The organism is Oceaniglobus roseus (genome assembly GCF_002869745.1).
In the GTDB taxonomy this organism is placed as follows: Bacteria; Pseudomonadota; Alphaproteobacteria; order Rhodobacterales; family Rhodobacteraceae; genus Oceaniglobus; species Oceaniglobus roseus.
On record NZ_PNOS01000030.1, the window covers coordinates 1 to 53,234 of the forward strand.

General features: G+C 69.4%; 59 protein-coding genes and 1 pseudogene (1 of these 60 running past the window's edge). 36 read left to right on the plus strand and 24 right to left on the minus strand.

The window, feature by feature from the left end; translation table 11 throughout:
- From A7B20_RS14560 to A7B20_RS14570, 3 genes and pseudogenes are all read right to left on the minus strand, one after another.
- Positions 1-273, minus strand: a pseudogene (locus A7B20_RS14560) (hypothetical protein); the annotation flags it as partial.
- 58 nt (positions 274-331) lie between these two features.
- Positions 332-1,591, minus strand: a complete 1,260-nt coding sequence (locus A7B20_RS14565) for a cation:proton antiporter (protein WP_102109314.1) — start codon at positions 1,589-1,591, stop codon at positions 332-334.
- Positions 1,592-1,788: 197 nt separating this feature from the next.
- Positions 1,789-2,913, minus strand: coding sequence for a CaiB/BaiF CoA transferase family protein (locus A7B20_RS14570; protein ID WP_102109315.1), 1,125 nt, complete (start codon positions 2,911-2,913; stop codon positions 1,789-1,791).
- Between the two features lie 175 nt (positions 2,914-3,088).
- Between A7B20_RS14570 and A7B20_RS14575 the strand changes: the two genes are divergently transcribed.
- From A7B20_RS14575 to A7B20_RS14585, 3 genes are read left to right on the plus strand one after another with little or no spacing between them, the layout of a single operon-like run.
- Positions 3,089-3,859 carry a LamB/YcsF family protein gene (locus tag A7B20_RS14575; protein WP_102109316.1) on the plus strand — a complete coding sequence of 257 codons (771 nt, stop codon included), beginning with the start codon at positions 3,089-3,091 and terminating at the stop codon, positions 3,857-3,859.
- Positions 3,856-4,533, plus strand: coding sequence for a 5-oxoprolinase subunit B family protein (locus tag A7B20_RS14580; protein ID WP_102109317.1), 678 nt, complete (start codon positions 3,856-3,858; stop codon positions 4,531-4,533). Before A7B20_RS14575 ends, A7B20_RS14580 begins: the two co-directional genes overlap by 4 nt.
- The gene (locus A7B20_RS14585) at positions 4,530-5,543 is read left to right on the plus strand and encodes a 5-oxoprolinase subunit C family protein (protein ID WP_102109318.1); all 1,014 of its coding nucleotides are present in this window, start codon (positions 4,530-4,532) and stop codon (positions 5,541-5,543) included. The genes A7B20_RS14580 and A7B20_RS14585 overlap by 4 nt, the downstream gene beginning before the upstream one ends.
- Here the strand turns inward: A7B20_RS14585 and A7B20_RS14590 are convergent.
- The 15 genes from A7B20_RS14590 to A7B20_RS14660 form a co-directional block, all read right to left on the minus strand.
- Positions 5,540-5,947, minus strand: a complete 408-nt coding sequence (locus A7B20_RS14590) for an acyl-CoA thioesterase (RefSeq protein ID WP_102109319.1) — start codon at positions 5,945-5,947, stop codon at positions 5,540-5,542. The two genes, A7B20_RS14585 and A7B20_RS14590, sit on opposite strands and share 4 nt — an antisense overlap.
- Positions 5,947-6,777 (minus strand): 3-oxoadipate:acetyl-CoA acetyltransferase, encoded by an 831-nt coding sequence (locus A7B20_RS14595; RefSeq protein ID WP_102109320.1) that lies wholly within the window; start codon positions 6,775-6,777, stop codon positions 5,947-5,949. Before A7B20_RS14595 ends, A7B20_RS14590 begins: the two co-directional genes overlap by 1 nt.
- Positions 6,778-6,786: 9 nt before the next feature.
- Positions 6,787-7,404, minus strand: coding sequence for a protocatechuate 3,4-dioxygenase subunit alpha (pcaG, locus tag A7B20_RS14600; RefSeq protein WP_102109321.1), 618 nt, complete (start codon positions 7,402-7,404; stop codon positions 6,787-6,789).
- The gene (gene pcaH, locus A7B20_RS14605) at positions 7,404-8,138 is read right to left on the minus strand and encodes a protocatechuate 3,4-dioxygenase subunit beta (protein ID WP_102109322.1); all 735 of its coding nucleotides are present in this window, start codon (positions 8,136-8,138) and stop codon (positions 7,404-7,406) included. The genes pcaG and pcaH overlap by 1 nt, the downstream gene beginning before the upstream one ends.
- Positions 8,135-8,515: a 4-carboxymuconolactone decarboxylase gene (pcaC, locus tag A7B20_RS14610; RefSeq protein ID WP_102109323.1), complete on the minus strand. Its 381-nt coding sequence runs from the start codon at positions 8,513-8,515 to the stop codon at positions 8,135-8,137. The genes pcaH and pcaC overlap by 4 nt, the downstream gene beginning before the upstream one ends.
- Before the next feature lie 22 nt (positions 8,516-8,537).
- Positions 8,538-9,707, minus strand: coding sequence for a 4-hydroxybenzoate 3-monooxygenase (pobA, locus tag A7B20_RS14615; protein WP_102109324.1), 1,170 nt, complete (start codon positions 9,705-9,707; stop codon positions 8,538-8,540).
- Positions 9,708-9,893: 186 nt separating this feature from the next.
- The gene (locus A7B20_RS14620; protein WP_102109325.1) at positions 9,894-11,984 is read right to left on the minus strand and encodes a molybdopterin cofactor-binding domain-containing protein; all 2,091 of its coding nucleotides are present in this window, start codon (positions 11,982-11,984) and stop codon (positions 9,894-9,896) included.
- Positions 11,981-12,433 carry a (2Fe-2S)-binding protein gene (locus A7B20_RS14625; protein ID WP_102109326.1) on the minus strand — a complete coding sequence of 151 codons (453 nt, stop codon included), beginning with the start codon at positions 12,431-12,433 and terminating at the stop codon, positions 11,981-11,983. Before A7B20_RS14625 ends, A7B20_RS14620 begins: the two co-directional genes overlap by 4 nt.
- Positions 12,424-12,912, minus strand: coding sequence for an OsmC family protein (locus A7B20_RS14630; RefSeq protein WP_102109327.1), 489 nt, complete (start codon positions 12,910-12,912; stop codon positions 12,424-12,426). Before A7B20_RS14630 ends, A7B20_RS14625 begins: the two co-directional genes overlap by 10 nt.
- Positions 12,909-14,186 carry an LVIVD repeat-containing protein gene (locus A7B20_RS14635; protein WP_216641210.1) on the minus strand — a complete coding sequence of 426 codons (1,278 nt, stop codon included), beginning with the start codon at positions 14,184-14,186 and terminating at the stop codon, positions 12,909-12,911. The genes A7B20_RS14630 and A7B20_RS14635 overlap by 4 nt, the downstream gene beginning before the upstream one ends.
- Positions 14,183-15,694, minus strand: a complete 1,512-nt coding sequence (locus tag A7B20_RS14640) for a tripartite tricarboxylate transporter permease (protein WP_102109328.1) — start codon at positions 15,692-15,694, stop codon at positions 14,183-14,185. Before A7B20_RS14640 ends, A7B20_RS14635 begins: the two co-directional genes overlap by 4 nt.
- The gene (locus tag A7B20_RS14645; protein ID WP_102109329.1) at positions 15,687-16,199 is read right to left on the minus strand and encodes a tripartite tricarboxylate transporter TctB family protein; all 513 of its coding nucleotides are present in this window, start codon (positions 16,197-16,199) and stop codon (positions 15,687-15,689) included. The genes A7B20_RS14640 and A7B20_RS14645 overlap by 8 nt, the downstream gene beginning before the upstream one ends.
- A 79-nt stretch (positions 16,200-16,278) precedes the next feature.
- Complete coding sequence (locus A7B20_RS14650) at positions 16,279-17,271, minus strand: Bug family tripartite tricarboxylate transporter substrate binding protein (RefSeq protein ID WP_102109330.1); 993 nt, start codon at positions 17,269-17,271, stop codon at positions 16,279-16,281.
- A gap of 83 nt (positions 17,272-17,354) precedes the next feature.
- Positions 17,355-18,389, minus strand: a complete 1,035-nt coding sequence (locus A7B20_RS14655) for a substrate-binding domain-containing protein (protein ID WP_102109331.1) — start codon at positions 18,387-18,389, stop codon at positions 17,355-17,357.
- A 3-nt stretch (positions 18,390-18,392) separates the two neighbouring features.
- Positions 18,393-19,079 (minus strand): fumarylacetoacetate hydrolase family protein, encoded by a 687-nt coding sequence (locus A7B20_RS14660; protein WP_102109332.1) that lies wholly within the window; start codon positions 19,077-19,079, stop codon positions 18,393-18,395.
- A gap of 177 nt (positions 19,080-19,256) precedes the next feature.
- Here A7B20_RS14660 and A7B20_RS14665 point away from each other — a divergent pair, with 177 nt between their 5' ends.
- From A7B20_RS14665 to A7B20_RS14700, 8 genes are all read left to right on the plus strand, one after another.
- Positions 19,257-19,946: a FadR/GntR family transcriptional regulator gene (locus A7B20_RS14665; protein ID WP_102109333.1), complete on the plus strand. Its 690-nt coding sequence runs from the start codon at positions 19,257-19,259 to the stop codon at positions 19,944-19,946.
- Between the two features lie 110 nt (positions 19,947-20,056).
- Positions 20,057-21,019, plus strand: coding sequence for an ABC transporter substrate-binding protein (locus A7B20_RS14670; RefSeq protein ID WP_102109377.1), 963 nt, complete (start codon positions 20,057-20,059; stop codon positions 21,017-21,019).
- 151 nt (positions 21,020-21,170) lie between these two features.
- Positions 21,171-21,986, plus strand: coding sequence for an ABC transporter permease (locus A7B20_RS14675; protein ID WP_102109334.1), 816 nt, complete (start codon positions 21,171-21,173; stop codon positions 21,984-21,986).
- Positions 21,973-22,764, plus strand: a complete 792-nt coding sequence (locus A7B20_RS14680) for an ABC transporter ATP-binding protein (RefSeq protein WP_102109335.1) — start codon at positions 21,973-21,975, stop codon at positions 22,762-22,764. The genes A7B20_RS14675 and A7B20_RS14680 overlap by 14 nt, the downstream gene beginning before the upstream one ends.
- A 3-nt stretch (positions 22,765-22,767) precedes the next feature.
- Positions 22,768-23,523: an ABC transporter permease gene (locus A7B20_RS14685; protein ID WP_102109336.1), complete on the plus strand. Its 756-nt coding sequence runs from the start codon at positions 22,768-22,770 to the stop codon at positions 23,521-23,523.
- A gap of 67 nt (positions 23,524-23,590) precedes the next feature.
- On the plus strand, positions 23,591-24,433 hold the full coding sequence (locus A7B20_RS14690; RefSeq protein WP_102109337.1) for an SDR family NAD(P)-dependent oxidoreductase: 843 nt from the start codon (positions 23,591-23,593) through the stop codon (positions 24,431-24,433).
- Positions 24,434-24,717: 284 nt separating this feature from the next.
- Entirely contained in the window at positions 24,718-26,055 is a 1,338-nt protein-coding gene (tig, locus tag A7B20_RS14695) for a trigger factor (RefSeq protein WP_102109378.1), read from the plus strand.
- A 205-nt stretch (positions 26,056-26,260) separates the two neighbouring features.
- The gene (locus A7B20_RS14700; protein WP_102109338.1) at positions 26,261-27,136 is read left to right on the plus strand and encodes an adenylate/guanylate cyclase domain-containing protein; all 876 of its coding nucleotides are present in this window, start codon (positions 26,261-26,263) and stop codon (positions 27,134-27,136) included.
- A gap of 4 nt (positions 27,137-27,140) precedes the next feature.
- Here A7B20_RS14700 and A7B20_RS14705 read toward each other — a convergent pair whose 3' ends face one another.
- The 4 genes from A7B20_RS14705 to rpsF form a co-directional block, all read right to left on the minus strand.
- Positions 27,141-27,704 carry a DedA family protein gene (locus A7B20_RS14705; protein ID WP_102109339.1) on the minus strand — a complete coding sequence of 188 codons (564 nt, stop codon included), beginning with the start codon at positions 27,702-27,704 and terminating at the stop codon, positions 27,141-27,143.
- A gap of 117 nt (positions 27,705-27,821) precedes the next feature.
- On the minus strand, positions 27,822-28,451 hold the full coding sequence (rplI, locus tag A7B20_RS14710; protein WP_102109340.1) for a 50S ribosomal protein L9: 630 nt from the start codon (positions 28,449-28,451) through the stop codon (positions 27,822-27,824).
- A gap of 12 nt (positions 28,452-28,463) precedes the next feature.
- Positions 28,464-28,691 carry a 30S ribosomal protein S18 gene (gene rpsR, locus A7B20_RS14715; protein ID WP_102109341.1) on the minus strand — a complete coding sequence of 76 codons (228 nt, stop codon included), beginning with the start codon at positions 28,689-28,691 and terminating at the stop codon, positions 28,464-28,466.
- A 20-nt stretch (positions 28,692-28,711) separates the two neighbouring features.
- Positions 28,712-29,074 (minus strand): 30S ribosomal protein S6, encoded by a 363-nt coding sequence (gene rpsF / locus A7B20_RS14720; RefSeq protein WP_102109342.1) that lies wholly within the window; start codon positions 29,072-29,074, stop codon positions 28,712-28,714.
- Between the two features lie 270 nt (positions 29,075-29,344).
- Here rpsF and A7B20_RS14725 point away from each other — a divergent pair, with 270 nt between their 5' ends.
- The 3 genes from A7B20_RS14725 (at position 29,345) to A7B20_RS14735 (ending at position 31,409) form a co-directional block, all read left to right on the plus strand.
- Entirely contained in the window at positions 29,345-29,956 is a 612-nt protein-coding gene (locus tag A7B20_RS14725) for a hypothetical protein (RefSeq protein WP_102109343.1), read from the plus strand.
- 327 nt (positions 29,957-30,283) lie between these two features.
- Positions 30,284-30,880, plus strand: a complete 597-nt coding sequence (locus A7B20_RS14730; RefSeq protein ID WP_102109344.1) for a YceI family protein — start codon at positions 30,284-30,286, stop codon at positions 30,878-30,880.
- Between the two features lie 142 nt (positions 30,881-31,022).
- Positions 31,023-31,409: a RidA family protein gene (locus tag A7B20_RS14735; RefSeq protein WP_157937696.1), complete on the plus strand. Its 387-nt coding sequence runs from the start codon at positions 31,023-31,025 to the stop codon at positions 31,407-31,409.
- Positions 31,410-31,488: 79 nt separating this feature from the next.
- On the opposite strand, the gene A7B20_RS14740 is transcribed toward A7B20_RS14735, so the two are convergent.
- Positions 31,489-32,685, minus strand: a complete 1,197-nt coding sequence (locus tag A7B20_RS14740; RefSeq protein WP_102109346.1) for a cytochrome b/b6 domain-containing protein — start codon at positions 32,683-32,685, stop codon at positions 31,489-31,491.
- Positions 32,686-32,842: 157 nt separating this feature from the next.
- Here A7B20_RS14740 and fabD point away from each other — a divergent pair, with 157 nt between their 5' ends.
- From fabD to cysE, 22 genes are all read left to right on the plus strand, one after another.
- The gene (fabD, locus tag A7B20_RS14745; protein WP_102109347.1) at positions 32,843-33,772 is read left to right on the plus strand and encodes an ACP S-malonyltransferase; all 930 of its coding nucleotides are present in this window, start codon (positions 32,843-32,845) and stop codon (positions 33,770-33,772) included.
- 247 nt (positions 33,773-34,019) lie between these two features.
- Positions 34,020-34,757 carry a 3-oxoacyl-[acyl-carrier-protein] reductase gene (gene fabG / locus A7B20_RS14750; RefSeq protein WP_102109348.1) on the plus strand — a complete coding sequence of 246 codons (738 nt, stop codon included), beginning with the start codon at positions 34,020-34,022 and terminating at the stop codon, positions 34,755-34,757.
- A 180-nt stretch (positions 34,758-34,937) separates the two neighbouring features.
- Entirely contained in the window at positions 34,938-35,171 is a 234-nt protein-coding gene (locus A7B20_RS14755; protein ID WP_102109349.1) for an acyl carrier protein, read from the plus strand.
- Between the two features lie 319 nt (positions 35,172-35,490).
- Positions 35,491-36,753: a beta-ketoacyl-ACP synthase II gene (fabF, locus tag A7B20_RS14760; RefSeq protein ID WP_102109350.1), complete on the plus strand. Its 1,263-nt coding sequence runs from the start codon at positions 35,491-35,493 to the stop codon at positions 36,751-36,753.
- Positions 36,753-37,907 carry an endolytic transglycosylase MltG gene (gene mltG / locus A7B20_RS14765; RefSeq protein ID WP_102109351.1) on the plus strand — a complete coding sequence of 385 codons (1,155 nt, stop codon included), beginning with the start codon at positions 36,753-36,755 and terminating at the stop codon, positions 37,905-37,907. Before fabF ends, mltG begins: the two co-directional genes overlap by 1 nt.
- 203 nt (positions 37,908-38,110) lie before the next feature.
- Positions 38,111-38,458: a hypothetical protein gene (locus tag A7B20_RS21320; RefSeq protein WP_172961024.1), complete on the plus strand. Its 348-nt coding sequence runs from the start codon at positions 38,111-38,113 to the stop codon at positions 38,456-38,458.
- Positions 38,358-39,731 carry a DNA-packaging protein gene (locus A7B20_RS14770; protein ID WP_102109352.1) on the plus strand — a complete coding sequence of 458 codons (1,374 nt, stop codon included), beginning with the start codon at positions 38,358-38,360 and terminating at the stop codon, positions 39,729-39,731. The genes A7B20_RS21320 and A7B20_RS14770 overlap by 101 nt, the downstream gene beginning before the upstream one ends.
- A gap of 224 nt (positions 39,732-39,955) precedes the next feature.
- Complete coding sequence (locus A7B20_RS14775; protein ID WP_102109353.1) at positions 39,956-41,128, plus strand: phage portal protein; 1,173 nt, start codon at positions 39,956-39,958, stop codon at positions 41,126-41,128.
- Positions 41,129-41,133: 5 nt separating this feature from the next.
- Entirely contained in the window at positions 41,134-41,676 is a 543-nt protein-coding gene (locus A7B20_RS14780; protein WP_102109354.1) for an HK97 family phage prohead protease, read from the plus strand.
- 31 nt (positions 41,677-41,707) lie between these two features.
- Positions 41,708-42,886 carry a phage major capsid protein gene (locus A7B20_RS14785; RefSeq protein WP_102109355.1) on the plus strand — a complete coding sequence of 393 codons (1,179 nt, stop codon included), beginning with the start codon at positions 41,708-41,710 and terminating at the stop codon, positions 42,884-42,886.
- 171 nt (positions 42,887-43,057) lie between these two features.
- On the plus strand, positions 43,058-43,645 hold the full coding sequence (locus tag A7B20_RS14790) for a head-tail connector protein (RefSeq protein WP_102109356.1): 588 nt from the start codon (positions 43,058-43,060) through the stop codon (positions 43,643-43,645).
- Positions 43,642-43,977: a head-tail adaptor protein gene (locus A7B20_RS14795; protein ID WP_102109357.1), complete on the plus strand. Its 336-nt coding sequence runs from the start codon at positions 43,642-43,644 to the stop codon at positions 43,975-43,977. The genes A7B20_RS14790 and A7B20_RS14795 overlap by 4 nt, the downstream gene beginning before the upstream one ends.
- Positions 43,974-44,384, plus strand: coding sequence for a DUF3168 domain-containing protein (locus tag A7B20_RS14800; protein ID WP_102109358.1), 411 nt, complete (start codon positions 43,974-43,976; stop codon positions 44,382-44,384). The genes A7B20_RS14795 and A7B20_RS14800 overlap by 4 nt, the downstream gene beginning before the upstream one ends.
- Positions 44,385-44,409: 25 nt before the next feature.
- Positions 44,410-44,823 (plus strand): phage major tail protein, TP901-1 family, encoded by a 414-nt coding sequence (locus A7B20_RS14805; protein WP_102109359.1) that lies wholly within the window; start codon positions 44,410-44,412, stop codon positions 44,821-44,823.
- Positions 44,823-45,155, plus strand: coding sequence for a gene transfer agent family protein (locus A7B20_RS14810; protein WP_102109360.1), 333 nt, complete (start codon positions 44,823-44,825; stop codon positions 45,153-45,155). The genes A7B20_RS14805 and A7B20_RS14810 overlap by 1 nt, the downstream gene beginning before the upstream one ends.
- Positions 45,142-45,375 carry a rcc01693 family protein gene (locus A7B20_RS14815; RefSeq protein WP_102109361.1) on the plus strand — a complete coding sequence of 78 codons (234 nt, stop codon included), beginning with the start codon at positions 45,142-45,144 and terminating at the stop codon, positions 45,373-45,375. The genes A7B20_RS14810 and A7B20_RS14815 overlap by 14 nt, the downstream gene beginning before the upstream one ends.
- The gene (locus A7B20_RS14820) at positions 45,353-46,012 is read left to right on the plus strand and encodes a phage tail tape measure protein (protein ID WP_102109362.1); all 660 of its coding nucleotides are present in this window, start codon (positions 45,353-45,355) and stop codon (positions 46,010-46,012) included. Before A7B20_RS14815 ends, A7B20_RS14820 begins: the two co-directional genes overlap by 23 nt.
- A gap of 10 nt (positions 46,013-46,022) precedes the next feature.
- Positions 46,023-46,655 carry a DUF2460 domain-containing protein gene (locus A7B20_RS14825; protein ID WP_102109363.1) on the plus strand — a complete coding sequence of 211 codons (633 nt, stop codon included), beginning with the start codon at positions 46,023-46,025 and terminating at the stop codon, positions 46,653-46,655.
- On the plus strand, positions 46,655-47,542 hold the full coding sequence (locus A7B20_RS14830; protein WP_102109364.1) for a DUF2163 domain-containing protein: 888 nt from the start codon (positions 46,655-46,657) through the stop codon (positions 47,540-47,542). Before A7B20_RS14825 ends, A7B20_RS14830 begins: the two co-directional genes overlap by 1 nt.
- Complete coding sequence (locus A7B20_RS14835; RefSeq protein ID WP_102109365.1) at positions 47,539-47,979, plus strand: NlpC/P60 family protein; 441 nt, start codon at positions 47,539-47,541, stop codon at positions 47,977-47,979. The genes A7B20_RS14830 and A7B20_RS14835 overlap by 4 nt, the downstream gene beginning before the upstream one ends.
- Entirely contained in the window at positions 47,979-51,890 is a 3,912-nt protein-coding gene (locus A7B20_RS14840) for a baseplate multidomain protein megatron (protein WP_102109366.1), read from the plus strand. The genes A7B20_RS14835 and A7B20_RS14840 overlap by 1 nt, the downstream gene beginning before the upstream one ends.
- Positions 51,891-51,982: 92 nt before the next feature.
- A complete protein-coding gene (gene cysE, locus A7B20_RS14845) occupies positions 51,983-52,795 on the plus strand; it encodes a serine O-acetyltransferase (RefSeq protein ID WP_102109367.1) in 813 nt (270 codons plus the stop codon).
- Positions 52,796-52,930: 135 nt separating this feature from the next.
- Here cysE and A7B20_RS14850 read toward each other — a convergent pair whose 3' ends face one another.
- Positions 52,931-53,234, minus strand: the final stretch of a protein-coding gene (locus A7B20_RS14850; RefSeq protein WP_102109368.1) for a pyruvate dehydrogenase complex dihydrolipoamide acetyltransferase. Its footprint extends 995 nt past the window's final position; the window shows 304 of its 1,299 coding nt (coding positions 996-1,299); the start codon falls outside the window, past its right edge; its stop codon occupies positions 52,931-52,933.

Consider the following 53,234-nt stretch of genomic DNA (forward strand, 5'->3'; position numbering starts at 1 on the left):
GCCGCTCAGCAGCCCGCCGATGCCGCCCGCGCCGCCGAGGCCCGAGAGGCCGCCGCCGCCGCTGCCCCGGGCCGTCGTCCCGCCCGTGCCGACATGGCTGCCGCCGCCCGAGGTGAGCGAGCTCAGCAGCCCCTCCAGCCCGCCGCCCGAGCGCTTGTTCTCGGCCAGCTTGCGGCGCACACCGTCCATGCCGCCGTTGTTGCGGAAGGCCTGCACGCCCTTCGCGGCGACATAGGCCAGGGCCAGCTTGCTTACCATTTTCGTCAGCGACATCGGTTCGTCCTCCCTCGGGATGCGTTTCCGGAGAGATAGGTGCGGTGCGGCGCCCTGCCTAGACCAGATCGGGCTGGCGGCTGACCCGCTCGGCCAGCCGCGCCACGGTCAGCCCCTGCACGATGATCGAGAAGACGACGACGAGGTAGGTGCAGGTCAGGATCAGCGGCTTCCACTCGCCCTCGGGCAGGGACAGGGCAAGGGCGACCGAGATGCCGCCCTTCAATCCGCCCCAGGTCATCACCGGCACCACGCCCGCATCGAAGGTGCGGAAGGGCTTCAGCAGCAGGATCGGCACCGCCACCGCCACCAGCCGCGCGAACAGGGCGAGGGCGATGGAGAAGGCGCCCGCCACGAGTGCCTCCTGGTTGAAGGCGACGGCGAAGACCTCGAAGCCGATCATCAGGAACAGCACCGCGTTCAGGATCTCGTCGATCAGCTTCCAGAAGCCGTCGACATAGCGTCGCGTCTCTTCCGACATGCCGTACTTGGCGCCGACATCGCCGATCAGCAGCCCCGCGCAGACCGCCATGATCGGCGCGCTGACGTGAAGCGCCACGGCCAGCTCGTAGCCGCCGAAGGCGAGGCCGAGGGTCAGCAGCACCTCCAGCGAATAGTCGTCGATCCGCCGCATCAGCTCGAACGTGATCCAGCCCAGCACGAGGCCCAGCAGCGCGCCGCCCCCGGCTTCCCGCGCGAACAGGAGCGCGGCGTCCGACAGGCCGCTGCCTTCGCCCGCGCCGTGGGAACTGGTCGCCGGGAAGGCGAGGCCGATCAGCACCAGGAAGACGACGTAGCCGACGCCGTCGTTGAACAGCGATTCGCCCGCGATCTTCGTCTCCAGCGATTTCGGCAGGTCGGTGGCGCGCAGCACCCCCAGCACGGCGACCGGATCGGTGGGCGAGATCAGCGCGCCGAAGACCAGCGCGACGAGCAGCGGCATCCCCGTGAGCCAGGAGAAGCCCGCGCCGACGATCAGCGTCGACAGCCCCACGCCCATGGTCGCCATCAGCAGCACCGGCATCCATTGCGCCCGCAGGTCGCCAAGCTTCACATGCAGCGCCCCGGCGAAGAGCAGCAGGCCCAGCATCCCCTCGAGCAGCGCGTCGGAGAAGTCGATGCCCGTCACCACGTTCCTCACCTCGTCCGCGACGCCGAGGGCGGGCCAGACGAGATCGAGCAGCACGATCCCGAGCGAGGCGAAGAGCGAGACGACGAGGATGCCGATGGAGGAGGGCAGGCGCAGGAACAGGTAGTTCACCGCGCCGAAGGCTCCGGCGAGGACGATCATCAGCGAGGCGATCTGCAGGAGGGTCATCGGGCTTCTCCGGTCAGCGTCCTTTCGTGCCTATCCGAGGCGCCCGCCCGGGAAAACAGGTTTGTGCGGTGTGGCAGGGCGGCAGGCCGGGCTTCGGGCCGCCATGGATGGAGGAGGGGGCGGGATGACCGGGACGTCCGGCTGCGGCCTGCCCTGCGGCGAGGGGCGGGAGACGGGCCGAAGCGCCGGACGCTGGCCTAGGTGCCGAACTCGGCGCGGATCGCTTCGGTGTGGGCGCCGAGGGCGGGGACCTCGGGCGGGACCTCGGGCGCGGGGCGGCCGGCGGGGCGGGGCAGGGCGATCTCGGCGCCGCCGGGCAGGCGCACGGCCATCCGCCGGAGCGCGGGGTGCGCCGAGAGGCCCGCGGCATCGTTCAGGCGGCCCCAGGCGATGCGCGCCGCCTCCAGCCGTTCCGCAGCCTCGGCCGCGGTCATCGCGGCGAAGACCGGCTCGCTCAGCGCGTCGAGGTCGGCGCGGTGGCGCACCCGCACGGCGTTGGTGGCGAAGCGCGGGTCGGTTGCGAGGTCCGGCTGCCACAGGACCCCGGCGCAGAAGCGGTGCCATTCTTCTGGCGTCTGCACGCCCACGATCACGGTGCCGCCGTCGCCGCAGGTGTAGGGGCGGGAGGGGGAGATCGAGGCGTGGGAGAGGCCGAAGCGTCCGGTCTCCTGACCCGCCTGTTCGAGATGGAGGAGCGGCACGCTCATCCAGTCGGCCATGGAATCGAACATGGCGATCTCCAGGTGCTGCCCCCGCCCGGTGATGCCGCGGGCGATCAGCGCCTCCAGCACCGCGGCATGGGCGTTCATCCCCGTGGCGATGTCGGTGACGGAGACGCCGACCTTGCTCGGCACCTCGGGCGTGCCGGTGACAGAACAGATGCCGCTTTCGGCCTGCACCAGCATGTCGTAGGCGCGCATCCGGGCATAGTCGGTGTCCTGTCCGTATCCCGTGATCTCGACCCCGATGAGCCGCGGATTGAGCGCGGCGAGCGCCGCGCGCCCGAGGCCGAGCCGCCCCATGGCGCCGGGGGCGAGGTTGTGCACCAGCACGTCCGCCCGCGCCGCCATCCGCTTCAGAAGGCCGAGGTCCGCCTCGGCCTTCAGGTCCAGCACCGCGCTTTCCTTGCCGCGGTTCAGCCAGGCGAAATAGGCCGAGGTGCCGTGAACCGCGCTGTCGTAGTGGCGCGCCGTCTCGCCCGCCGCCCGTTCGACCTTGATCACCCGCGCCCCGGCATCGGCGAGCCTCAGGGTGCAGACCGGCGCCGCCACCGCCTGCTCCAGCGCGACGACGAGAAGACCCTCGAGAGGCCGCCCGCTCATCGGGCGGATCCCGGAATTACCATGGAAATCATCGCTTTGCCCCTGCCTTCTGCGCCTTTCTGCGAGCCTATCAGGGGCGCTTCGCCTCCACAATCGCCGCCCATGGCCCGTGGCCCCCTGACATCGCCCCGCACCGCAGCTATCCTTTCGCGGCGGACCGGCGGAAGGGGGACCCATGGGCAGGACGATCGACCTCAATTCGGATCTCGGCGAAAGCTTCGGCCCCTGGGCGATGGGCGACGACGCGGCGATGCTGGGCATCGTCAGTTCCGCCAACATCGCTTGCGGCGGCCATGCGAGCGACCCCGAGACGATGTTCGCCACCCTGACACGGGCGAAGGAGAACGGCGTCGTCGCCGGTGCGCATCCCGGCTACGGCGACCGCGAGGGGTTCGGGCGGCGCATCATCCCCATGGGCGCAGCCGAGGTCGAGCGCATGGTCGCCGTCCAGATCGGCGCGCTGATGGGCGCGGCGTCGCTGGCGGGAACGACGGTGCGCTATGTGAAGGCGCACGGCGCGCTCGCCAACCTCGCCTCGGCCGAGCGTGAGGTCGCCGATGCCATCGCCCGCGCGACGAAGGCCGTGGCGCCTGACCTCGCGCTGCTGGCGATCTCGGGCACCGCGCTGGAGCCGGCGGGGCGCGCCGCCGGGCTCGACGTCTATTCCGAGATCTTCGCCGACCGCGCCTACCAGCCGAACGGCCTGCTGGTGCCCCGGTCGCGCGAGGGCGCGATGATCCACGATCCCGAGGCCGCGGCCGACCGCCTGCTCGCCTTCCTCGACACCGGCCTGATGCCGACGCTCGACGGGCCGGGCATCCCGCTCGACGCGCAGTCCGTCTGCGTGCACGGCGATTCCCCCGGCGCCGTCGCCATGGCGCGCCACATCCGCGACGCGCTTGCCGCGGCGGGCCATACCGTCGCGCCCTTCCTCGCCCCGCGATGACGAGTTCTCCGCGGTTTACCCCGGTCTCGGACCACGCCGTCCTGGCCGAACTCGGCGACAGCATAGACGCGGACCTCCATACCGAGGTCCTGCGCCTGGACGGCGCGCTTGCCGCCGATCCCGTGCCGGGGATGATCGAGGCGGTGCCGGCCTATGCCAACCTCCTCGTCACCTTCGATCCGCTGGCCACCGACCACGGCGCCGTGGCCGAGGCGCTGGCGGCGCTGCTCGACCGTCCCGCCGCACCGGCGGGGCAGGCGACGGCGCGCGAGGTCGAGGTCTGCTACGACGCCGACCTCGCCCCCGACCTCGGCGACGTCGCCCGCCAGACGGGGCTGTCGGAGGAGGAGGTGATCGCGGCCCACCTTGCGGGCGACTACCGGGTGTATCTCTACGGCTTCGCGCCCGGCTATGCCTACATGGCCGGCGTGCCCGCGCCGATCCGCCTGCCGAGGAAGGCCGCGGCCAAGCGCGACGTGCCCGCGGGCAGCGTCATCATCGCCGGGCCGCAGTGCCTTGTGACGACGATCACGATGCCGACGGGCTGGTGGATCATCGGCCGCTCGCCGACCCGCATCCTGACCGGCGACGAGGAGCGGCCGTTCCTGTTCGACGTGGGCGACCCGGTGCGTTTCCGCCGCATCTCGCGCGACCGGTTCGAGGCCCGGACATGAGCCGCGCCGTCCTTCGCGTCATGCAGGCGGGCCCGCACTGTTCGGTTCAGGATGCCGGGCGACCCGGGCACATGCGTTTCGGCGTGCCGGGATCGGGGCCGATGGACGGGTTCGGCTTCGCCGTCGCCCATGCCGCGCTCGGCAATCCCTTCGGCGGCGCGGCGCTGGAGGTCTCGATGGGCGGGCTGGTGCTGGAGTGCGTCGAGGGCGCGGTCTCCTTCGCCGTCGCCGGGGGCGGCTTCCGGGTGGCGCTCGACGGCACGCCGCTCGGGCCCTGGTGCGTCGCCACGCTGGCGGCGGGGCAGACACTCTCGCTGCGGCCGGGCACATGGGGCAGCTGGTGCAGCATCGCCTTCGCGGGCCGCCTCGACGCCCGGCGCTGGCTCGGTTCGGCGGCGACCCATGCGCTGTCGGGCTTCGGCGGCGGTGCCCTGACGTCCGGGCAGAGGCTGGAGGTCGAGGAGGCCGAGCGGCGCGAGGCGCGGCACGCGACGCTGGAGCCGCCGACTTGGGTCCGCCCGACGGATCGGGTGCCGGTCGTCCTCGGCCCGCAGGAGCGGTTCTTCGCCCCCGAGACACTGGCCGCCTTCCGGAGCGAGAGCTTCAGGCTCAGCGACGCCTACGACCGGATGGGCGTGCGCCTGTCCGGGCCCGCGCTGCCGGTGGCGGCGAAGCTCGACATGCCGTCCGAGCCGGTGGTGAAGGGGGCGGTGCAGGTCTCGGGCGACGGGGTGGCGACGGTGCTGCTGGCCGACCACGGGACCACCGGCGGCTATCCCAAGATCGGGGCGGTGCCGCGCTTCGCGCTGGATGCCTTCTGCCAGATGCGCAGCGGCGACGCCTTCCGCTTCGAGGTGCTGTCTCCCGAGGCGGCGCTGGCCGGCGCGCGCCGCGCGGCGCAGGCGGCCGACGGCTATCTTGCGGCGGCCGGGCAGGCGGCCGGATCGCTCGAGCAGCGGCTGGCGCGGATGAACCTGATCGGCGGCGTCACCGCGGGCGAGGAGGACTAGGGCGCGTCCTCGGGCGGCACCTCGCGCTTCACGCCCGAGGCCGAGATCGCGACGAAGACGAAATCCCCTTCCGTCACCATCCGCGCCTCGCGCGTCTTCTGGCGGCGCACCCAGCTTTCGACGCGGACGGTGATCGAGGTGCGGCCGACCCGGGTGATCCGGGTGTAGACGGACAGGAGGTCGCCGACGAGCACCGGCGCGTGGAAGCGCATCGCCTCGATCGCGACGGTGGCGCAGCGGCCGCGGGCGCGTTCGGCGGCGGTGATCCCGGCCGCGATGTCCATCTGGCTGATCACCCAGCCGCCGAAGATGTCCCCGCCCGAGTTGGTGTCCTTCGGGAAGGCGACGGTCTGGATCGTCAGGAGGCCGTCGGGGGCGTGGGGTTGTCCGGGCGTCTCCGGCATCAGGCCGCCCGCAGCCCCAGGATCGCACGCGCCTCGGCGACGGTGGCGACGGGACGCTCGTATTTCTCGCAAAGCTCGGCCGCCCGATTCACCAGCGCCGCGTTCGAGGGCGCCAGCCTGTCCCTGTCCAGCCGCACGTTGTCCTCGAGCCCGGTGCGCGTGTGCCCGCCCGCGGCGATGGCCCATTCGTTCACCGTCAGCTGGAACCGCCCGATCCCGGCGGCGCACCAGTTGGCGTCCGGGGCGAGGCGGGCCATCGTTTTCACATAGTAATCAAACACGTCCCGGTCGACCGGCATGGCATTCTTCACGCCCATCACAAACTGGACGTAGAGCTTCGCGGGCAATCGGCCGTCGCGGTGCATCGCCACGGCCTGGTGGATGTGGGACAGGTCGAAGGCCTCGATCTCGGGCACGACGTCGTGGGCGCGCATCTCGGAGGCCAGCCAGTCCACGAGGTCCGGCGGGTTCTCGTAGACGCGGGTGGGGAAGTTGTTGGAGCCGACGGCGAGCGAGGCCATGTCGGGGCGCAGCGGCAGCATCCCGCCGCGGGCCTGTCCGGCGCCCGAACGCCCGCCGGTCGACAGCTGGATGATCATGCCCGGGCAGTGCTTCTTCAGCCCCTCGACCAGCCGCGCGAAGCGCTCGGGGTCCGAGGTCGGCGTGCCGTCGTCGTTCCGGACGTGGCAATGCGCGATGGAGGCCCCGGCCTCGAAGGACTCCTGCGTCGATTCGACCTGTTCCTCGACGGTGATCGGCACCGCGGGGTTGTTCTCCTTCGTCGGGACGGAGCCGGTGATGGCGACGCAGAGGATGCAGGGTTCAGCCATGTCGGCCTCCTAGATGTCGAAGAAGATGGTCTCGGATGGACCCTGGAGGTGGATGTCGAACCGGTATACCCCGCCGCCCTCGGGCTTGGCCAGAAGGGTCGGGATGCGGTTGCGGTGCTCGATCCGGGACAGGATCGGATCCTCGGCGTTGGCGGCCGCCTCGTCGGCGAAGTAGAGGCGGGTGTGCAGGCCGATGTTGATGCCGCGGGCGACGATCCAGACGGTGACGTGGGGCGCCTGGAGGCGGCCGTCGGGACAGGGGACGCGGCCGGGCTTCACCGTGTGGAAGGTGAACTCGCCGGTCTCCATGTCGCCCGCGCTGCGTCCCCAGCCGGTGAAGTTCGGATCGGCCGTTCCGCGCGTCTCGTTCGGCGCATTGTAGAGGCCCCCGGCGTCGGCCTGCCAGATCTCGACCATCGCATCGCGCAGCACCGTTCCGGTGCCTTCGTGCACGGCGCCCCTTATCGTTATCTCCTCGCCCTTTACCGGGCCGATCTTCATCCGCTGCCCGAGGTCTTCCGGATAAACCCCTTCGATGCCGGCGAAATTCGGCGTGCAGCCGATGTGGACATAGGGCCCGGCGGTCTGCGACGGGGTCTCCTTCGTCTCGTCGGACGGTCCGGCCATCACAGCCCCTCCCTGCGGTTCTCGAACATCGTCTGGCGGCGGCCGCGCAGCGTGATGTCGAAGCGGTAGGCGCGCGCGTCCATCGGGAGGGTGCGGGCCATGTCGAGGGGGGCGATCAGGCTTTCGATCGCCTCGCGCGAGGGGATCGCGCCCACGATGGGGCATCTCCAGATCAGCGGATCGCCCTCGAAATACATCTGCGTGACAAGGCGCTGCGCGAAACCGTGGCCGAAGATCGAGAAGTGGATATGGGCGGGGCGCCAGTCGTTCGCGCCGTTCGGCCAGGGATAGGGGCCGGGCTGGACGGTGCGGAATTCGTAGCTGCCATCCTCGCCGGTGATCACCCGGCCGCAGCCGCCGAAGTTCGGGTCGAGCGGCGCGAGGTAGCCTTCCTTCCTGTGGCGGTAACGCCCGCCCGCATTGGCCTGCCAGACCTCCAGCAGCGCGCCCGCCACGGGGCGGCCGAATTGGTCGGTCACGCGGCCGTGGACGACGATCCGCGGGCCGATGGCGGATTGCCCCTCGGCGGCGAAATTGTGAAGGAGATCATTGTCCTGCGGGCCGAGGATGTGATGGCCGAAGACGGGTCCGGTTTCCTCCGACAGGGTCGAGGGGAAGGACAGGAGCGGCGCGGAGGGCGAGCGCTTGACGCTGGTCTTGTAGGGCGGCGTCAGGGCCGGAGGATGCCAGCCGCGGTCGCGGGCGGCGTATCCCCCTTTCGGCGTCGAAGTCACTGGTTTTCCTCCATTTCCGCGAAGGTCTGCCGGGCCAGCCGGATCGCGTGGTTGGCCTTCGGCACGCCGGCGTAGATGGCGACGTGCTGGAATGCCTCGATCACGTCGCGCCGGCTTGCCCCGGTGCGTGAGGTTGCGCGGATATGCATCGGTATTTCCTCGAAATTCCCTGTGGCGGCCAGCAGCGCCAGTGTCAGCATCGAGCGTTCGCGCCGGCTGATCGCGTCCGACGCCCAGACCGTGCCCCAGGCGGCTTCGGTGATCAGCTCCTGGAAGGGCGCGTCGAAGTCGGACTTCGCCGCTTCCGCCCGGTCGACATGGGCGTCGCCCAGCACCTCGCGGCGCACCTTCATGCCGGCCTGGTGTCTCTCTGACATGGATCTGCCTCCCCGTCCCGTTTCAGTAGGGCAGCCCGACGTAGTTCTGCGCCATCGCCGCCTGTGCGGCGGGGCTTGAGCGCAGGAACTCGATCTCGGCGCGCTGCATCTTGATGTCGAACTCCGACTGGTCGGGATAGCGGTGCATCAGCGAGGAGAACCACCACGAGAACCGCTCGGTCTTCCAGACCCGCGCCAGCGCGCGCTCGGAGTATCTATCGATGCCCTCGGCGTCCTTTTCCTCGTAGAACTGGCGCAGGGCGTTGTAGAGGTAGTGGACATCGGAGGCGGCGGTGTTCAGCCCCTTGGCGCCGGTCGGAGGCACGATGTGGGCCGCGTCGCCGCACAGGAACAGGCGACCCCAGCGCATCGGTTCGGTCACGAAGGAGCGCAGGGCGGCGATGGATTTCTCGATCGAGGGGCCGGTGATCAGCGCCTCGGCCTGCTCGGCGGGAATGCGGCGCTTCAGCTCGTCCCAGAAGTTGGCATCGGACCAGTCGCCGGGCGAATCCGAGAGCGAGCACTGGATGTAGTAGCGCGACAGGTTCGCGTTCCGCATCGAGCAGAGCGCGAAGCCGCGGGAGGAGGAGGCGTAGATGAGTTCGTCGTTGACGGGCGGGGTTTCGGACAGGATGCCGAGCCAGCCGAAGGGATAGACCTTCTCGTATTCCCGGCGCACCGAGGCGGGGATCGCGTTGCGGCTTACGCCGTGGAAGCCGTCGCAACCGGCGATGAAGTCGCAGTCGAGCCGCTTCGCCGCGTCGCCGATGCGGTAGGTGACATAGGGCCTGTCGGTGTCGGCGTCGTTCACCGTCACGTCGTCGACGTTGAACTCGATCGCGCCCCCGGCCTTCTCGCGGGCGTCGTAGAGGTCGCGGGTGACCTCGGTCTGGCCGTAGACCATGACGTGGCGCCCGGTGTGTTCGGTGAAGTCGACGCGGAACATCTGGTCGTCGTAGGCGATCAGGGTGCCGTCGTGGGGGAAGCCTTCGCGGTGCATCCGCTCGCCCACGCCCGCCTCGTCGAGCAGGCCCATCAGCCCCTGTTCCAGCACGCCCGCGCGGATGCGGGACAGGACATGGGCGCGGGTCCGACGCTCGAGCACGACGGAGTCGATCCCGCGGACGTGCAGCAGCTGCGCAAGAAGCAGGCCCGAGGGACCGCCGCCGATGATGGCCACCTGTGTGCGCATGATCTCTCCCCCTCAGGCGGTTCTAGTCGAGTTTCCGTCCGTGTAAATCGGGTTTCCACCTCCGCGGTTCGGCCGGCGGTGTCCGACGGGCGCGGTGCGGGTCGGCGAACGGCAGCCGGGGCTGGCCCCGGAGGCCCCGGCGCCGTGCCGGGTCGTGATCGGGCTTCGAGAGGCGCACCGGTCCGCTCAGCCCGCGAGGGCGGCACGGGTCAGGGCGTCGGGGGTGAAGGGGGTGCGGAACATTCGCAGGCCCGTGGCGTCGCAAAGCGCGTTGGCGATGGCGGCGATGGCGGGGCCGGGCGTGGCCTCGCCGGCGCCTGCGGGCGGGTTCCCGGGGTCGGCGATGATCTCCACCGTGATCTCGGGCACGTTGTCGAAGCGCAGCACCGGGTAGCTGTCCCAGTCGCGTGAGGTGATGCCGCCGCGGTCCCAAGTGATCTCCTCGTGCAGCGCGATGGAGGCGCCCTGCAGGAAGCCGCCCTCGAGTTGCGCGGCAAGGCCCTCGGGGTCGATCACGCGGCCGGCGTCGGCGACGACGATGGCGCGGCGCAGGCGGATCTCGCTGGCGTCGGTCAGGTCGATGTCGACGGCGACGGCGGTGCGGGTCATCGCGTTCTTGTACTGCGCGAAGGCGATGCCGTGGCCCATGGCCCTGGGCGTGTCCCTTGCGAGCGCTTCGAGGCGGTCGAGGACCGCGATGCTGCGGGGGTCGTCGAGGTGGACGCGGCGGAAGGCGAAGGGGTCCTGTCCGGCCTCTTCGGCCAGCATGTCCATGAGGGATTCGAGGCCGAAGATGTTGGTCGTGTTGCCGAGGCAGCGCAGCGCCGAGGTGCGGTGGGGCAGGCCCGCGACGAGGTTCTTGATCAGGCGCTTCTCGGGGATGGTGTAGGCCGGATCGAGGTTGCGATGCATGCCGCCGTGGCGGTTCATGTTCGGCGCGGCCTCGGGGGCGGGCCATGCCGGGTCGCGGAAGCGGTTCGACAGCAGGCGGCGGGGACCTGCATCGTTCGCGCCCGCGCGGGGGCGGCCGCGGTGGGTGTCGGAGAAGACCTCGGCGTCGATGGCTTCGATCTGGCCGTTGACGAGGCGGGCGGCGAGGTCGAGCGCCATGGCGGGGGCGAAGGGCTCCCACCCGTGTTCGTCGGCGCGGGTGTATTTCAGCAGGATGGGGGTGCCCGGGATCGCGCGGGCGATCAGGGCGGCGTCGAGGGCCGCGTCGTCGGCGCCGTTGTGGCCGTAGCAGCCGGCGTTCGGATGGTGGGTGATTTCCACCGCATCCGCGGGGAGGTCCAGCGACGTTGCGATGCTGTCGCGGAGCGCATGGATGCCCTGGCTGTGGCTCCTGATCCGGAGCGCGGCGCCGTCCCACTCGGCCAGCGCCGCCGAAGGCGCGAGGGCCGCGTGGAGCAGGTAGGGGCGTTCGAAGCGGGCCTTCGTGAGGGTATCTTCGAGGGGGGCGCGTACGGGGCCTTCTGCGGGAACGCCGCCGGTGACGGGGAAGCGGCGGGCGGTCTCCGCGGTGAGGCGGGCGAAGACGTCGTCCTCCGGCAGCGGGGGCGTGTCCCAGGTGCAGGCGGCTGCGAGGGTCGCGAGGGCCTTCGTCACGGCCCATTCGTCGGGACCGGCGAGGGCGAGGAAGCTGCCGTCGCGGATCAGGCGGATGTCGCGGTCGGCGAGTTTTTCGGCGGCGCTGTCGTCCAGGGCTTCCAGCGTCGCGCGGGCGTGGGGCGGGCGCAGGACGCGGGCGTGGCGCATGCCGGGCAGGTCGAGGTCCGGCAGGAAGGTGTAGCGGCCGGTGACGAGGTCCGAGATGCCGCGCATGTGGGGGGCGGTCGCGGCGGGCGGCTGGGGGGCGAGCGTCGGGTCGGCGGCGAGGTCGGGGTCGGCTTCGGCGATCAGGGCGAGGACCGGCAGGGGGCGGTTCAGGCCGGGACGGGTGAGGGTGCCGTCCTGCCACGACCAGTCTTTCGGGGTTCCGCCGGAGCGGGCGACGGCGAGGTCGGTGACATGGGCGCGCAGAGTCGCGGCGGCGGCGCGCAGGGCGCTGCCCGAATGCTCGATGGAGAGGCTGCCGGAGGTGATGCCTTCGTCAAGGCCCGCGGTGGTGACGGGGGCGACCTCGATCCGCTCCAGTGGGAGCGACAGCTCCTCGTGGGCGATGCGGGCGAGGGCGGAGGAGATGCGCTGGCCGATGTCGACCTTGCCGGTGCGGATCACCAGCCGGTCGCCGTCGGTGCCGATCCAGTGGCGGACGAGGGGGTAGTCGGCGAGGCTCATGTTGCGGCGCGGGCGAGGGCGCGCAGGACGCGGGGGTGGGCGCCGCAGCGGCAGAGGTTGGGGGCGAGGGCGCTTTTCGCCTCGTCCTCGGTGGGGCTGGGATTGGCCTCCAGCAGGGCGGTGCAGGCGACGACGAGGCCCGCGGTGCAGTATCCGCACTGGGCGGCGGTCTCGGCGATGAAGGCCGCCTGCACTCGGGCGCCCGCGGGGCGGGAGGCGATGCCTTCGATCGTCGTGATCTCCTTCCCCGCGAAACTGGCGGCGGGGGCGGCGCAGCTCGGAAACGGGGCGCCGTCGGCGAGGATCATGCAGGCGCCGCACTGTTCCAGCCCGCAGCCGATCTTGGTGCCCTTCAGCCCCAGTTCGTTCCTGAGGACATAGGCGAGGGGCGTTTCGGGGTCGGCTTCGATCTCGCGGGGTTCGCCGTTGATGGACAGCGTCAGGGCCATGGCGTCGCCTTTTCCCACGTCACCTGCACGTCGACGCCCGCCGACTTGAACAGGTTCATCACCGGGCAGCGGTATTCCACGTTGCGGGTGAGGCGGGCGAAGCGGTCGTCGCTCTCCTCGGTGTGCACGCGGATCCTGAGCTTCACCCAGTTGAAATAGGGCCGCACGCCCTGCACGCCGCGGCTGCCGCGCTGGTCCACCTCGCCGTCGGCTTCCATGTCGACGGCGGTATAACGGAACTGCATCGCCTCGGCGCAGCGGTTGATGATGACGCCTTCGCACCCCAAGAGCGAGGACAGCGCCATCTCGAGGGGGGTGGGGCCGGAGTTGGTCTCCTTCTCGTCCGTCACCAGCACGTGGTCGCGCACCATCATCACCGAGCGGGTGGAGGCGTGGTTCCGGGCCGAGACGCGGCGGATGCCGAGGGCGGCCTTCGTCGGGTCCACCGAGGGCGGCAGGAGGTCTTCGGCGTCGCTCACCGGGTCATCTCCAGGATGTCGAGGCCGCGGTTGCGGTCGAGGAGATAGATGCGGCCCTTGTCGTCCACATCGACGTCGTTCGACTGCGGCGGCGTGCCGTCGGCTTGCGGCTCGGGGATGTAGTGGGCGATCTCCTTCGGCATGTGCGGGTCGGCCACGTCGACAATGCGGAGGCCGCCGGAGAACCAGGTCGTGTAGACGAGGGTGGTGTCGAGCTTCTCGCGGAACTGGTGGCCCCCGAAGCGCCCGCCGGGCTGGCCGATCCAGGGGCAGGCGCGTTCGCCCGGGTCCCAGGCGGCGACGGGTTCGATGTTGTCGAGGTCGGTGACGTCGACCACCCAGAGGAAGCCGTGGAGGCGGCCGGGCTTGTGGTCGTGCTCCTCGTCTATGGCGATGGCGTAACGGCGGCCGTCGACGAGGTTTTCCAGCGGCATCACGGTGTGCGTCGGCTCAGGGATCGCCTTGGGGAAGCGGTAGCTGCCGGTGACCTTCGGCGCGGTGATGTCGGAGACGTCGATCACGCGGAAACCGGCGTTCCAGACGGCGGCCCACATCTCGTCCCCGCAGCGCATGGCGTGGTGCAGGCGGGTGCCGTAGCCGGTCCAGGTGGGCGTCTCGCCGCCCGCGAGGTGCTGGCCCGGCATGTGCCAGCGGGACACTTCGCGGGGGTTCGCGGGGTCGTCGAGGGCGTAGATGACGAGGATGTTGCCGACATAGCCCGCCATCTCGGTCGAGATGTAGGCGAAGTTCTCGTCCATGTCGAAGCGGTGGACGCCGAAGCCGTGGGTCTTGACGTAGGCCAGCAGCTTCGGCGCCGTCTTGTCCCTGATGTCCCAGACGCGGAAGCCGCCGGCGTCGTAGCCGCGCTGCAGGAAGGCCTCCAAGGTGGGGATGTCGGACTCCTTCACGCCCAGCTTCTCGGCCACCTTGGCGTTCGTGGCATCGGGCCCCAGTTCGTCGCGGATGCCCGCGATCTTCTCGGCCTTCCTCAGGAAATGCCGCCTGTCCTGCTCGACGTTGGTGATCATCAGGTCGCCCGCGACGCGCACCTTGTGGGTGTGGGACCACTCGGGCGGGTCGATGTGGCTGACGACCTTCGGAGCGGCGGGGTCGGAGATGTCGATGATCGAGGTGCCGTTGGGCGGGTCCATGTGGCCGACATAGGCATAGTCGCCCTGCACCACGACCTGCCCGCCGCCGGGGATGTCGAGGCGGCCGAGGGAACGGACGTTCTTCGCCAGCTCCCATGTCATTTCGCGGGTGATCGTGGTCATTCTGCGGGCACCTCCCGGCGGCGTTTGCGGCGCATGTCGAACCAGATCGGCAGGACGAGCGAGACGATGAGGGCGACCCAGAGGATGTTGCCGAGGGTCGAGGAGAACAGGACCATGATGTCGCCGTCGGACTTCTTCAGCGAGCGGAGGAAGTAGGTTTCCAGCAGCGGCCCGAGGATCACGCCGATCAGGATGGCGGCGACGTGGTAGCCGGTGCGCCGGGCGATGTAGCCGAGGACGCCGAAGGCGAGGGCGAGGTACATGTCGAACATGTATTCGCGGGGCACGAAGGCGCCGACGAGGGTGAAGGCGATGATCATCGGCGCGAGGTAGATCGTCGGCACCGTCGTCACGTGGCTCATGTAGCGGCTGAGCGGCAGGATCGTGAAGATCATCAGCAGGTAGGATACCGCCATGGCCATGAACATGCCGTAGCCGACTCGCGGGCTGTGCTCGAACAGCGAGGGGCCGAAGCTGACGCCGTGGTACTGCATGACGACCAGCATGATCGCCGCCGTCGCGCCGCCGGGGATGCCGAGGACCAGGAGCGGGACGAGGGTGCCGGAGGTGACGCCGTTGTTGGCGGACTCGGGCGCGATCAGGCCCTCGGGATGGCCGGTGCCGTATTTCTCGGGCGTGTCCGAGAAGGCGCGGGACTGCTGGTAGGCGACGAAGCTCGCGATGGAGGCGCCGGCGCCGGGGATCACGCCGATGACGAGGCCGATGATCGAGGTCCAGACGATGTGCCACCAGCGGGACAGCGCGATGTTCACGCCCTCGAACGTGTCGTGCCAGGAGGGCTTCTTCGGCTCGGCGCTTTCGTTCACGATCACCGTCTTCTCGATGATGACGAAGGCTTCGGAGACGGCGAAGAGGCCGACGAGGGCGGGAATCAGCGGCACGCCGTCGTAGAGTTCGAGGAAGCCGAAGGTGGCACGGGGCGTGGCATAGACGACGTCGGTGCCGATCGAGCCGATCATCAGCCCGAGGAAGCCCGCGATCAGGCCCTTGACCATGTCCTGCGCGGCGATGGAAGCGATCAGCGAGATGCCGAAGAGCATGACCACGATCATCTCGACCGAATGCATGTAGAAGCCGACGCGCGCGAGCACCGGCATCAGGGCGAGCGCCATGATGGTGGTGAGCAGTCCGCCGATGCAGGAGGAGACGAAGGAGATGGCGAGCGCCTGCTGGCCCTTGCCCTGCCGCGCCATCGGGTAGCCGTCGAGCGGCGTCGCGGCGGCGCCGGCGGTGCCGGGAATATTGACGAGGATCGCCGGGATGCCCGCGCCCATGCGCGCGGCGCAGTAGAGCGTGACCATGAAGATCAGCCCGGTGTCGAGCCCCATGGCGAGAGTCAGCGGCATCAGGATGATGATGGTGTTGGCCGCGGAGAAGCCGGGGATGCCGCCGACGATCAGCCCGAGGAAGATCGTCGGGATGATGACCCACCAGAAGGAGATCGTGTCGAGGAAGACGTCGAACAGGAGATAGGCCGTGTCACCCATTGGAAAGCACCGCCTTCATGGTCGTCTCGAACCAGCCGCGGGGAAAGCGGGTGTCGAAGGCCCAGATGAACACCGCCCAGCCGCCCAGCGCCATCACCGCCGAGATCAGCGTGATGAAGCCGATGTTGCGGCCCTTGGCGAGGATGATCATCGAAAGCGCCAGGAACAGGAACGTGGTGAGGGTGAAGCCGAGATAGCCGATCAGCACGCAGTAGCCGACGGTGGTGGCGAAGAGGCCGATGCGCCCCGTGGCGATGTCGTCGCGGCTGAACAGCGTGCCGAAGCCGAGCGTGCCGCTGCCTTCGCGGATCCAGAGCGCGCAGCGGATGAAGAAGATCGCGCAGACGAGAAGCAGGATGCCGCCGACCATGAAGGCGCTGACCTTGGCCGTCCAGGGCGAGTGCCAGATCGACGAGAAGAAGTAGAGCGTGAAGACGACGGCGAGGACGGGAATGATCAGCTCGGCGCCAAGCGCGCGCCTGCCGTCCCTCGGTTTGGTGGACATGCTGCCCCCCCTCGGGTTCTGGTGATGGTGCGGCCCGGCGCGCCTCCCCGCGCGCCGGTGCCTGTCGCTGGGTGCGCCCTCAGGCGCCGCTGAGCAGCGGCTTGTAGCGGGCGCCAAGCTCCAGCATCGCGGCCATGAACTCGGCACATTCCTCGGCGCCGCCGTAGTTCAGGTATTCGGGCGTGCCGCTTTCGGCGACGTAGGCCTTCAGCAGCGCGGGATCCTCGAAGGTCTCCTTGAAGGTCGAGGTCAGGACCTCGTAGCGGTCCGGGTGATCCTCGGCCGCCTTCCTGTGGATCGCGAAGGCGCGGGCCGAGAGCATCTCGGGCAGCGTCATGTCGTAGGCGTCGTTGATGTCAGGCGCGTTGTCCAGCGCCTCGCCCACGCGGTTCTTGCCGAAGACGAGCAGGGTCTTGACCGAGTCGCCCGCGGCGATGACCGAGCCGGAGGTGAGGACGGAGAAATCGACCTCGCCCGTCACGGCGCCCGCGATGGTCCCCTTTCCGCCCTGGAGCGGGATCAGGTTGAACTCGATCCCGAGCTTCTCGCCGAGCGCGAGGATGCCGATGGAGGCCGGGTGCGCCATGCGCGAGGTGCCGACGGTCAGCTTTCTCTCCTTCGAGGCGTTGACGATGTCTTCCATCGACTGGAGCGGGCTTTCGGCACCGACGAAGAGGCAGCAGGGGTCGGTGTCCACCCGGCCGAAGTAGAAATAGTCGTCGATGGCGAAGGACGGCTCCTGCATCGCCCAGTTCAGGACTTCGGGGCCCATGTTGCCGAAGATCAGGTTGTAGCAGTCCGGCTCGGACTTGCCCATGTAGACCTCGTATCCGACGCGGCCCGAGGCGCCGGGATAGTAGCCCGGTTCGAACTCGGTCCCGAGCTTCTCCTTCCAGACGCTGGTGAAGGCGCGGAAGTTGCGGTCGGCGCCGCCGCCTTCGGCGGTCGGGATGATGACGTTGATGTTCCGCTCGGGGAAGGTCGCGGCGCGGACGATGCCGGGCGTGGCAAGCACGAGCCCCGATGCGGCGCCCGCCTGCAGGAAGCGGCGGCGGTTCAGCGAAGTCTTCATGGTCGGTCTCCTCCGGATTGTCAGGTCTGGGTCGCGCTTGTTCTTTCTGCCCTCCGGTCTGCGCGGGACCGGGGGCCTGGATCTCAGGTCGCCAGGAGGGCGGGCGGAAACAGGCTCTCGGGTTCGACGAGGGACGGCGCGAGGTGCTGCTGCACCGAGTAGCGGCAGACGGCGGCCAGTTCGGCACGGTTGGCGGTGAAGCCGTAGGACCAGAAATCGGGGCCGAGGTGCGCGAGCGTGCGCTCCATCGAGGCGTTGAGCCAGGGCAGGGACAGCCGGTTGGCATTGCCGAGCCATGTGTCGCGAAGCCGCTTCAGGGCGAGGTCGCGGGATTCGACCAGCGCGTGATAGAGCGCTTCGGCAAGCCAGGGATGTTCTTCGGCCAGGCTGCGGCGCAGGCCGATCAGGTGCATGATCGGGAAGAAGCCGGTGCGGCGGTGATAGCCCTGCTCGGTGGTTTCGAAATCGGGAAAGAGGCGGACGAGGCGGGTGTCGCCGTTCAGGAACGCCTTCGGCGGCTTCGGGGCGAGAAGGCCGTCGATCTTGCCCGCCAGCAGGAGCTGCTCCAGCGTCTCGCCGTCCTCGATCGGCTCGACCGTCATGCCGGGCGGAAGGGCGAGTTCCAGGCGCTCGCGGCGGATGCCCTCGTCGAGCGCGCCGGTGCGCCAGTGGATGTCCTCGGCCGCCACGCCGTAGTCGTCGGCGAGGATGCCGCGCATCCAGAGGGCCGCGGTCATCTGGTATTCGGGCACGCCGATGCGCTTGCCCTTGAAGTCCCGGGGGCTCTGGATGCCCGCCCCCTGCCGGGCGAAGAAGCCCGAGTGGCGGAAGGCGCGGGAGACGAAGGCGGGGATCGCGACATAGTCGCCGATGCCCCGCGCGCATTGCAGGATGTAGCTGCTGATCGACATCTCGGTGATGTCGTAGGGCGCGGTGGAGACGGCGAGGGGGAAGAGCTTCGAGGTGGGCTGGAGCACGCTTCGCAGCTCCAGCCCCGGAACCTTCACGCGGCCCTCGTGCAGCGCCATGGTGCGGTCGTGATCCCAGGTCGCGAAGGTCAGGGACAGGGCGGTGCCCCGGTCCGGTCCTGTCACATCGGGGCTCGCGACCGCATCCATGGCTCAGATCACCTTCACCGTCATCGACCCGAGCCCCTCGACGCTGATCTCCATCACGTCGCCCTTGCCGACCGGCCCGACCCCCGCGGGGGTGCCGGACATGATGACGTCGCCGGGCGCGAGTTCGAAGTATTCGGAGAGGTAGGAGATCATCTCGGGCACCTTCCAGATCATCTGGTTCAGGTCGCCCTCCTGCTTCTTCTCGCCGTTGACGGTGAGGGTGATGGCGCCCTCGCTCGGGTGGCCGATCTTCGAGGCCGGGTGGATCGGGCCGACGGGGGCCGAACGCTCGAACGCCTTGCCGATCTCCCAGGGGCGGCCCAGCTTCTTCGCCTCGCCCTGGAGGTCGCGGCGGGTCATGTCGAGCGACAGCGCGTAGCCGTAGACATGATCGAGGGCCGATTCGAGCGGGATATTGGTGCCGCCGGATTTCAGCATCACGGCGATCTCCGCCTCGTGGTGCACGTCCGAGGTCTTCGGCGGGTAGGGGAATTCGCCCGAGGGATCGAGGTTGTCGGGGTTCTTCTGGAAGAAGAACGGCGGCTCGCGGTCCGGGTCGTGGCCCATCTCGACGGCGTGGGCGGCGTAGTTGCGGCCGATGCAGTAGATCCGGCGCACGGGAAACTTCGCGGTTTCCCCGGCAACGGGAAGCGCCACCGTGGGCGGCGTTTCGATCACAAACTCGGGCATTGGTCCTCCGGCTCCGGTGTTTTCCCGGACAGTACCGCGATTCGGACCAATCGCAACCAATTTTGTACGACGACGCAGATTTTTCTGAAATCGCTTGATTTTGGCGATTGATCGTCCAATGATCCGGTGAGGGCGCGGAATTGGTCAACCAATCGGCGCGGTGCGAACGGGGGCACGATGTCTGTCACGCAACTCGAACCGGCCGAGAAGGGCGATGCGGTGGCCCTCCTGCGGGCCTTCATCGCCGAGGGAGGCTATGGCGAGGGCGACCGGCTGCCGGCCGAGCGCGAGCTGATCGTGAGCCTCGGGATCAGCCGCGCCACGCTCAGGAAGGCGCTGGACGCGCTGGAGCGGGAGGGCGCGATCTGGCGCCACGTCGGCAGGGGCACCTTCGTGGCCGGGCCGGGCGAGGGCGGGATCGGGGTGCTGGGCGGGATCGCGCAGCAGATCACGCCGATCCGCATGGTGCGCGCCCGCCTCTGCATCGAGCCCGCCATCGCGCGGGAGGCGGCGATCAACGCCTCGCGCGACGCGGTGATCGCGCTGCGCCTGGCCAAGGACCGCGCCGTCGCGGCGCCGAACTGGGAGGAATACGGCACCCAGGACGGGCTGTTCCACCGTGCGGTGGCGGACGCGACGGACAACGCGCTGCTGATCCACCTGTTCGAGCAGCTCGACCAGGTGCGTCGGGCGGTGGCGCTCAGCACCGTGGTGCGCGACACCGTGCGCCCGCCGCGGGAGCATTCGTCTTTCCTGGAGCACGAACGGATCGCCGCGGCCATCGCGGCGCGCGACCCGAACGCGGCCTACGACGCCATGCGCCAGCACATCAATTCCGTGTCCGCACGGCTGTTCGGAGAGGTCTGACAGGCGGGGGACGAGCAGGGAGCCGGGGCAGGGCGGCAGCAAGACCGCCGTCCCGGCGGGATAACGACAACCGGTTTTATGTCTTTGGGAGGAGTCACATGAAAACCCTGATGAGCCGTATCGGAGCCGCGGTCGCCGCCGCTCCGCTGGCGCTGAGCCTGATGGTCTCGGCCGCAAGCGCCGAGAAGATCCGCATTGCCCTGGCCGAGACGCCCTCGGACGAGCTGGCCGCCTTCTTCGTGGCGCTGGACCGGGCCAAGGCGAAGGGGCTCGACTACGAGTGGACCGCGTTCTCGGACGAGGAACTGGCGATCCAGGCGATCCTGTCGGGCCAGATGGACATCGGCTTCGGCACGCCCTACGCGGCGATGCAGCGCTCGAAGGCGCCGCTTCGGATCGTGTTCCAGCTGAGCAAGCTCAAGTTCTTCCCCGTCACCTCGCAGAAATACGAGAAGCTCGAGGATCTGGACGGCGAGCCGATCATGCTGCACTCGCGCGGCGGCGGCACCGATTCCATCGCCAACGTGATCGAGGAGAAGGTGGGCATCAAGTTCGGCCAGCGCTCCTATGTTCCCGGCTCGTCGAACCGGATCGTGGCGCTGATGGCGGGGCAGACCGATGCGACGATCGTGGACCTGTCGAACAAGAACAAGCTGATGAAGCAGGCGGGCGACAAGTTCAACGTGCTGCCGATGTTCGAGGTGGACGCGAGCGACGAGGCGCTCTTCGCCAACCTCGACTGGATCAAGAGCCACGAGGAGGAGGTCGACATCTTCGTCGGCGCGCTGGTCTCGGTCTGGCAGGACATGAGCAAGGATCCGACGATCATTTCGAAGGAGACCGATCCGAACGGGCCCATCGGCCAGCTGCCGCCCGAGATCCTGGGCAACCTCGACCAGTTCTACACCGACGCGGTCGAGGGCGGGCTTTACGATCCGAACGGCGGCGGGCGGAAGGCCGCGCAGGCGGACATGGAGTGGTACACCGCGGCGGGGCAGCTCGACGGCGATCCGGCCGAGCTGAACATCGAGGATTTCTGGTACCTCGCCCCGCTCGACAAGGCGGCGCAGTGAGCCTTCCGGCGCGACATCTTTCCCCCGCGGGGGGAGGCGCGGAGGGGCTTTGCCCCTCCGCTTTCCGCAGTAGCGCGGCGACGCCGGCGGGGCGGAGGGTCGGTAGACTGCCCTCGAATGCTTCCGGCAGGACGGAACGGGGGGGCGTGCGATGAGCGTGATGCGGGACGGGGCCGAGGGGCGGTCGCCCTGGCAGGATCTGGTCGGATCTCACCGGCCGCTGCTGCTGAAGCTTCTGTCGGGGGTGCTGGTCTTCGGCGCCTGGGAGATCGCGGGGCGCATCCCGGTCAGCTATGCCTTTCCGACGTTCATCGAGTCGATGTCGGCGCTTCTTCGCATGACGCTCGACGGCACGCTCTTCGCCGCCTATGCCGAGACGCTGAAACCTCTGGTCGTCGGCGTGGCGATCTCGGCGGTGCTGGGGATCGCGCTCGGGCTCTGGATCGGGCTGTCGAAGACCTTCGACTGGCTGTTCTCGCCGATCTTCGTCGTCATGCAGGCGGCGCCGCTCGCCGCGCTGATCCCGCTGCTGGTCATGGCCTACGGGATCGGGCTGACCTCGAAGGTCTTCGTCGTCTGCATCATGGCGATGCCCGTGATCGTGCTGAACACTGCCGGGGCGGTCAGGAACACGCCCGCGAATCTGAAGGAGATGGGCCGCGCCTTCCTTGCGACCGATCGAGACGTGATCCTGAAGATCGTGCTGCCCGCCGCTTCGCCCGTCATCTTCTCGGGGCTGCGCCTTGGCATCTCGGCCGGGTTCATCGGGGCGATCCTCGCCGAGCTGAAGATCACGCCCACGGGGGTCGGGGACATCATCACCTTCTCCCGCTCCGTCGCCGATTACGCCAGCATGTATGCGGCGATCTTTTCCATCATCCTGCTGGCCGTGCTGTTCCTGAATCTCCTGGAGCGCATCGAGACCGGTCTATTCGGAGGAAACGTCCGTGGTTATGCCTCAGACTGAACGCGCCTTCACCCCCGACACCGTGGACGACGCGGTGACGGTGAAGCGGATCACCAAGAGCTACGGGGCCGTCGAGGCGCTGAAGAACATGACGCTGTCCTTTCCGCGGGGCGAGCTGACCTCGCTCCTGGGCCCCTCGGGCTGCGGGAAGACGACGCTGCTGAAGATCATCGCGGGGCTTCTGGAGCCGACCTCGGGCGAGGTGCTGGTGAACGGGCGGGCGGTGACGGGGCCGGGGCCGGACCGGGCCTTCGTGTTCCAGGACTTCGCGCTGCTCCCCTGGGCGAGCGTGATGCGGAACGTCGCCTTCGGGCTGGAGCTGCGCGGCGTGGCGCAGTCGGAGCGCGAGGCGATTGCCGAGAAGTACATCGCCCATGTCGGGCTGAAGGGGTTCGAGAGGGCCTATCCCCACGAGCTGTCGGGCGGGATGCGGCAGCGGGTGGGGCTGGCGCGGGCGCTGTCGGTGGATGCGGACGTCCTGCTGATGGACGAGCCGTTCTCGGCCGTGGACGAGCAGACGCGGCGGAAGTTCCAGGAGGACCTGCTGAACCTAGTGAAGACGGAGAACAAGACCTTCATCTTCGTCACGCACTCGATCGAGGAGGCGGTCTACGTCTCCGACCAGATCGCGATCCTGCTGCCGCGGCCGAGCCGGGTGTCGCAGATCATCCGGCCCCAGGGGTTCCGCGACAAGGACGTGGACAACATCCGGCGCGATCCCGAGTACCTCGACATCGTCGACGACATCTGGTCGTCGCTTCGCAGCTACGTGGAGTAGGCGATGCTGGTGCTGGGGAAATACCGCCTGCCGGGGATGTCGTCGCTGCTGCTCTGGGCGCTTCTTTGGGAGATCGTCGGACGGTCGGGGCTGACCTTCTTCGTGCCGCCGTTTTCCGAGGTCTGCGTGACGCTGTTCAACGTGATCGGCACGCCGGCCTTCGTGAAGGCCCTGCAGGAGACGGCGGTGGCGTTCTTCGCGGGCGTGTTCTTCGCCATCGTGATCGGGATTCCGGTGGGCATCCTGATGGGGAAGTCGCGGCTGCTGGACGAGTTGCTGCTGCCCTGGGTCAACATGTTCCTGTCGGCGCCGCTGACGGCGCTGGTGCCGGTGCTGATGGTGCTGTTCGGCTTCGGGATGCAGGCGATCATCATCACCACGACCCTGTTCGCGATCTGGATCATCATCCTGAACGCCCGCGCCGGGGTGATGCAGATCAACCGCTCGCTGGTCGAGATGGCGCGCAGTTTCGGCGCGACGCCGATGGACGCCTTCGTGAAGATCTATTTCTGGGCGGCCCTTCCGGAAATCCTCGGCGGCGTCAGGATCGGGGTGATCCGGGCGGTGAAGGGGGTGATCATCGGGCAGCTGCTGATTTCCATCGTCGGGTTCGGGGCGCTGTTCGAGCTCTACTCGGCGAACTTCCTGATGGCGCATTTCTGGGCGGTGCTGCTGGTGCTTTTCGCCATGGCCTTCGCGGTGTCCGAGCTTCTCGCGGCGCTGGAGCGGCGGGTGGCCTATTACGCGGCCTCGCGCTGAGGGGGGTGTCGGGGGAACCGATGGCGCGCTAGGTCTTTCCTTCGACGGACAACGAAGGAGAAGATCCATGGATCACGCGATCATCGGCGGCAACGTGGCGGTGGTGACCGGGGGCGCCTCGGGGATCGGCCTTGCCGCGGCGAAGCACCTCGCGGTTCGGGGGCTGAAGGTGGCCATCGCCGACCTGCCGGGCGATGCGCTGGAGGCGGCGCGCGAGGCGCTGGTGCTGGAGGGTGCAGCGGACGGCGACGCGCTGGCGGTGCCCTGCGACGTGTCGAAGGCCGAGGAGCTGGAGGCGCTGAAGGCGCAGGTCTGGCGCGACCTCGGGCCGGTGTCGGTGCTGATGAACAACGCGGGCATCCAGCCCGGCAGCTCGATCTTCGACCGGGAGAGGAACTGGCGGCGGATCATCGACGTGAACATGTGGGGCATCATCATGGGCTCGCAGATCTTCGCGCCCGACATGATTGCCGAGGGCAAGCCGGGGCTGATCGTCAACACCGGCTCGAAGCAGGGGATCACGACGCCGCCGGGCGATCCCGCCTACAACGTGTCGAAGTCGGGGGTGAAGACCTTCACCGAGGCGTTGCAGCACGAGCTGAGGAACACCGAGGGCTGCCAGGTCGAGGCGAAGCTGTTCATCCCGGGCTTCGTCTACACTCCCCTTACGGCGAACGGGCGCGAGGAGAAGCCGAGCGGCGCCTGGACGCCCGAGCAGACGGTCGAGTTCCTGTTCAACCGGATCGAGCTGGGGGACTTCTACATCCTGTGCCCGGACAACGACGTGGACCGGGCGACGGACGAGAAGCGCATCCTCTGGGCGGCGCAGGACATCACCGAGAACCGGGTGCCGCTGTCGCGCTGGCACGGGGATTACGATGCGGCGTTCAAGGAGTGGTTGAAGGCGTAGACCCGCGCCTCAGTGGATGAACACCCGCCGAGATGTCCCGCCCGGGTGTCAACCCGGGCAGCCCCCGACCGCCCCCCTGGGCGGGGGCTTCTCCCTCGCCCGCGGCCGGGGGCAGCCCTTTGTACGCAGCGGAACGCTATGAGGTGGCGGCTTTGCGAAAAGACCCGCCGCCCTTCCCCGGAACCCGCCGCTTTCGGCTTGCACTGGAGACGGCCCCCTCCTAGAAGGACGGCTGATTTCATGCCGCCCCCCGGGGCAGGCCACCGTTGAACCGTGAGGACATGATGCAGGTCACCGAAACCCTGAACGAAGGCCTGAAGCGCGCCTATCAGATCACCGTCCCGGCTTCCGAGCTGGATGCGAAAGTGAACGAGAAGCTGGCCGAGGCGCAGCCCGAGGTGCAGATGAAGGGCTTCCGCAAGGGCAAGGTGCCGATGGCGCTCCTGAAGAAGCAGTTCGGCGCGCGGCTCCTGGGCGAGGCGATGCAGGAGACGGTCGACGGCGCGATGTCCAAGCACTTCGAGGACAGCGGCGACCGCCCGGCGATGCAGCCCGAGGTCAAGATGACCAATGAGAACTGGAAGGAAGGCGACGACATCGAGGTCGCCATGTCCTACGAGGCGCTGCCCGAGATCCCGGACCTCGACGCCAAGGAACTGAGCCTCGAGAAGATGGTGGTGACGCCCGACGAGGAGGCCGTTGACGAGGCCCTGAAGAACCTTGCCGCCTCGCGCAAGTCGTTCGAGCCGAAGAAGGCCGGATCGAAGGCGAAGGACGGCGACCAGGTGGTGATCGACTTCAAGGGCTCGATCGACGGCGAGCTGTTCGAGGGCGGCGCGGCCGAGGACTATCCGCTGGTGCTGGGCTCGAAGTCGTTCATCCCGGGTTTCGAGGATCAGCTGGTCGGCGCCAAGGCCGGTGACGAGGTCGAGGTGAAGGTCTCCTTCCCCGAGGATTACCAGGCGCCGAACCTGAAGGGCAAGGATGCCTCCTTCGCCGTGACGGTGAAGGAAGTGAAGAAGCCGGTCGACGCGAAGATCGACGACGACCTGGCGAAGGGCTTCGGTGCCGAGGATCTCGAGTCGCTGAAGGGCCAGATCCGCGAGCGTCTGGCCGCCGAGTACGCCGGTGCGGCGCGGGCGGTGATGAAGCGCAAGCTTCTGGACCAGCTGGACGAGAAGGTGACCTTCGACCTGCCGCCCTCGCTCGTCGCGGCCGAGGCGAACCAGATCGCCCACCAGCTGTGGCACGAGGACAACCCCGACCACCACGGCCACGATCACCCCGAGATCGAGCCGACCGAGGAGCACAACAAGCTGGCCGAGCGCCGGGTGCGCCTGGGCCTGCTGCTGGCCGAGCTGGGCCGCAAGAACGAGATCAGCGTCACCGACGCCGAGATGACCCAGGCGGTGATGAACCAGGCGCGCCAGTATCCGGGCCAGGAGCGGCAGTTCTTCGAGTTCGTGCAGCAGAACGCGCAGATGCGCCAGCAGCTGCAGGCGCCGATCTTCGAGGACAAGGTCGTCGACTATATCTTCGAACTGGCCGAAGTCACCGAGAAGCCGGTGAGCAAGGCCGAGCTGGAGGCCGCCGTCGAGGCGCTGGAGAACGAGGAGGCCTGAAGGCCGCCCCACGCCGCCAGGACGATCGAGGACCGGGTGCCCCGTTGCACCCGGTCTTTTTTATGCTCGGCGCGCGGCGGGCGCGGCCGGGTCCGGTTGCCTCGGGCGCGCGATTGGGGCTAGGGTCCGCGCAGTGTGTCCCTGCGGTTCCGCGGCAATTTTCTCCGCCGCCAGATTTCATCTTGCTCCGAAGGTCTTTTCTGCCATGTCCCTGGCTTGCGTACTCGTTTCCGACGTCACCGGCTCGACCGAACTGTTCGAGAACCGCGATGGCGCAGAGGCGCTGGCGGCGGTCGATTCGGTGCTGGAGCGGATGCGCGAGCTGATCGAGGCGGCGGGCGGGCACTGCGTGAAGGCGCGGGGCGACGACATCCTGAGCTTCTTTCCGTCCGCCTCGTCCGGGTTCGGTGCGGCCTGGGCGATGATCAACGAACCCTGGGCCGGGGGACTGTCGATCCATGCGGGCCTCTGCTTCGGCGAGATCCTGAGCCACGAGAACGACATCTACGGCAGCGCGGTGAACACGGCCGCGCGCCTGTCCGTCCTGGCGAAGCCCGGCGAGATCCTGATGGGCGAGACCTGCCACGGCGATCTCGCACCCGAGGAACAGGCGCGTTTCGTCGATATCGGCGCCCTGCCGCTTCGGGGGATCGAGGCGCCGACGCGGGTCTATTCCTGCTCGGTGCAGAGCTTCGGCGAGGTGACCGAAGTCTTCGGCTCGACCAGGGCGGCGACGAAGCAGGCGGCGGTCTTCGCGGCGTTCAGCGCGGGCGCGCGGCACTGGTACCTGGAGGAGGGGGAGGTGCTGCGGCTGGGCCGGGCGGCGCAGTGCGACATCGTCGTGAACGCCCCCAGCGTGTCGCGCAGCCACGGCGCGCTGACGATCCGCAGCGGCCAGCTCGAGTTCACCGACCACAGCTCGGCCGGCTCGGTGGTGCGGCTGGCGGACGGCCAGGAGCTGACCGTGCACCGGCGCACGACGCTGCTGTCGGGCCGCGGTTCGATCCTGCTGGGCCGGGCGGGGCACGGCGCAAGCGAGAACGTCATCGATTTCTCGATCGGCGGGATCGGCGCGCGCTAGCGGATCAGGACGCGCCGCGCCGCCTGCGCCAGGCGTGCCAGTGCCAGAGCAGCACCAGGACGAGGATCGCCGCGGCCCCGACCAGGATGTGCTCGGCCCGGTGGGGCGCGCCGAGGAGCCGCAGGAGCCCGCCCACGACCACGCCGAGCGAGGTGAAGATCGCCGACCAGAGGGTGGCGGCACAGAGGGCGATCGCGAGGTAGGCAGGTGTTCCGAGGCGGGACTGGGCCAGCATCATGGGCCCCGCGATCCGCAGGCCGGGGATGAACCGCGTGGCGAAGGCATAGGGCGCCGGGCGGCGGTCGACCCGCGCGATCAGACGCTGCGCGGTGGGCCTTGCGAGGGTGCGGCGCACGAAGGAGAGGTCGCGGTAGCGGCGAGCGAGCAGGAAGACGGTGCTGTCGGCCAGTTCGGCGGCACAGGCGGCGACGGCGGTGACCTGCCAGTGCACCAGCAGGTGCTTGTGGGCCATGACGCCGCCGGTGATCGCCACCGTCTCGCCTTCGAGGAAACAGCCGAAGAAGATGGCAGCAAGGCCGTAGTCGGACACCAGTGTGTCGATGGTCATGGCGGTTCCGTGCGGCAAGGGTGATGGGAGGAGACTAGAACCACGGCGGGCGTTTGAAAAGCGAAGGGCCGCCCCGGTGCGGAGCGGCCCCTGTCATGTTCGGGTCCGGTGCGCGGATCAGGCGCGGCCGTCGTCCTCGCGGTCTTCCACGCGGGGCTGCTCGGGCTGGTCGCCCGAGTAGTCGTCCATCGCGGCGCCGCCGATGTCGTCGAACAGCTCCTGGATCTCGAACTCGGCGGCGGCTTCCTCTTCCGCGGCCAGTTCCTGGATCGACTTGCCGGCCGCCTGAAGCTCGGCCTCCTCGGGCGAGCGGGCGACGTTCAGCTTGATCGTCGCCTCGACCTCGGGGTGTAGGGTCACGGTGACGGTGTGGATCCCGAGCTCCTTGATCGGGGCGTTCAGCGCGACCTGCTTGCGGTCGAGCGAGAAGCCCGCCTCGGACGCGGCCTCGGCGGCGTCACGGGTGGTGACGGAGCCGTAGAGCGCGCCCGAATCGGAGGCCGAGCGGATCACGACGAACTGCTCACCGTCCAGCTTGGCGGCCAGCGATTCGGCTTCCTTCTTGGTCTCGAGGTTGCGCGCCTCGAGCTGGGCCTTCTGGCCCTCGAACGCCTTGATGTTGGCGGGGGAGGCCCAGAGCGCCTTCTTCTGCGGCAGCAGGTAGTTGCGGGCGTAGCCTTCCTTGACGGACACGACCTCGCCCATCTGGCCCAGCTTGGCCACGCGTTCCAGTAGAATGACTTGCATCGGTCAGGCTCCTCAGTTCACGGCGTAGGGCAGCAGGGCGAGGAAGCGGGCGCGCTTGATGGCGCGGGCCAGTTCGCGCTGCTTCTTGGCCGAGACGGCGGTGATGCGCGAGGGCACGATCTTGCCGCGCTCGGAGACATAGCGCTGCAGCAGGCGCGTGTCCTTGTAGTCGATCTTGGGTGCATTGTCGCCGGAGAAGGGGCAGACCTTGCGGCGGCGGAAAAACGGTTTCGTTGCCATGGTTTAGCGTCCTTTCCTGATCAACGGCGCTCGCGGCGGTCGCCGCGGCCTTCACGCTCGTCGCGCTTCTGCATCTGGGCCGAGGGGCCCTCCTCGTGCTCGTCCACCTTGATGGTGAGGACGCGCATCACGTCGTCGTGCAGGCGCATCAGGCGCTCCATCTCCTGGACGGCCGGCGCGGGGGCGTCGGTGCGCAGGTAGGCATAGTGGCCCTTGCGGTTCTTGTTGATCTTGTAGGCCATGGTCTTCACGCCCCAGTACTCGTTCTCGACGACCTTGCCGCCGTTGTCCGCGAGGATGGTGCTGAAGTGTTCGATCAATCCCTCGGCCTGGGTGTTGCTCAGGTCCTGGCGGGAGATGAAGACATGCTCGTAAAGCGGCATGCGTGCTCCGATTCTGGTCAAGCGCACTTCAAAGACCGGAAGGTTGCCCTTCCGCCTCCGGTCACGAGAGGCTGCGCAGTTCAAACGACGTGCGGAAGGATGCGGGTGCTTAGCGGGGACGGCGCCGCGATGCAAGCCCTGCCGGGGGCGCCGCCAGCCCCGAAATGACCGCGGAACGCCCCAATGCGGTCACGATCGGCCGGTAACGCTCGTGTGAGGAAGGGACCGGCGCGCTCGCGGGGAGTGGCGCCGCAGAAGGAGCGGACCACCATGCCCAAGCGCAAGACCGAAGCCGACGCCCGCACGCTGTCCCTCTACGAGGTCTACAGCGGCTATGTCCTGACCCAGGGGCAGGGCGCGCTGCAGACCGTCGTGCTGAAGGAAAAGCTGATGCGGTTCACGGGCACGCTGGCCGCGGTGGCGATGCTGGCCTTGTGGTTCGCGCCGGGGGCGCACCGGGACGGCGAACTGCTGACGATGAAGCTGCTGCTGAGCGCCCTGCTGCTCGGGCCCGGTGCCTGGCTTCTGCTGCGCGCCCGCGCGCGGGCGCAGCACGAGGTGCGGGTGGACCTGATCCACCGCGAGGTGCGTCAGGTCATGCGTGGAAGCGACGGCTCCGAGCGGTTCCTGCTGGCGGTCGCCTTCGACGAGATCGAAAGCCTGTTCATCCGCCGCAACCGCGAGGAGCCGACGGGCTCGGCGCTGTACATGCGGCTGCACGACGAGGAGGCGCCGGTGCTGCTGGGCATCAGCACCGAGGCCGCGCTGGAGGAGGTGCACCGCAGGATGAGCGCCGACCTCACCAAGGCGCGGATGACGCCCCCGCGCATGCCGCCGCGCCGCTCCCGCCGGGGCGGGGCGGACGGACTGCAGCCCGCCTGAGCGCCGCGGCGGCGCTTCGGACCCTCCTTCCTCCCGCGACGATCCGACCTCGCGCCGCGTCAGCGGCCATGGCGCAGGTCCTCCATCTTTGCTTCCCAAATATCCCCGCCGGAGGCTCCGCCCGCGCAACCCGCGCCTGCGTTTGCCCGAAAGGCACGCGGCCGCCGCGGCCGGTGCCGCCGCGGCGGGGCGGCGCATTGCTGCACTCCGGATCGCCGGTTCTGTGCGTTGCCGAACGGGCGGTGTTGGCCGACCCGGAATTGAGGCGCTGCGGCGCAAACGGCATATCGCTGGGGCAGAACGATCCCCAGAACCGGAGACCAGACCATGAAACGCAGCCTTTCCGCCCTTCTTCTCTCCACCGCCCTGCTTGGCGCGGGCATCGGCGCCGCCGCCGCCGAGCCGGTCAAGTACACGCTCGACCCCGGGCACAGCCAGATCGTGTTCACCTACGAACACCTCGGCTATTCGACGTCCACCGGCATGTTCTCGGGCTTCGAGGGCGAGATCATGTTCGACCAGGAGGATCCGGCGAACTCCTCCGTCAAGGTCAGCTTCCCGGCCGAGTCGATGATCACCGGCTGGGACCCGCGCAGCCAGCACTTCCTGCAGTCGGGCGACTTCTTCAAACTCGGCGAGTTTCCCGAGGTGACGTTCGAATCCACCGGTATCGAGGTGACGGGCGAGGACACCGCGAAGATCACCGGCGACCTGACGCTGAACGGCGTGACGAAATCGGTCGTGCTGGACGCGAACCTGACCCAGACGGGCGAGTACCCGCTGCCGCCGTTCGAGGGCAAGCCCGCCGCCGGGTTCAAGGCCACCACGACGCTGGTGCGCAGCGACTACAACCTCGGCATGTTCGCCCCCTATGTCAGCGACGAGGTGCAGGTCGAACTGTCGATCGAGGCCATGGCCGAGTAAGCCTCCCCCTTTCGTTACGAGTGCCATTCGAGTCACGAGTGCAGCGCCGCCGGTCCCCCGGCGGCGCTTTTCCGTTGCGGCCCTTGCATTCGGCCCCGTGCAGCGGCCCACTGGCCCGGACACTCGGGACAGGGAGGATGCGATGAACCGGGAAATCAGGACGACGGGCGCGCCCGCGCCGTTCTCGCGCTATGCGCAGGGTGTCGAGGTGCCTGCTGGCGCGCGCTGGCTGCACGTGTCGGGGCAGGTGGGCGTGGCGGCGGACGGATCGCTGCCCGAGGGCTGGGAAGAGCAGATCGAGCTGGCCTGGCGCAATGTCTTTGCGGTGCTGGAGGCGGCGGGGATGGGACCGGAAGACATCGTGGATTCGCTGGTGATCCTGACCTCGCACGACGGCGTGCCGGTCTTCCGGGGGATCCGCGACCGGATGCTCGGCGGCCATGTCGCCGGATCCACCATGCTGATCTGCGGGCTGGCGAACCCGGCCTGGAAGGTCGAGATCGCGGTGCAGGCGGCGAAGACGGAATAGGCCGCCCCCGGACGGGGACGGCCTTCTTGGCATCCGGAGGATCGCGCCGGGCGGAACAGCCCGGATGGGATTTCGGGGGTTATTCGCTGCGCTGAGCGGTCAGGGCGACGTCGAGGGCGACGGGGAAGCCGAGAGTGCCCTCGTCGGTCTGCCCCTCGCCGATGTCGTAGTCGCGGCGGTCGAGCGTGGTGGCGCCGCTCATCGTCGCTGTGTCGCCGTGGATCGCAAGGGTGAAGGGCAGGATCACCGGCGCCTCGTTGCCCTTCAGCGTCAGGGTGCCTTCGGCCTTGTAGCCCTCGCCGTCGGACAGGATGTCGGCGGTGTAGACGGCGGTGGGGAAGGCCTCGGCGTTGAAGTACTTCTCGCCCATCGCCTCCTTCGTGACCGAGCCGAGGGTGAGGGAGGGGATCGAGACCTCGACCCTGACGGTGCCGTTCTTCCCGTCCACGGGGGTTTCGGCGAAGTCGATGTCGGCGCTCCAGTCGGCGAAGCTGCCCTTCACCTCGCCGCCGAACTGGCGGACGGTGATGGCGATGCTGCCCTCCTGCACCTGCCAGCTGCCCGTTCCCCGGGCAAGCGCCGGTCCCGGCGTACCCGCGTCCTCCGGCGCTTCGGACGTCGCCAGCGCGAGGACGAGGCCGACGGCGTAGATGCCGGTGGCGAGCAATGCGGGCAGGGCCGTGGCGTGGCCCGCGGCGGGCGCGTCGACATCGGGGCGGCCCGGCAGCATCCGCGCGAGCGTTGCGTCGCGGTCGATCACGGCGTGCTTCAGCGCGCCGAGGACGTGGAGCGCGAGGGCGGCGAAGAGGATCTTGGTGAAGATCTCGTGCACACCGGCCGCGGTTTCGACCCATGCGGGGGATTTCGGCACAAGCGGCAGGGACTGGCCGAACGGCCAGAGGATCGGCGCGAAGCCTTCCGACGCGGCGTGGCCGATCCAGCCCGAGAGCGGCAGCGCCACGAGCGAGACATAGAGCGCCCAGTGCACGGTCTCGGCCGCCAGCGTCTCGGCCTTCCGCTCGGGGTGGAGGGGGGCGGGTTTCGTCTGGGACAGCGCCCAGAGGATCCGCAGCAGGGCGACGGCGAAGATCGCCACGCCCACGGTCTTGTGCAGGCTGAAGAGCCGGGCCTTGCTCGCCAGCTGCTCCTGCGTCTCGTAGGGCAGGTCGCTGGCGATCAGCCCGAGGGGGATGGCGGTGAAGATCAGCAGCGCCGTCAGCCAGTGGAAGGTCTTGGTGACGGTGCCGTAGTGCAGGGCGGTGTTGCGCAGGGACATGGGAGCCTCGTCGGGGAATGTGCTGGCCGGAAAGGTACGGGCGCGGTGCCGCGTCGGCAATCGGGGGGGATGCACGGCCCCTGTGCGGCGTTGCGCGGACGGGGCGAACCGGATAACAGGGCGCCCGACCCGATGGGCAGCCGCGAGGGAGGACCAGATGAGCCGCGCATTCGTATTTCCGGGCCAGGGCGCCCAGACCGTCGGCATGGGCCGGGCGCTGGCCGAGGCCTATCCGGCAGCCAGGGCCGTGTTCCAGGAGGTGGACGATGCGCTGGGCGAGCCGCTGTCGGCGCTGATCTGGGAGGGGTCGATCGAGGATCTGACCCTGACCGCCAACGCGCAGCCCGCGCTGATGGCGACCTCGCTCGCCGCGATGGCGGCGCTGGAGGCGGAGGGGATCCCGGTGGAGAGCGCGGCCTTCGTGGCGGGCCATTCGCTGGGCGAATACTCCGCGCTGGCGGCGGCGAAGGCGCTGAGCGTCGCCGATGCGGCACGGCTGCTGCGGGCGCGGGGGACGGCGATGCAGGCGGCGGTGCCGGTGGGTGTCGGCGCCATGGCGGCGATCCTCGGGCTGGACCTGGAGGCCGTGCGCGCGCTGGCGGCGGAGGCGGCCGAGGGCCAGGTCTGCGCGGCGGCGAACGACAACGATCCGGCGCAGGTCGTGATCTCGGGCCATGCCGAGGCGGTGGGCCGCGCGGTGGAGATGGCGAAGGGGCGGGGCGCGAAGCGGGCGCTGCTGCTGCCGGTCTCGGCCCCGTTCCACTGCGCGCTGATGGCGCCCGCCGCCGAGGCGATGGCGGAGGCGCTGGGATCGGTCGCGCTGGCGGCACCGGTGGTGCCGGTGGTCAGCAACGTGACCGCTGCGCCGGTGAGCGATCCCGAGGAGATCCGGCGGCTGCTGGTCGCCCAGATCACCGGCGCGGTGCGCTGGCGCGAGAGCGTGGCGGCGATGGCCGGGGCCGGGGTCACCGAGATCTGGGAGATCGGCGCGGGCAAGGCGCTGTCGGGGATGGTCCGGCGGATCGCGAAGGACGTCTCGGTGGCCAATGTCGGAACGCCCGAGGACGTGGCGGCGCGGCTGGGCTGAGCGCGCGATGCGGGCCTTCGGCCCGCGCGGGGATTTTGCATCCCCGCACCCCTGCAGGATATTTGAAAAGCAAAGATGGGGGTGCGGGGGTGTTCCTTGCCTGGGGTCGGGGCGTTAGGGTTAATGCGGCAGGGAAGAGGGTGGCCGGTCATGGCGGCCCGGACCTTCGGGCCGGTCGGTTCCGGCCAGGCCGGTGCCGGGCGCGGGCGGTTGTTTCGGAACGCGGAAGAGGAATGAGGAGAGCAGGATGTTCGATCTGACGGGCAAGGCGGCGCTGGTGACGGGGGCCTCGGGTGGGCTTGGCGGGGCGATCGCGCGGGCGCTGCACGGTGCCGGGGCGACGGTGGGGCTGTCGGGGACGCGGGAGGCGCCGCTGGAGGCGCTGGCGGCGGACCTCGGGGAGCGGGCCCACGTGCTGCCCTGCAACCTTTCGGATCGCGCGGCCGTGGAGTCCTTGCCGAAGGCGGCGGCGGCGGCCATGGGCTCGGTCGACATCCTGGTGAACAACGCCGGCATCACCCGGGACGGGCTGATGATGCGGATGACGGACCAGCAGTGGGACGAGGTGATGGAGGTGAACCTCGGCTCGGCCATGCGGCTGTCGCGTGGGGTGCTCCGGGGCATGATGAAGGCGCGCTGGGGGCGGATCGTCAACATCTCGTCCATCGTCGGGGTCACGGGCAACCCGGGGCAGGCGAACTATGCCGCGGCGAAGGCGGGGATGATCGGCTTCTCGAAGTCGCTGGCGGCCGAGGTGGCGAGCCGGGGGATCACCGTGAACAGCGTCGCGCCGGGGTTCATCACCACGGCGATGACCGATGCCCTGGGCGATGCGCAGAAGTCCGCGCTTCTGGCGGCGGTGCCGGCGGGGCGCATGGGCGAGGCGGACGAGATCGCGGCCGCCGTGCTGTATCTGGCCAGCGCCGAGGCCGCCTATGTGACCGGCGCGACACTGCACGTGAACGGCGGAATGGCGATGCTCTGAGCGGCATTGCAAGCTCCGGGCGAAACCGTTTGCCTTGCCTATACGTTGTGCTATAGGCCGCACACGAATTTTGGGGGACCGCTTGGCGAACCCGATTCATCCTGCCATATGGTGGGATCAGACTGGCCCGAGTGGTCGTAACGACAACGGGGCCACCCCCGAGGAACAAGAGGAAGTGACATGAGCGACATCGCGGATCGCGTGAGAAAGATCGTCGTCGAGCATCTGGGCGTCGAAGAGGACAAGGTGACCGAGAACGCCTCGTTCATCGACGACCTCGGCGCCGACAGCCTGGACACCGTCGAGCTGGTCATGGCGTTCGAGGAAGAGTTCGGCATCGAGATCCCGGACGACGCCGCCGAGACGATCCAGACCTTCGGCGATGCGGTCAAGTTCATCAGCGAAGCCAGCTGAGCGATCTGTCATTCACCCCGGGCCGGGTCTCCGGCCGGGTGGTTCAGGGCGGTTCCTTCTTGCGAAGGGGCCGCCCTTTCTGCGTTGAGGGGCGCGGGCGGGCCGTCCGCGGGGACGGCGTCGAACGGGCGGTCGACGACCCTGCCGTCGGGATGACGGCGGGAAGGCGCGGACAGGATCGCGCGCCGTGCGGCGACGGCTTTACCTTGGCAGGTTCGGGTTTTACATGCTCCCGGACGCCCGACGTCGGGGCGAGACTTTCAACGCGGGGCTCCGGCGTATATCAGGGGCGGCAGGACAAGGACGCGAGGAAGAGCTGATGCGGCGAGTGGTTGTCACCGGACTGGGCATGGTCACCCCCCTGGCGAGCGGCGTGGAGGCGACCTGGGCGCGGCTTCTGGCCGGGAAGTCGGGGGCGCGGACCATCCAGAAATTCGATGCTTCGCACCTCGGCACCGGCTATGCCTGCGAGGTGCCCCGCGGCGACGGCAGCGACGGCACCTTCGATGCGGACGCCTGGATGGAGCCGAAGGAGCAGCGCAAGGTCGACGACTTCATCCTCTACGGGATGGCGGCGGCGCAGCAGGCGATCGAGGATTCGGGCTGGATGCCCGGCGGCGTGGAGGACCGCGAGCGCACGGGCGTGATGATCGGCTCGGGCATCGGCGGCCTGCAGAGCATTGCCGAGACGGCGGTGCTGATCAAGGAGCGGGGGGTGCGGCGGGTGTCGCCGTTCTTCATCCCCGGTGCGCTGATCAACCTCGTTTCCGGGCAGGTGTCGATCCGCTATGGCTTCAAGGGGCCGAACCATGCCGTTGTCACCGCCTGCTCGACCGGGGCCCACGCCATCGGCGATGCGGCGCGGCTGATCCAGTGGGGCGACGCCGACGTGATGATCGCGGGCGGGACCGAAAGCCCGATCTGCGAGATCGGCATCGCCGGGTTCAACGCCTGCAAGGCGCTGTCGACCAAGCGCGCCGATGCCCCCGAGACGGCGAGCCGCCCCTGGGACAAGGACCGCGACGGCTTCGTCATGGGCGAGGGTGCCGGCGTCGTCGTGCTGGAGGAGTACGAGCACGCGGTGGCGCGGGGCGCGAAGATCTATGCCGAGGTGATAGGATATGGCCTGTCGGGCGACGCGCATCACATCACCGCGCCGCCGCCCGATCACGAGGGGGCCGAGCGGGCGATGCGGGCCGCGGTGGCGCGGGCCGGGATCAGCCCCGGCGACATCGACTATATCAATGCGCACGGCACCAGCACGATGGCCGATACCATCGAGCTGGGCGCGGTCGAGCGGCTGCTCGGCAATGCGGCCGGGGGGGCGACGATGAGCTCGACCAAGTCGGCGACCGGGCACCTTCTGGGGGCCGCGGGGGCGATCGAGGCGATCTTCTGCATCCTCGCCATGCGCGACCAGGTGGCGCCGCCGACGATCAACCTCGACGATCCGGACTGCGATCCGGTGATCGACCTGGCCGCGAACCGCAAGGTCGAGCGGGACATCGACGTGGTGCTGTCGAACTCGTTCGGGTTCGGCGGGACCAACGCGGCGCTGATCATGCGGCGGGTGACCGGCTGATGTGGCGCCATGTGGCCTCCAACGCGCTGTCGCTGCTGATCGTGGTCTGCGTGGCCGTCGGGGGCCTCGTGGCCTGGGGCAAGAACCAGTATTCGGCGCCGGGGCCGCTGGCGGCGCCGATCTGCCTTCGGGTCGAGTCGGGGTCGAACATGACCCGGGTCTCGGACAAGCTGGAGGCGGAGGGCGCGATCTCGAGCCCCTACATCTTCCGGCTGGGCGCGGATTACACCGACCGGACGCAACTTTTGAAGGCCGGGAGCTTCCTGGTGCCGGAGAAGGCGTCGATGGCCGAGATCGTGGACATCGTCACCCGTGGCGGCGCCTCGACCTGCGGCACGGCGGTGGTCCTGAACATCGGCGTGACCTCGGTCGTCATGCGGGTGCGCGAACTGGATCCGGCGACCAACCGCTTCGACGTGAAGGCGGAGTTCGACCCGGCGGCGGGCGAGGTGCCCGCGGAATATGCCGAGGTGCGCGAGAAGGCGGACACCCGGTTCTCGATCTCCATGGCCGAGGGGGTGACGAGCTGGCAGGTGGTCGAGGGACTGAAGGCCGCCGATTTCCTGTCCGGCGACATCCCCGCGGTGCCGGCCGAGGGATCGCTGGCGCCCGACAGCTACGAGGTGAAGCCGGGCGAGGACCGCACGGTGCTGATCGCGCAGATGGAGGAGGCGCAGGCGGAGCGGCTGGCCGAGGCCTGGCGCAACCGCGCGGCGGACTTGCCGGTGGAGACTCCGGAGGAGGCGCTGATCCTGGCCTCGCTGGTCGAGAAGGAGACGGGCGTCCCCGAGGAGCGGCGCGAGGTGGCGGCGGTCTTCGTCAACCGCCTGCGCGAGGGGATGCGGCTTCAGACCGACCCGGCGGTGATCTACGGCGTCACCAAGGGGCAGGGGGTGCTGGGCCGCGGCCTGCGCCGCAGCGAACTGGACCGCGAGACGCCGTACAACACCTACCGCATCGACGGGCTGCCGCCGACGCCGATCGCCAACCCGGGGGTCGAGAGCATCCAAGCGGCGCTGAACCCGGCGGAGAGCGATTACCTCTACTTCGTCGCCGACGGGTCGGGCGGGCACGCCTTTGCCCGGACCCTGGCCGAGCACAACGAGAACGTGGCGCGCTGGCGCAAGATCGAGGCGGAGCGCGCCAACCAGTGATAGGCGCGCTCCGGTTGCCGAAGGGTTAACCGGAGCGCGCGGTGGCGTTGCGCGAGGTGTCTGAAAAGATTGACTTTTCGGCCTCCATCGCGTATCTGTTCCAACACCTGAAGACATGACGAGAGCGACCTTGGCCGATGGGCCTTGTGTCGCTCTTTTCGTGTTCACGGACGGCGGGGGCCCTTCAGGACAGGTGCTGAACATTGAAAGCCGACGCGAGCGAGACGACTCCGCCCTCGATGCTGCTGCTGAAAGAGGCGGAGGATCACTATGCCGACGCCTTGCGGGAGTTGCTGGCACTCAGGCGATCCTTCCAGGACCGGGAGGATCTTCCGGAAGCGGAGATGAAGCGGGTCGTGGGGACTTATGCCCGCGCGACCCAGACGCTTTTTGACGAGAGGAAGAAGGTTGAAGAGCTTGGAAAACGCATCCGCGGAACCGTCCTGGCAGATGCCATCGATTTCGACGCCGTCCGCGACGAGATCGGGCGCCGCCTGGATCGCCTCCGCGCCGTTGCCGGTCCAGTTGGAGTTCCTGGACGGGCTGAGTAGGGAGGCCGTTCTTGGGCTGCCCTATCTTTTCGACTTCTGGGCGATGGAGCATCAGTTGCCGCCCGAGGGCGAGTGGCGGACCTGGGTGGTGATGGGCGGGCGCGGCGCGGGCAAGACCCGTGCCGGCGCCGAATGGGTGCGCGCGCAGGTCGAGGGGGCGCGGCCGCTCGACCCCGGGCGGTGTCGGCGGATCGCGCTGGTGGGCGAGACGCAGGACCAGGTGCGCGAGGTGATGATCTTCGGCGAGTCGGGGATCCTGGCCTGTTCGCCGCCCGACCGGAGGCCGGTCTGGGAGGCGGGGCGCAAGCGGCTGCTCTGGCCGAACGGGGCTGTGGCGCAGGTGTTCTCGGCCCATGAGCCGGAGGGGCTGCGCGGGCCGCAGTTCGACGGCGCCTGGGTGGACGAGCTGGCGAAGTGGAAGCGCGGCGAGGAGGCCTGGGACATGCTCCAGTTCGCGCTGCGGCTGGGCGAGGATCCGCGCCAGTGCGTGACCACGACGCCGAAGAACGTCGCGGTGCTGAAGACGTTGCTGGCGCTGCCTTCGACCGTCGTGACCCATGCGCCGACGCAGGCCAACCGGGCGAATCTGGCGCGCTCGTTCCTCGACGAGGTGATGGCGCGCTATGCGGGCACGCGGCTGGGGCGGCAGGAGCTGGAGGGTCTGCTGCTGGAGGATGCCGAGGGCGCATTGTGGACCACGGCGGCGCTGGAGGCCTGCCGGATCGAGGCTGCGCCGAAGCTCGACCGGGTGGTGGTAGCTGTGGATCCGCCTGTGACCGGGCACAGGGGATCGGATTCCTGCGGGATCGTGGTGGCCGGTGTCCACACGCAGGGGCCGCCGCAGAACTGGCGGGCGGTGGTGCTGGAGGATGCCTCGGTCAGTGCCGCGTCTCCCGCGGGGTGGGCGAAGGCCGCTGTGGAGGTCGCGCGCCGCTGGGGCGCCGAGCGGCTGGTGGCCGAGGTGAACCAAGGGGGCGAGCTGGTCGAGTCGGTGGTGCGGCAGGTGGATCCGCTCGTGCCCTACCGCGGCGTCCATGCCTCGCGCGGGAAGGTGGCGCGGGCCGAGCCGGTGGCGGCGCTTTACGAGCAGGGGCGGGTCTCGCACCTGCCGGGGCTCGGGGCGCTCGAGGACCAGATGTGCCTGATGACCCAGAAAGGGTTCCAGGGCAAGGGGTCGCCCGACCGGGTGGATGCGCTGGTCTGGGCGCTGCACGAGCTGATCCTGGTGCCGGGGGCGGCGCGGCTGCACCCGAAGGTGCGCACGCTGAGGTAAGGGATTTGGTAACCCTTCGCGGTAGCGTGATCCGCGGAACGGGCAAAGAGATCGGGGCGTGCGGGCTTGTGGCGGGCCCCGTCCCGAGGGCGCCCCCCTTCTCTCCGGCCTGGGGCGGAGGGGGGCAGGACGATCCGGACGAACGACGGGGCGAGAGACGGGAGCGGCCCAGCGGCCTGCACCCCGGTCTTCTGCGCCCACCCGCAGGGCTGAAGGAGCGCGACATGGCATTCGACTTTCTGAAACGGTCCCGGGCGACTGCGGCGCCGGAGGCCAAGGCCTCGGCCAGCGGGCCGGTGATCGCCTGGGGCGGCTCGGGCCGTGTGGCCTGGAGCCCGCGCGATACCGTGTCGCTGGTCAGGACCGGCTTCACCGGCAACCCGGTGGGGTTCCGCTGCGTGCGGCTGATCTCGGAGGCGGCGGCGGCGCTTCCGCTGGTGTTGCAGGACCATGCGACGCGGTACGACGTGCATCCGCTGCTGTCGCTGATCTCGCGCCCCAATGCGGGGCAGGGGCGGGCGGAGCTGTTCGAGGCGCTCTACGGCCAGATCCTGCTGTCGGGCAACGGGTATCTGGAGGCCGTGGGCGAGGGCGTGCCGGTGGAGCTGCACGTCCTGCGCTCGGACCGGATGTCGCTGGTTCCGGGGGTGGATGGTTGGCCGGTGGCCTATGAATACGCGGTCGGCGGCCGGAGGGTGCGCTTTCCGGTGGAGGGCGGGGTTTCGCCGGTCTGCCATGTCAAGAGCTTCCATCCGCAGGACGACCACTACGGGTTGAGCCCGATGCAGGCGGCGGCGCAGGCGCTGGACGTGCACAGCGCGGCCTCGCGGTGGAGCAAGGCGCTGCTCGACAACGCCGCGCGGCCGTCGGGTGCCATCGTCTATCGCGGAGTTGACGGGCAGGGGACGCTTACGGCGGACCAGTACGATCGGCTGCTGTCGGAGATGGAGAGCCATCACCAGGGGGCCCGCAACGCCGGGCGGCCGATGCTGCTGGAGGGCGGACTCGATTGGAAGCCGATGGGGTTCTCGCCCTCGGACATGGAGTTCCAGAAGACCAAGGAGAGTGCGGCGCGGGAGATCGCGCTGGCCTTCGGGGTACCGCCGATGCTGCTGGGGATCCCGGGCGACGCGACCTATGCCAATTATGCCGAGGCGCACCGGGCGTTTTATCGCCTGACGGTGCTGCCCCTGGCGCAGCGGGTCTGCGGGGCGATGTCGCACTGGCTGGCCGGGTTCACCGGCGAGGCGGTGGAGCTGCGCTGCGATCTGGACCAGGTGCCGGCGCTGGCCGCCGAGCGGGACCAGCAGTGGGCGCGGGTCGCGGGAGCCGATTTCCTCACGGACGCGGAGAAGCGGGCGCTGCTGGGGCTGCCGAAGCGGGAAGAAGAGGAGTGAGCGGGATGTTCGATCTGGAGCGGAAGTTCTGCCGGCTGGGCGGTGAGGTGGCGGTGGTCGATGGCTCGGTGATCGAGGGCTATGCGTCGCTCTTCGGGGCGTCGGACCAGGGCGGCGACGTGGTGAGCGCGGGGGCCTACGGCGCGTCGCTGGCGACGCTCGCGGCGAATGGCGGCAAGGTCAAGATGCTGTGGCAGCACGACCCGGCCCAGCCGATCGGCGTATGGGACGAGGTGCGCGAGGACGCGCGGGGGCTTCACGTCAAGGGGCGGATCCTGGCGGACGTGGCGCGGGGGCGCGAGGCGATCGCGCTGATCGGGGCGGGGGCGATCGACGGGCTGTCGATCGGATACCGCACGAAGCGGGCCGCGAAAGACGGAAAAGGCCGGCGGGTCCTGCAGGAACTGGAGCTTTGGGAGGTGTCGCTGGTGACCTTCCCGATGCTTCCCGAGGCGCGGGTGGGGGCGAAGGGGGAGGACCCCGTGAACCCCCTGCGCATCCTCGCGGCGGCGCTGGAGCAGGCGCGGACGCAGCTGAAGCGGGACTGAGCCCGCGGACAACCGAAAGACAGGACCAGAGATGGACAGAACCGACACGAAGTCTGGGGCCGGAGAAGATCTGCCCGAACACGAGGTGGCCCGGGCGCTGAGCGGGCTGGTGCGCGACCTGAAGCGGTTTCAGGACGGCATCGAGGTGAAACTGAAGCAAACCGAGGAACGCGTGAACATGCTGGATCGCAAGACACTGATGGCGGGCCGTCCCGCCCTGGCCCGCGCGGCCGAGACCGAGGCCCCCCACCAGAAGGCCTTCGAGGCCTACGTGCGCTCGGGCGACGACGACGCGCTGCGGGGGCTGGAACTGGAAGGCAAGGCGCTGAACACCGCGGTGGCGGGCGACGGCGGATATCTCGTCGATCCGCAAACCTCGGCCATGGTGCAGTCGGTGCTGCGCTCGACCGCCTCGATCCGCGCGGTCGCGAACGTGGTGAACGTCGAGGCGACCTCCTATGACGTGCTGGTGGACACCACCGATATCGGGGCGGGCTGGTCTTCGGAGACGGCGTCGCAGACCGAGACCGGCACGCCGACCATCGACCGCATCGTGATCCCGCTGCACGAGCTTTCGGCGCTGCCGAAGGCGAGCCAGCGGCTGCTGGACGATGCCGCCTTCGACATCGAGGGCTGGCTGGCGGGGCGGATCGCCGACAAGTTCGCCCGTTCCGAAGCCGCGGCCTTCGTCAACGGCGACGGCGTGGACAAGCCCAGGGGCTTTCTGAACCACACCAAGGTGGCCGATGCCTCCTGGGCCTGGGACACGCTCGGCTATGTCGCGACCGGCGCCGACGGGGCGTTCGACGGCGCCGATGCTCTGGTCGACCTGGTCTATGCGCTCGGGGCGCAGTACCGGGCAAACGGGACCTTCGTGATGAACTCGAAGACCGCGGGCGTGGTGCGCAAGCTGAAGGACGCGGACGGGCGGTTCCTGTGGTCGGACGGCCTGGCGGCGGGAGAGCCTGCGCGGCTGCTCGGCTATCCGGTGGTCGTGGCGGAGGACATGCCTGACATCGCGACCGGCAGCTACTCCATCGCCTTCGGCGATTTCGGCGCGGGCTATACCATCGCCGAGCGTCCCGACCTTCGCATCCTGCGCGATCCGTTCAGCGCCAAGCCCCATGTGCTGTTCTACGCGACCAAGCGGGTCGGCGGCGACGTCAGCGATTTCGCGGCGATCAAGCTGCTGAAGTTCTCTGCCTCCTGACGGGGGCCGAGGCGTCGGGCCCGCGGTGACGCGGGTCCGGTGATCTGGGCGTACGTCATCCAACCTGTGCTGTTTGGTTGATCCCCTCCGTCCGGGCAGGACAGGGGCGTGCGTCCAACTCCCGGTCCCCTGGCGGGGGCAGGGGCGGGATCTGGCGAGCGGAGACAAGCGATGAATTTGGTCGAGACGACGACGGTGGCCGCGGCGGCCCTGCCGCTGGAGCGGCTTCGGCAACACCTGCGGCTGGGAACGGGGTTCTCCGACGACAGCCTGCAGGATACCGCGCTGGAGGCGAGCCTGCGGGCGGCCCTGGCGCGGGTCGAGGGGCATTGCAGCAAGGCGGTGCTGGCGCGCGGCTTCTGCCTGACCGTGACCGAGTGGCGCGATCTGTCGCGGCTGGTGCTTCCCGTCTCGCCGGTGGCCGCGGTGACACGGCTGTCGATCTTCGACCGTGCGGGCACCGAGACGGAGGTGCCCGCGATGCAGTACCGCCTGATCCGCGACGACCACCGGCCGATGCTGATCTCGGCAGGCTATGCGCTGCCGCGGATCCCGCTGGCCGGGCGGGCCGAGGTGGCCTTCGAGGCGGGGCACGACGGCTTCGACGCGGTGCCGGGCGACATGGCGCAGGCGGTGCTGATGCTGGCGGCGCATATCTACGAGGGCCGGGCGGGCGAGGGTGCGCCGCTGCCCGGCGTCGTGGCCGGGCTTCTGGAGCGGTATCGGCCGCTGCGCCTTGGCGCGGGATGGTCGGCATGAGCGGCGTGCTGCTGAGCCGGCCGCTGGAGCTGGAAGCGCGGATGCGCACACCGGACGGGGCTGGCGGTTTCACCGAGACCTGGCAGGGGCTCGGGCTTCTCTGGTCCGACGTCCGGGGCGGATCGGGACGTGGCGCCGCGGGCGAGGACGTGGCCCTGTCCCGGCTGACGCTGAGGATCACGGTGCGCGCCGCGCCGCAGGGGGCGCAATCGCGCCCGGTGCCGGGGCAGCGGTTCCGCGACGGGGCGCGGCTCTATGCCATCGTCGCGGTGCACGAACAGCGCGGCGGCGCCTTCCTGATGTGCTTCGCCCACGAGGAGGTTGCGACATGAGCTATGCCATGGGCGAGGCCCTTCAGGCGGCCGTCTACCAGCTGCTCCAGTCCGATCCCGGGGTGCAGGCGCAGCTTGCGGGGGCGGTGTACGATGCGCTGCCGCCGGGGCCGCTGCCCTCGCTCTATGCGACGCTGGGCGAGGAGGACGTGCGCGACCGCTCGGACAAGACCGGGGCGGGGGCGCTGCACGATCTGGACATCAGCGTGATCACCGCCGCGCCGGGATTTTCCGAGGCGAAGGCGGCCGCGGTGGCGGTGAGCGACGCGCTGCTCGGCGCCGATCTGGTGCTGTCGCGTGGGCGCGTGGTGGGGCTGTGGTTCCTGCGCGCCCGGGCGCGTCGGATCGACGGCGGGGCGCAGCGGCGGATCGACCTGCGCTTCCGCGCCCAGACCGAAGACATCTGACATATCTTTCACGGAAGGAACGGACATGGCTGCCCAGAACGGCAAGGATCTTCTCATCAAGCTGGACCTGAACGGCGAGGGGCTGTTCGAGACCATCGCGGGGCTGCGCGCGACGCGGGTCTCGTTCAACGCCGAGAGCGTCGATGTGACCTCTCTCGAGTCCCAGGGGGGCTGGCGCGAGCTGCTGGCGGGGGCCGGGGTCAAGTCGGCCTCGATCTCGGGGTCGGGGATCTTCAAGGACAGCGACACCGACATGCGGGCGCGGCAGGTGTTCTTCGACGGGCTGACGCCGGATTTCCAGGTCATCATCCCGGATTTCGGCATCGTCTCGGGGCCGTTCCAGGTGACCGCGCTGGAATATGCCGGGTCGAACAACGGCGAGGCGACCTATGAGCTTTCGCTGGCCTCGGCGGGGATGCTGGATTTCGTGGCGCTGTGATGGGCAACCCCTGGGCAGGCGAGGTCGAGCTGGTCCTGGACGGCGAGCGGCGGGTGGCGAAGCTGACCCTCGGTGCGCTGGCCGAGCTGGAGGCTTCGCTCGGGGCCGGCACGCTGGTCGAACTGGTGGAGCGGTTCGAGCAGGGGCGGTTTTCGACGCGGGACGTGCTGGCGCTGGTGGTTGCGGGTCTGCGCGGCGGCGGCTGGCGGGGGACGACAGCGGATCTTCTGAGCGCCGAGATCGGTGGCGGGCCGGTGGAGGCGGCGCGGGTGGCGGGCGCGCTGCTGGCGCGGGCCTTCGCGCTGCCGGGGGACGGCGATGGCGGGGTTTGACTGGCCGGGGCTGATGCGCGCCGGGATCGCCGGGCGGGGCCTGCTGCCGTGGGAGTTCTGGGCGCTGACCCCGGCCGAGTTGGTGCTGATGCTGGGGCGCGGCAGCGGGCAGGTTCCGCTTAGCCGCAAGGGCCTGGAGGCGCTGGCGGCGCTTTATCCGGACGGCGCGGCCGCCCCGGACAACGGAGGGAAAGACGATGGACACGCAAGACCTGACTGACCTCGAGGACCAGATCCTGGGGCTGGAGCAGACGCTGGGCGGCGCGAGCGCGATCGCCGCGGCCTTCGACGGCGAGATGAAGCGGATGCAGTCGACCATCGCGGATACGGGCCGCGAGGTGTCGGTGCTGAGCGGCGGAATTTCGCGGGGGCTGAAGCGGGCCTTCGACGGGCTGATCTTCGACGGGCTGAAGCTGAGCGATGCGCTGAAGGGGGTGGCGACCTCGATGGTCGACGCGGCCTACAACGCCGCCGTGCGCCCCGTGGCGGGGCATCTCGGCGGGCTGCTGGCGCAGGGGGTCGAAGGGCTGGTGAGCGGGATGCTGCCGTTCCGTGACGGCGCGGGGTTCGTGCAGGGGCGGGTCATGCCCTTCGCGACGGGGGGCGTCGTATCCTCGCCCACCTACTTTCCGATGCGCGGCGGTGCCGGGCTGATGGGCGAGGCGGGGCCCGAGGCGATCATGCCGCTGGCGCGTGGCGCCGACGGGCGGCTCGGGGTGCGGTCGGCACAGGGAGGGCAGCCCGTGACCGTGGTGATGAACATCTCGACCCCCGACGTGCAGGGATTCCAGCGCAGCCAGAGCCAGATCGCCGCCCGCCTGGGCCGTGCCCTGGGCCAGGGCCAGCGCAACCGCTGAGGAGGACAGAATGGCTTTCGACGAGATCCGCTTTCCCGCGTCCCTGAGCTTCGGCTCGGTCGGGGGGCCGGAGCGGCGCACCGAGGTGGTGACGCTGGCCAACGGTTTCGAGGAGCGCAACACGCCCTGGGCCCATTCGCGCCGCCGCTACGATGCGGGGCTGGGGATGCGCTCGCTCGACGATGTGGAGCAGCTTCTGGCCTTCTTCGAGGCGCGGCGCGGGCAGCTTTCGGGGTTCCGCTGGAAGGACTGGTCGGACTACAAGTCCTGCCCCGCCTCGCGTGATCCGGACTTTGCCGACCAGGTGATCGCGGTGGCCGATGGCGTGGGCGCGGAGTTCCAGCTGGTGAAGACCTACGAGGCAGGGGCGAACCCCTATGTCCGGCCGATCAGGAAGCCCGTTCAGGGCACGGTGACCCTGGGGCTGGAGGGAGATCTGCTGCGGAAGGGAGTTCATTTCGATCTGGATGTGACGACAGGGCTCGTGACCCTCTACGAGGTGCCGCCGGAAGGGGCGCAGATCACCGCGGGGTTCGAGTTCGACGTGCCGGTGCGCTTCGACACCGACCTGATCCAAGTCTCGGTGGCGAGTTTTAGGGCCGGGACGGTTCCGAACGTGCCGGTTGTCGAGGTGCGTATCTGATGGCGCTGTCGGCCGAGTTCGAGGCCCATCTGCGGACCGGGGCAACCACGGTCTGCCGGTGCTGGCATGTGCAAAGGCGGGACGGTGTCGCCCATGGCTTCACCGACTACGACACGGCGCTCGCCTTCGATGGCATGGTGTTCGTGCCCGATGCCGGTCTGACCGCGAAGGCGCTGGAGCAGACGACCGGTCTTGCCGTGGACAACACCGAGGCCGTGGGCGTGCTGTCGGACGACAGCCTGAGCGAGGCCGATATCCTGGCCGGACGCTTCGACGGGGCGGAGGTGCGGGCCTGGCTCGTCAACTGGGCCGAACCGGCGCAGCGCATCCTCCAGTTCCGCGGCAGTCTTGGCGAGATCCAGCGGTCGGGCGGAGCGTTCCGGGCCGAATTGCGGGGACTTGCCGAGGCGCTGAACCAGCCGCAGGGGCGGGTCTATCAGGCGCCCTGCACGGCGATCCTCGGGGATGCGTCCTGCGGTGTCGACCTGAATGCGGCGGGCTATGCCACGACGGAGACCGTGGAGCATGTCGAGGGGCGCAAGCTGTTCCGCTTCGCCGCGCTCGACGGGTTCGACGACCGCTGGTTCGAAAAGGGGCGGCTGATCGTCGAGACGGGGGGCGCGGCGGGCATCGTCTCGATCATCAAGAACGACCGGCTGAGCGGCGAGGGCCGGGTGATCGAGGTGTGGGAGGCGATCCGGGCCGAGATCGTTCCGGGCGACATGATCCGGCTGGAGGCGGGCTGCGACAAGCGGTTCGAGACCTGTCGCCTGAAGTTCCTGAACCAGCTCAACTTCCGCGGCTTCCCGCACATCCCCGGCGAGGACTGGCTGATGGCCTATCCGAGCAGCGCCGACGACAATTCGGGCGGGAACCTGAAGCGATGAGCAACCCGGCGGCGGTGGCCGCGGCGCGGGCCTGGATCGGCACGCCCTACCGGCACCAGGCCTCGGTCCGGGGGGTGGGGGCGGATTGCCTGGGTCTCGTGCGCGGGGTGTGGCGGGCGGTCTGCGGGGCGGAACCGGAAGCCGTTCCGCCCTATGCGCCGGACTGGTCCGAGACGCAGCAGGACGAGCGGCTCTGGGCGCGGGCGGCGGCGCACCTGGTGGCGCGTCCGTTGCCCGATCTCGCGCCGGGGGACGTGATCCTGTTCCGGATGCGCAGCGGTTCCGTGGCGAAGCACCTGGGCATCGTCGCCGAAACCGGGTGCGCGGCCAGCTTCGTCCATGCCTACAGCGGGCACGCGGTGGTCGAAAGCCCGCTGAGCCTGCCCTGGCGGCGCCGCATCGTGGCGCGTTTCGCATTTCCCGACAGGAGGTCCTGATGGCCACACTCGTACTTTCGGCAGTCGGCGCGGCGGCCGGCGCCTCGCTTGGCGGTGGCGTGCTGGGCCTTTCCTCGGTGGTCATCGGGCGGGCCGTGGGTGCCACGCTGGGTCGGGTGATCGACCAGAGCATCCTTGGCAGCGGATCGCAGGCGGTGGAGACGGGCCGGGTGGAGCGGTTCCGGCTGACCGGCGCCAGCGAGGGCGCGCCGGTGGCGCAGGTCTTCGGGCGTACGCGGGTCGGCGGTCAGGTGATCTGGGCCACGCGGTTCAAGGAGACGGCGACGACCAGCGGCGGCGGCAAGGGCGCTCCGAGCGCGCCGCGGACGACGCGGTACGCCTATTCCGTATCGTTGGCGATCGCGCTTTGCGAGGGTGAGATCTCGCGCGTCGGGCGGATCTGGATCGACGGCAGCGAGGCCGAGCGGGAGGGTCTGAACCTTCGGGTCTATCCCGGCAGCGACGACCAGTTGCCCGATCCGAAGATCGAGGCGGTGGAGGGGGCGGGGATGGCGCCGGCCTATCGCGGCATCTCCTATGTCGTGATCGAGGATCTGGACCTGGCGCCTTACGGCAACCGGGTGCCTCAGTTCAGCTTCGAGGTGATGCGGCCGGAGCCGGCCTCGGGCGACCGCCTGCCCGAGGACCTGACCCATGCCTTGCAGGCGGTCGCGATCATTCCCGGCACGGGCGAGTATGCCCTGGCGACCACGCCGGTCTACTTCAGCGAGGAGCCGGGTCTTTCGCGCGCAATCAACGTCAATTCGCCGCTGGGGCGGACGGATTTCGCCGCCTCCCTCGAGGCGCTGACCGGCGAGCTGCCGCGATGCGGTGCGGCGTCCCTGGTGGTGTCGTGGTTCGGCAACGACCTGCGGTGCGGACGGTGCGAGATCCGGCCGCTGGTCGAGCAGACCGAGGTGGAGGTTCCGGCCATGCCCTGGAGGGCGGGCGGCCTTGCGCGGGCGGAGGCGGGGCGGGTGCCTCTGAAGGAGGGCCGGGTGGTCTATGGCGGCACGCCCACGGACCGTTCGGTGGTCGAGGCCATCGCGGCGCTGCGCGAGGCGGGGCAGGCGGTGACGTTCTATCCCTTCGTGCTGATGACCCAGCAGGAGGGCAACGGCCTTCCCGATCCGTACTCGGACGCGCCGGACCAGCCGGTGCTGCCATGGCGCGGACGCATCACGCTCGACATCGCGCCGGGGCGCGAGGGGACGTCGGACGGGACGGCGGCGGCGGAAGCAGAGGTGTCGGCATTCTTCGGGGCGGCGCAGGTCTCGGACTTTGCCGTGGAGGGAACATCCGTCGCCTATTCCGGACCGTCCGCCTTCGGGTATCGGCGGTTCATCCTGCACTATGCCCATCTCTGCAAGGCGGCGGGCGGTGTTTCCGCCTTCCTGATCGGTTCGGAACTGCGGGGGCTGACATGGATCCGCGGCGCCGGCGGCAGCTTTCCGGCCGTCGCGGCCCTGCGGCAGCTGGCGGCGGACGTGCGGGAGGTTCTGGGGCCGCAGACGAAGATCAGCTATGCCGCGGACTGGAGCGAGTACTTCGGCTATCATCCGAAGGACGGCTCGGGTGACGTGTTCTTCCATCTCGATCCGTTGTGGAGCGATCAGAACGTCGATTTCGTCGGCATCGACAACTACATGCCGCTGTCCGACTGGCGCGACGGATTCGACCACGCCGATGCCGCCTTCGGCTCGATCTACAGCCTCGACTACCTGACGGCGAACGTCGCCGGGGGCGAGGGGTTCGACTGGTACTACCACGCGCCCGAGGCCGAGGCGGTGCAGCTGAGAACGCCGATCACCGACGGCAGATACGATGAGCCGTGGGTGTTCCGCTACAAGGATCTGAGGAACTGGTGGTCGCGGCCGCACCACGACCGTCCGGGCGGCGTCCGTTCCGAGACGCCGACCGGCTGGGTGCCGGAGAGCAAGCCGATCTGGTTCACGGAATACGGGTGCGCGGCGGTCGACAAGGGCGCGAACCAGCCGAACCGGTTCGTCGATCCGAAGTCGAGCGAATCCGGGTTGCCGAAGTATTCGAACGGGCGGCGCGACGACTTCATGCAGATGCAGTACCTGCGGGCGATCAACGCCTTCTGGGGCGATTCCGCGAACAACCCCATCTCGTCGGAGTACGGCGGGCCGATGATCGACCTGTCGCGGGCCCATGTCTGGGCCTGGGACGCGCGGCCGTTTCCCTTCTTCCCGGGCAACACCGAGCTGTGGAGCGACGGCGAGAATCATGCCCGCGGCCACTGGATCACCGGCCGGGTCACCTCGCGGGCGCTGTCTTCGGTCGTGCGCGAACTGTGCGCGGAGTCCGGGGTGACCGCCGTGGACCTCGACCGGCTCTACGGCGTCGTGCGGGGCTATGCCTTGAACGATGTCGCGGGGGCGCGGGCGAAGCTTCAGCCGCTGATGACGGCTTATGCCTTCGACGCGGTCGAGCGCGAGGGGCGGTTGGTCTTCCGCACCCGCACCGGCAGGATCGACGGCGTGGTCGAAGAGGAGCGGGTGGCTGTCAGCCCGGACCTCGACGGCGACGTGGAGGCCCTGCGCGGTCCTGAGGCCGAGACGGCGGGGCGGTTGCGGCTGAGCCACGTGGCGGCCGATGGCAATTTCGAGGTGCAGACCGCCGAGGCGATCTTTCCCGACGAGCGCGGCATCGCGGTGTCGCAGACCGAGATGCCGCTGGTGCTGACCCGCGGCGAGGCCGCGGCGATCGTCGAGCGTTGGCTGGCCGAGGCTCGGGTCGCGCGGGACCGGTTGCGCTTCGCCTTGCCGCCCTCGGCGCTTGCGCTCGGGGCGGGGGACATCGCCGCGTTGCGCGGCGGGCTTTACCGGATCGACCGGGTGGAGCAGTCGGACCGGCAGCTGATCGAGGCGGTACGGATCGAGCCGGAACTCTACGAGCCGAGCGACGCGGTGGAGACGGCGGTGCGGCTGGCGCCTTTCGTCGCGCCGGTGCCGGTGCTGCCGGTGTTCATGGACCTGCCGTTGATACGGTCGGACCAGCAGCCCGAGGCGCCCTATCTCGCCGTCACCGCGCGGCCCTGGCCCGGATCGGTTGCGCTTTACGATTCGCCGCTGGAGGACGGGTTCGAGCTGAACGGGCTGATCGGCAGCGCGGCGGTGGTGGGCACCACGCGCACGCCGATGTACCGCGCCCGCGCCGGGCTGATCGACCGGGGGCCCGCTCTGCAGGTCAGTCTGCTTTCGGGCGCATTGGAGTCGGTAACCCTGTCGCGGTTGCTCGAGGGGGCGAATGCCATGGCGATCGGATCGGGGACGGACGATCTGTGGGAGGTGTTCCAGTTCGGCCAGGCCAATCTGCTCGACACCCGGCTCTACGCGCTGAGCCGGAGGCTGCGCGGGCAGGCGGGCACCGACGGGGTGATGCCCGACGAGTGGCCGGTGGGCAGCCGTGTGGTGCTGCTGAACGCGGCGGTCGGCCAGATCTCGCTGGCGCCTGCCTCCCTCGGACTGGCCCGCACCTACAGGGTGGGACCGGCGGGGCGGCCGGTGGACGATCCCGTTTATGTCCAGACACGACGTGCCTTCGATGGCGTCGGCCTGCGGCCCTATGCGCCCGCGCACCTCACCCTGCGCGCCGTCGGCGACAACATCGCCGCGACGTGGATCCGCCGCACGAGGATCGACGGCGACAGCTGGACCCGGGCCGAGGTGCCGCTGGGCGAGGAGAGCGAGCTTTACCTCCTGCGCGTCGTGCGCGACGGTGCGATCCTGCGCGAGGCCACGGTGGGCGAACCGGCATGGACCTATGGCGCGGCGGCGCGGGCGGCGGACGGGGCGGGCGACTCATTCGCGGTGGAGGTGGCGCAGGTTTCGGCGGCCTTTGGTCCCGGACCCTTCACGCGGCGGGTGTTCGGGCCGGAAAGCTGAGGGAGGGCGGCGAAAAGCATCGCGACGGGCTTTCGGTTTCCCGGCGGCAGCCTATCTGCTAGGATGCGGCGGCCAGCACGGAGGATGGAGCGATGGCGAAACGCAAGGAACAGGTCGCGCGGATCGATCCGGTCTGGTCGCAGATCACCGAGGAAGCGGGCGCGGCCATCGTGGTCGAGCCGCTGCTGGGCGGTCTGGTCCATTCCAGCATCCTGCACCACCGAAGCTTCGAGCGCGCGCTGAGCTTCCGGATCTCGCTGAAGCTCGCCTCGCCCGAGATGTCGGAACAGATCCTGCGCGAGATCTCCGACGAAGCCTTCGCGAACGCGCCGGAACTCGGCCGCGCGGCCCGCGCCGACCTCGTCGCGGTGTACGAGCGCGATCCGGCCTGCCACCGCCTGTTGCAGCCGCTGCTGTTCTTCAAGGGCTACCAGGCGGTCCAGGCCTATCGCCTGGGCCACTGGCTGTGGCGGCAGGGGCGGCAGGACCTGGCCTATTTCATCCAGGCCCGCGTGAGCGAGGTGTTCGGCATCGACATCCACCCGGCGGCACGGATCGGGCAGGGGATCATGATCGACCACGCCCATTCCATCGTCATCGGCGAGACGGCGGTGGTGGGCGACAACGTGTCGATGCTGCACTCCGTGACGCTGGGCGGCACCGGCAAGGAGGATCACGACCGTCACCCGAAGATCGGCGACGGCGTGCTGATCGGGGCCGGGGCAAAGGTGCTGGGCAACATCCACATCGGCCACTGCTCGCGCATCGCCGCGGGGTCCGTGGTTCTGGAGGATGTGCCGCCGATGAAGACCGTGGCGGGCGTGCCGGCGCGGATCGTCGGCGAGGCGGGGTGTTCGCAGCCGTCGATCATGATGAACCACCTGCTGAAGACGTTTCCGGAATAGGGTTCCGGCGTCGGGCCGGCTGAGGGTTCGGGATCGGGGGTTTTACACCCGTCGCCATTTTGCTTGCACCAATGGCGCAAAATGGCGACCCCCCGTAGGATGTTTTTTGAAGCAAAGATGTGAGGCGTGCTGGCACTATGCCAGCATGGCCATCGGCGCCTCGAGATTCCGCCTGATGGCGTTGAGGAGTTCCGCTCCGAGGGCGCCGTCGATGACGCGGTGATCGACCGAGAGCGTCACGGACATGACCGTGGCGATCTCTATCTTTCCATCCGTTACCACCGGCTTCTCCACTCCGGCGCCGACCGCGAGGATCGCGCCGTGGGGCGGGTTGATGACGGCATCGAAATTCTCGATCCCGTACATGCCGAGATTGGAGATCGCAAAGCTGCCACCCTGGTACTCCTGCGGCGCGAGCTTGCGGGCGCGGGCGCGGAGG

What these genes read in the sequence shown, in the direction of transcription:
- A7B20_RS14680 (WP_102109335.1), top strand. Translation starts at nt 21,973, where the DNA reads ATGCCTCAGACTGAACGCGCCTTCACCCCCGACACCGTGGACGACGCG.
- A7B20_RS14805 (WP_102109359.1), top strand. Translation starts at nt 44,410, where the DNA reads ATGGCTGCCCAGAACGGCAAGGATCTTCTCATCAAGCTGGACCTGAAC.
- A7B20_RS14730 (WP_102109344.1), top strand. Translation starts at nt 30,284, where the DNA reads ATGAAACGCAGCCTTTCCGCCCTTCTTCTCTCCACCGCCCTGCTTGGC.
- fabG (WP_102109348.1), top strand. Translation starts at nt 34,020, where the DNA reads ATGTTCGATCTGACGGGCAAGGCGGCGCTGGTGACGGGGGCCTCGGGT.
- A7B20_RS14595 (WP_102109320.1), bottom strand. Translation starts at nt 6,777, where the DNA reads ATGGCTGAACCCTGCATCCTCTGCGTCGCCATCACCGGCTCCGTCCCG.
- A7B20_RS14645 (WP_102109329.1), bottom strand. Translation starts at nt 16,199, where the DNA reads ATGTCCACCAAACCGAGGGACGGCAGGCGCGCGCTTGGCGCCGAGCTG.
- A7B20_RS14810 (WP_102109360.1), top strand. Translation starts at nt 44,823, where the DNA reads ATGGGCAACCCCTGGGCAGGCGAGGTCGAGCTGGTCCTGGACGGCGAG.
- A7B20_RS14735 (WP_157937696.1), top strand. Translation starts at nt 31,023, where the DNA reads ATGAACCGGGAAATCAGGACGACGGGCGCGCCCGCGCCGTTCTCGCGC.
- A7B20_RS14565 (WP_102109314.1), bottom strand. Translation starts at nt 1,591, where the DNA reads ATGACCCTCCTGCAGATCGCCTCGCTGATGATCGTCCTCGCCGGAGCC.
- A7B20_RS14620 (WP_102109325.1), bottom strand. Translation starts at nt 11,984, where the DNA reads ATGAGCCTCGCCGACTACCCCCTCGTCCGCCACTGGATCGGCACCGAC.
- rpsR (WP_102109341.1), bottom strand. Translation starts at nt 28,691, where the DNA reads ATGGCAACGAAACCGTTTTTCCGCCGCCGCAAGGTCTGCCCCTTCTCC.
- A7B20_RS14795 (WP_102109357.1), top strand. Translation starts at nt 43,642, where the DNA reads ATGAGCGGCGTGCTGCTGAGCCGGCCGCTGGAGCTGGAAGCGCGGATG.
- fabD (WP_102109347.1), top strand. Translation starts at nt 32,843, where the DNA reads ATGAGCCGCGCATTCGTATTTCCGGGCCAGGGCGCCCAGACCGTCGGC.
- A7B20_RS14800 (WP_102109358.1), top strand. Translation starts at nt 43,974, where the DNA reads ATGAGCTATGCCATGGGCGAGGCCCTTCAGGCGGCCGTCTACCAGCTG.
- mltG (WP_102109351.1), top strand. Translation starts at nt 36,753, where the DNA reads ATGTGGCGCCATGTGGCCTCCAACGCGCTGTCGCTGCTGATCGTGGTC.
- A7B20_RS14705 (WP_102109339.1), bottom strand. Translation starts at nt 27,704, where the DNA reads ATGACCATCGACACACTGGTGTCCGACTACGGCCTTGCTGCCATCTTC.
- A7B20_RS14840 (WP_102109366.1), top strand. Translation starts at nt 47,979, where the DNA reads ATGGCCACACTCGTACTTTCGGCAGTCGGCGCGGCGGCCGGCGCCTCG.
- A7B20_RS14835 (WP_102109365.1), top strand. Translation starts at nt 47,539, where the DNA reads ATGAGCAACCCGGCGGCGGTGGCCGCGGCGCGGGCCTGGATCGGCACG.
- fabF (WP_102109350.1), top strand. Translation starts at nt 35,491, where the DNA reads ATGCGGCGAGTGGTTGTCACCGGACTGGGCATGGTCACCCCCCTGGCG.
- A7B20_RS14700 (WP_102109338.1), top strand. Translation starts at nt 26,261, where the DNA reads ATGTCCCTGGCTTGCGTACTCGTTTCCGACGTCACCGGCTCGACCGAA.
- tig (WP_102109378.1), top strand. Translation starts at nt 24,718, where the DNA reads ATGCAGGTCACCGAAACCCTGAACGAAGGCCTGAAGCGCGCCTATCAG.
- A7B20_RS14585 (WP_102109318.1), top strand. Translation starts at nt 4,530, where the DNA reads ATGAGCCGCGCCGTCCTTCGCGTCATGCAGGCGGGCCCGCACTGTTCG.
- A7B20_RS14770 (WP_102109352.1), top strand. Translation starts at nt 38,358, where the DNA reads ATGCCATCGATTTCGACGCCGTCCGCGACGAGATCGGGCGCCGCCTGG.
- pcaG (WP_102109321.1), bottom strand. Translation starts at nt 7,404, where the DNA reads ATGGCCGGACCGTCCGACGAGACGAAGGAGACCCCGTCGCAGACCGCC.
- A7B20_RS14820 (WP_102109362.1), top strand. Translation starts at nt 45,353, where the DNA reads ATGGACACGCAAGACCTGACTGACCTCGAGGACCAGATCCTGGGGCTG.
- A7B20_RS14830 (WP_102109364.1), top strand. Translation starts at nt 46,655, where the DNA reads ATGGCGCTGTCGGCCGAGTTCGAGGCCCATCTGCGGACCGGGGCAACC.
- A7B20_RS14590 (WP_102109319.1), bottom strand. Translation starts at nt 5,947, where the DNA reads ATGCCGGAGACGCCCGGACAACCCCACGCCCCCGACGGCCTCCTGACG.
- A7B20_RS14780 (WP_102109354.1), top strand. Translation starts at nt 41,134, where the DNA reads ATGTTCGATCTGGAGCGGAAGTTCTGCCGGCTGGGCGGTGAGGTGGCG.
- A7B20_RS14570 (WP_102109315.1), bottom strand. Translation starts at nt 2,913, where the DNA reads ATGAGCGGGCGGCCTCTCGAGGGTCTTCTCGTCGTCGCGCTGGAGCAG.
- A7B20_RS14825 (WP_102109363.1), top strand. Translation starts at nt 46,023, where the DNA reads ATGGCTTTCGACGAGATCCGCTTTCCCGCGTCCCTGAGCTTCGGCTCG.
- A7B20_RS14580 (WP_102109317.1), top strand. Translation starts at nt 3,856, where the DNA reads ATGACGAGTTCTCCGCGGTTTACCCCGGTCTCGGACCACGCCGTCCTG.
- A7B20_RS14740 (WP_102109346.1), bottom strand. Translation starts at nt 32,685, where the DNA reads ATGTCCCTGCGCAACACCGCCCTGCACTACGGCACCGTCACCAAGACC.
- A7B20_RS14790 (WP_102109356.1), top strand. Translation starts at nt 43,058, where the DNA reads ATGAATTTGGTCGAGACGACGACGGTGGCCGCGGCGGCCCTGCCGCTG.
- A7B20_RS14625 (WP_102109326.1), bottom strand. Translation starts at nt 12,433, where the DNA reads ATGGCCCTGACGCTGTCCATCAACGGCGAACCCCGCGAGATCGAAGCC.
- pcaC (WP_102109323.1), bottom strand. Translation starts at nt 8,515, where the DNA reads ATGTCAGAGAGACACCAGGCCGGCATGAAGGTGCGCCGCGAGGTGCTG.
- A7B20_RS14815 (WP_102109361.1), top strand. Translation starts at nt 45,142, where the DNA reads ATGGCGGGGTTTGACTGGCCGGGGCTGATGCGCGCCGGGATCGCCGGG.
- A7B20_RS14685 (WP_102109336.1), top strand. Translation starts at nt 22,768, where the DNA reads ATGCTGGTGCTGGGGAAATACCGCCTGCCGGGGATGTCGTCGCTGCTG.
- A7B20_RS14670 (WP_102109377.1), top strand. Translation starts at nt 20,057, where the DNA reads ATGAGCCGTATCGGAGCCGCGGTCGCCGCCGCTCCGCTGGCGCTGAGC.
- A7B20_RS14640 (WP_102109328.1), bottom strand. Translation starts at nt 15,694, where the DNA reads ATGGGTGACACGGCCTATCTCCTGTTCGACGTCTTCCTCGACACGATC.
- cysE (WP_102109367.1), top strand. Translation starts at nt 51,983, where the DNA reads ATGGCGAAACGCAAGGAACAGGTCGCGCGGATCGATCCGGTCTGGTCG.
- A7B20_RS14725 (WP_102109343.1), top strand. Translation starts at nt 29,345, where the DNA reads ATGCCCAAGCGCAAGACCGAAGCCGACGCCCGCACGCTGTCCCTCTAC.
- rplI (WP_102109340.1), bottom strand. Translation starts at nt 28,451, where the DNA reads ATGCAAGTCATTCTACTGGAACGCGTGGCCAAGCTGGGCCAGATGGGC.
- A7B20_RS14785 (WP_102109355.1), top strand. Translation starts at nt 41,708, where the DNA reads ATGGACAGAACCGACACGAAGTCTGGGGCCGGAGAAGATCTGCCCGAA.
- rpsF (WP_102109342.1), bottom strand. Translation starts at nt 29,074, where the DNA reads ATGCCGCTTTACGAGCATGTCTTCATCTCCCGCCAGGACCTGAGCAAC.
- A7B20_RS14690 (WP_102109337.1), top strand. Translation starts at nt 23,591, where the DNA reads ATGGATCACGCGATCATCGGCGGCAACGTGGCGGTGGTGACCGGGGGC.
- A7B20_RS14755 (WP_102109349.1), top strand. Translation starts at nt 34,938, where the DNA reads ATGAGCGACATCGCGGATCGCGTGAGAAAGATCGTCGTCGAGCATCTG.
- A7B20_RS14655 (WP_102109331.1), bottom strand. Translation starts at nt 18,389, where the DNA reads ATGGATGCGGTCGCGAGCCCCGATGTGACAGGACCGGACCGGGGCACC.
- A7B20_RS14665 (WP_102109333.1), top strand. Translation starts at nt 19,257, where the DNA reads ATGTCTGTCACGCAACTCGAACCGGCCGAGAAGGGCGATGCGGTGGCC.
- A7B20_RS14635 (WP_216641210.1), bottom strand. Translation starts at nt 14,186, where the DNA reads ATGACCACGATCACCCGCGAAATGACATGGGAGCTGGCGAAGAACGTC.
- A7B20_RS14575 (WP_102109316.1), top strand. Translation starts at nt 3,089, where the DNA reads ATGGGCAGGACGATCGACCTCAATTCGGATCTCGGCGAAAGCTTCGGC.
- pobA (WP_102109324.1), bottom strand. Translation starts at nt 9,707, where the DNA reads ATGCGCACACAGGTGGCCATCATCGGCGGCGGTCCCTCGGGCCTGCTT.
- A7B20_RS14675 (WP_102109334.1), top strand. Translation starts at nt 21,171, where the DNA reads ATGAGCGTGATGCGGGACGGGGCCGAGGGGCGGTCGCCCTGGCAGGAT.
- A7B20_RS14775 (WP_102109353.1), top strand. Translation starts at nt 39,956, where the DNA reads ATGGCATTCGACTTTCTGAAACGGTCCCGGGCGACTGCGGCGCCGGAG.
- A7B20_RS14660 (WP_102109332.1), bottom strand. Translation starts at nt 19,079, where the DNA reads ATGCCCGAGTTTGTGATCGAAACGCCGCCCACGGTGGCGCTTCCCGTT.
- A7B20_RS14650 (WP_102109330.1), bottom strand. Translation starts at nt 17,271, where the DNA reads ATGAAGACTTCGCTGAACCGCCGCCGCTTCCTGCAGGCGGGCGCCGCA.